General features: G+C 70.1%; 49 protein-coding genes and 1 riboswitch (2 of these 50 only partly in view). Of the genes, 33 read left to right on the top strand and 16 right to left on the bottom strand.

The window, feature by feature from the left end:
* The 5 genes from lanKC to AB0M01_RS20855 all read left to right on the top strand — a co-directional run.
* On the top strand, positions 1-484 hold the end of the coding sequence (gene lanKC / locus AB0M01_RS20875; RefSeq protein ID WP_363671821.1) for a class III lanthionine synthetase LanKC. It extends 2,072 nt beyond the left edge of the window; only the last 484 of its 2,556 coding nucleotides appear in the window; its start codon lies off the left edge, out of view; the stop codon is at positions 482-484.
* A gap of 4 nt (positions 485-488) precedes the next feature.
* Complete coding sequence (locus tag AB0M01_RS20870; protein ID WP_143466108.1) at positions 489-626, top strand: SapB/AmfS family lanthipeptide; 138 nt, start codon at positions 489-491, stop codon at positions 624-626.
* 88 nt (positions 627-714) lie between these two features.
* Positions 715-2,640 carry a prolyl oligopeptidase family serine peptidase gene (locus AB0M01_RS20865; protein WP_363671818.1) on the top strand — a complete coding sequence of 642 codons (1,926 nt, stop codon included), beginning with the start codon at positions 715-717 and terminating at the stop codon, positions 2,638-2,640.
* Entirely contained in the window at positions 2,637-4,286 is a 1,650-nt protein-coding gene (locus AB0M01_RS20860) for an ABC transporter ATP-binding protein (protein ID WP_363671816.1), read from the top strand. Before AB0M01_RS20865 ends, AB0M01_RS20860 begins: the two co-directional genes overlap by 4 nt.
* Positions 4,283-5,962, top strand: a complete 1,680-nt coding sequence (locus AB0M01_RS20855; protein ID WP_363671814.1) for an ABC transporter ATP-binding protein — start codon at positions 4,283-4,285, stop codon at positions 5,960-5,962. Before AB0M01_RS20860 ends, AB0M01_RS20855 begins: the two co-directional genes overlap by 4 nt.
* On the opposite strand, the gene AB0M01_RS20850 is transcribed toward AB0M01_RS20855, so the two are convergent.
* The gene (locus AB0M01_RS20850; protein ID WP_363671812.1) at positions 5,941-6,540 is read right to left on the bottom strand and encodes a response regulator transcription factor; all 600 of its coding nucleotides are present in this window, start codon (positions 6,538-6,540) and stop codon (positions 5,941-5,943) included. The two genes, AB0M01_RS20855 and AB0M01_RS20850, sit on opposite strands and share 22 nt — an antisense overlap.
* A gap of 546 nt (positions 6,541-7,086) precedes the next feature.
* Between AB0M01_RS20850 and AB0M01_RS20845 the strand changes: the two genes are divergently transcribed.
* Entirely contained in the window at positions 7,087-7,725 is a 639-nt protein-coding gene (locus AB0M01_RS20845) for a transglycosylase family protein (RefSeq protein WP_363671810.1), read from the top strand.
* Positions 7,726-7,794: 69 nt separating this feature from the next.
* On the opposite strand, the gene AB0M01_RS20840 is transcribed toward AB0M01_RS20845, so the two are convergent.
* From AB0M01_RS20840 to AB0M01_RS20830, 3 genes are read right to left on the bottom strand one after another with little or no spacing between them, the layout of a single operon-like run.
* Positions 7,795-8,436: a class I SAM-dependent methyltransferase gene (locus tag AB0M01_RS20840; RefSeq protein WP_363671808.1), complete on the bottom strand. Its 642-nt coding sequence runs from the start codon at positions 8,434-8,436 to the stop codon at positions 7,795-7,797.
* 10 nt (positions 8,437-8,446) lie between these two features.
* Positions 8,447-9,088, bottom strand: coding sequence for a Pr6Pr family membrane protein (locus AB0M01_RS20835; RefSeq protein WP_363671806.1), 642 nt, complete (start codon positions 9,086-9,088; stop codon positions 8,447-8,449).
* A gap of 40 nt (positions 9,089-9,128) precedes the next feature.
* Positions 9,129-9,677, bottom strand: a complete 549-nt coding sequence (locus AB0M01_RS20830; RefSeq protein WP_363671804.1) for a 2TM domain-containing protein — start codon at positions 9,675-9,677, stop codon at positions 9,129-9,131.
* A 76-nt stretch (positions 9,678-9,753) separates the two neighbouring features.
* On the opposite strand from AB0M01_RS20830, the gene AB0M01_RS20825 reads away from it, so the two are divergent.
* From AB0M01_RS20825 to AB0M01_RS20815, 3 genes are all read left to right on the top strand, one after another.
* A complete protein-coding gene (locus AB0M01_RS20825) occupies positions 9,754-10,353 on the top strand; it encodes a TetR family transcriptional regulator C-terminal domain-containing protein (protein WP_363671802.1) in 600 nt (199 codons plus the stop codon).
* An 85-nt stretch (positions 10,354-10,438) separates the two neighbouring features.
* Positions 10,439-10,948 (top strand): AAA family ATPase, encoded by a 510-nt coding sequence (locus AB0M01_RS20820; protein WP_363671800.1) that lies wholly within the window; start codon positions 10,439-10,441, stop codon positions 10,946-10,948.
* Positions 10,949-11,007: 59 nt separating this feature from the next.
* Positions 11,008-13,116 carry a molybdopterin-dependent oxidoreductase gene (locus tag AB0M01_RS20815; protein WP_363671798.1) on the top strand — a complete coding sequence of 703 codons (2,109 nt, stop codon included), beginning with the start codon at positions 11,008-11,010 and terminating at the stop codon, positions 13,114-13,116.
* On the opposite strand, the gene AB0M01_RS20810 is transcribed toward AB0M01_RS20815, so the two are convergent.
* Complete coding sequence (locus AB0M01_RS20810) at positions 13,096-14,109, bottom strand: LacI family DNA-binding transcriptional regulator (RefSeq protein ID WP_363671796.1); 1,014 nt, start codon at positions 14,107-14,109, stop codon at positions 13,096-13,098. The genes AB0M01_RS20815 and AB0M01_RS20810 overlap by 21 nt on opposite strands.
* Before the next feature lie 327 nt (positions 14,110-14,436).
* On the opposite strand from AB0M01_RS20810, the gene AB0M01_RS20805 reads away from it, so the two are divergent.
* The 12 genes from AB0M01_RS20805 to AB0M01_RS20750 all read left to right on the top strand — a co-directional run bounded on the left by AB0M01_RS20805 (position 14,437) and on the right by AB0M01_RS20750 (position 29,338).
* Positions 14,437-18,282 carry a tetratricopeptide repeat protein gene (locus AB0M01_RS20805; protein WP_363671794.1) on the top strand — a complete coding sequence of 1,282 codons (3,846 nt, stop codon included), beginning with the start codon at positions 14,437-14,439 and terminating at the stop codon, positions 18,280-18,282.
* A gap of 66 nt (positions 18,283-18,348) precedes the next feature.
* Positions 18,349-18,567 (top strand): hypothetical protein, encoded by a 219-nt coding sequence (locus AB0M01_RS20800; protein ID WP_363671792.1) that lies wholly within the window; start codon positions 18,349-18,351, stop codon positions 18,565-18,567.
* A 346-nt stretch (positions 18,568-18,913) separates the two neighbouring features.
* Positions 18,914-19,660, top strand: a complete 747-nt coding sequence (locus tag AB0M01_RS20795; RefSeq protein ID WP_363671790.1) for a sugar phosphate isomerase/epimerase — start codon at positions 18,914-18,916, stop codon at positions 19,658-19,660.
* On the top strand, positions 19,657-20,754 hold the full coding sequence (locus AB0M01_RS20790; RefSeq protein ID WP_363671788.1) for a Gfo/Idh/MocA family oxidoreductase: 1,098 nt from the start codon (positions 19,657-19,659) through the stop codon (positions 20,752-20,754). Before AB0M01_RS20795 ends, AB0M01_RS20790 begins: the two co-directional genes overlap by 4 nt.
* Positions 20,751-21,356 carry an SGNH/GDSL hydrolase family protein gene (locus tag AB0M01_RS20785; protein ID WP_363671786.1) on the top strand — a complete coding sequence of 202 codons (606 nt, stop codon included), beginning with the start codon at positions 20,751-20,753 and terminating at the stop codon, positions 21,354-21,356. The genes AB0M01_RS20790 and AB0M01_RS20785 overlap by 4 nt, the downstream gene beginning before the upstream one ends.
* Positions 21,357-21,367: 11 nt before the next feature.
* Positions 21,368-23,818: a glycoside hydrolase family 2 protein gene (locus tag AB0M01_RS20780; protein ID WP_363671784.1), complete on the top strand. Its 2,451-nt coding sequence runs from the start codon at positions 21,368-21,370 to the stop codon at positions 23,816-23,818.
* Positions 23,819-23,852: 34 nt separating this feature from the next.
* Positions 23,853-24,719, top strand: coding sequence for a MerR family transcriptional regulator (locus AB0M01_RS20775; RefSeq protein WP_363671782.1), 867 nt, complete (start codon positions 23,853-23,855; stop codon positions 24,717-24,719).
* A gap of 36 nt (positions 24,720-24,755) precedes the next feature.
* Positions 24,756-25,382 (top strand): 3D domain-containing protein, encoded by a 627-nt coding sequence (locus tag AB0M01_RS20770; protein WP_363671780.1) that lies wholly within the window; start codon positions 24,756-24,758, stop codon positions 25,380-25,382.
* Between the two features lie 196 nt (positions 25,383-25,578).
* Positions 25,579-26,247 carry a polysaccharide deacetylase family protein gene (locus tag AB0M01_RS20765; RefSeq protein WP_363671778.1) on the top strand — a complete coding sequence of 223 codons (669 nt, stop codon included), beginning with the start codon at positions 25,579-25,581 and terminating at the stop codon, positions 26,245-26,247.
* A gap of 96 nt (positions 26,248-26,343) precedes the next feature.
* Positions 26,344-27,702 (top strand): APC family permease, encoded by a 1,359-nt coding sequence (locus AB0M01_RS20760; RefSeq protein ID WP_363671776.1) that lies wholly within the window; start codon positions 26,344-26,346, stop codon positions 27,700-27,702.
* Positions 27,699-28,115, top strand: coding sequence for a hypothetical protein (locus AB0M01_RS20755; protein WP_363671774.1), 417 nt, complete (start codon positions 27,699-27,701; stop codon positions 28,113-28,115). Before AB0M01_RS20760 ends, AB0M01_RS20755 begins: the two co-directional genes overlap by 4 nt.
* Positions 28,115-29,338, top strand: a complete 1,224-nt coding sequence (locus AB0M01_RS20750; RefSeq protein ID WP_363671772.1) for a glutathionylspermidine synthase family protein — start codon at positions 28,115-28,117, stop codon at positions 29,336-29,338. The genes AB0M01_RS20755 and AB0M01_RS20750 overlap by 1 nt, the downstream gene beginning before the upstream one ends.
* Here the strand turns inward: AB0M01_RS20750 and AB0M01_RS20745 are convergent, their stop codons facing one another.
* Both AB0M01_RS20745 and AB0M01_RS20740 read right to left on the bottom strand, forming a co-directional pair.
* Positions 29,339-30,799, bottom strand: coding sequence for an NAD-dependent succinate-semialdehyde dehydrogenase (locus tag AB0M01_RS20745; protein ID WP_363672532.1), 1,461 nt, complete (start codon positions 30,797-30,799; stop codon positions 29,339-29,341).
* Positions 30,800-30,833: 34 nt separating this feature from the next.
* Entirely contained in the window at positions 30,834-31,901 is a 1,068-nt protein-coding gene (locus AB0M01_RS20740; protein ID WP_363671770.1) for an MsnO8 family LLM class oxidoreductase, read from the bottom strand.
* Positions 31,902-32,479: 578 nt separating this feature from the next.
* Here AB0M01_RS20740 and AB0M01_RS20735 point away from each other — a divergent pair.
* The 8 genes from AB0M01_RS20735 (at position 32,480) to AB0M01_RS20700 (ending at position 45,571) form a co-directional block, all read left to right on the top strand.
* Positions 32,480-35,152 (top strand): type 2 lanthipeptide synthetase LanM family protein, encoded by a 2,673-nt coding sequence (locus AB0M01_RS20735; RefSeq protein WP_363672530.1) that lies wholly within the window; start codon positions 32,480-32,482, stop codon positions 35,150-35,152.
* A gap of 51 nt (positions 35,153-35,203) precedes the next feature.
* Positions 35,204-35,395 carry a hypothetical protein gene (locus AB0M01_RS20730; protein ID WP_363671768.1) on the top strand — a complete coding sequence of 64 codons (192 nt, stop codon included), beginning with the start codon at positions 35,204-35,206 and terminating at the stop codon, positions 35,393-35,395.
* A 73-nt stretch (positions 35,396-35,468) separates the two neighbouring features.
* Positions 35,469-38,393, top strand: coding sequence for an AAA family ATPase (locus AB0M01_RS20725; protein ID WP_363671766.1), 2,925 nt, complete (start codon positions 35,469-35,471; stop codon positions 38,391-38,393).
* 176 nt (positions 38,394-38,569) lie between these two features.
* Positions 38,570-39,799 carry an ROK family transcriptional regulator gene (locus AB0M01_RS20720; protein ID WP_363671764.1) on the top strand — a complete coding sequence of 410 codons (1,230 nt, stop codon included), beginning with the start codon at positions 38,570-38,572 and terminating at the stop codon, positions 39,797-39,799.
* 19 nt (positions 39,800-39,818) lie between these two features.
* Positions 39,819-40,304 (top strand): TspO/MBR family protein, encoded by a 486-nt coding sequence (locus AB0M01_RS20715; RefSeq protein ID WP_363671762.1) that lies wholly within the window; start codon positions 39,819-39,821, stop codon positions 40,302-40,304.
* Between the two features lie 30 nt (positions 40,305-40,334).
* Entirely contained in the window at positions 40,335-43,670 is a 3,336-nt protein-coding gene (gene lysX, locus AB0M01_RS20710) for a bifunctional lysylphosphatidylglycerol synthetase/lysine--tRNA ligase LysX (protein ID WP_363671760.1), read from the top strand.
* 68 nt (positions 43,671-43,738) lie between these two features.
* Positions 43,739-44,674, top strand: coding sequence for a hypothetical protein (locus AB0M01_RS20705; protein WP_363671758.1), 936 nt, complete (start codon positions 43,739-43,741; stop codon positions 44,672-44,674).
* A 36-nt stretch (positions 44,675-44,710) separates the two neighbouring features.
* Positions 44,711-45,571 carry an alpha/beta fold hydrolase gene (locus AB0M01_RS20700; protein WP_363671756.1) on the top strand — a complete coding sequence of 287 codons (861 nt, stop codon included), beginning with the start codon at positions 44,711-44,713 and terminating at the stop codon, positions 45,569-45,571.
* Here AB0M01_RS20700 and AB0M01_RS20695 read toward each other — a convergent pair.
* The gene (locus AB0M01_RS20695; protein ID WP_363671754.1) at positions 45,534-46,379 is read right to left on the bottom strand and encodes a helix-turn-helix transcriptional regulator; all 846 of its coding nucleotides are present in this window, start codon (positions 46,377-46,379) and stop codon (positions 45,534-45,536) included. The two genes, AB0M01_RS20700 and AB0M01_RS20695, sit on opposite strands and share 38 nt — an antisense overlap.
* Positions 46,380-46,482: 103 nt before the next feature.
* On the opposite strand from AB0M01_RS20695, the gene AB0M01_RS20690 reads away from it, so the two are divergent.
* On the top strand, positions 46,483-47,211 hold the full coding sequence (locus AB0M01_RS20690; RefSeq protein WP_363671752.1) for an SDR family NAD(P)-dependent oxidoreductase: 729 nt from the start codon (positions 46,483-46,485) through the stop codon (positions 47,209-47,211).
* A 55-nt stretch (positions 47,212-47,266) separates the two neighbouring features.
* Here the strand turns inward: AB0M01_RS20690 and AB0M01_RS20685 are convergent, their stop codons facing one another.
* Positions 47,267-47,857: a hypothetical protein gene (locus tag AB0M01_RS20685; RefSeq protein ID WP_363671750.1), complete on the bottom strand. Its 591-nt coding sequence runs from the start codon at positions 47,855-47,857 to the stop codon at positions 47,267-47,269.
* A gap of 97 nt (positions 47,858-47,954) precedes the next feature.
* Between AB0M01_RS20685 and AB0M01_RS20680 the strand changes: the two genes are divergently transcribed.
* Positions 47,955-48,641 (top strand): alpha/beta fold hydrolase, encoded by a 687-nt coding sequence (locus tag AB0M01_RS20680; protein ID WP_363671748.1) that lies wholly within the window; start codon positions 47,955-47,957, stop codon positions 48,639-48,641.
* Here the strand turns inward: AB0M01_RS20680 and AB0M01_RS20675 are convergent.
* The 3 genes from AB0M01_RS20675 to AB0M01_RS20665 all read right to left on the bottom strand — a co-directional run bounded on the left by AB0M01_RS20675 (position 48,603) and on the right by AB0M01_RS20665 (position 52,039).
* Positions 48,603-49,976, bottom strand: coding sequence for an L-serine ammonia-lyase (locus AB0M01_RS20675; RefSeq protein ID WP_363671746.1), 1,374 nt, complete (start codon positions 49,974-49,976; stop codon positions 48,603-48,605). The two genes, AB0M01_RS20680 and AB0M01_RS20675, sit on opposite strands and share 39 nt — an antisense overlap.
* Positions 49,977-50,056: 80 nt before the next feature.
* A riboswitch (glycine riboswitch) is annotated at positions 50,057-50,149 on the bottom strand.
* 71 nt (positions 50,150-50,220) lie between these two features.
* Complete coding sequence (locus AB0M01_RS20670; RefSeq protein WP_363671744.1) at positions 50,221-50,553, bottom strand: DUF3817 domain-containing protein; 333 nt, start codon at positions 50,551-50,553, stop codon at positions 50,221-50,223.
* Positions 50,554-50,566: 13 nt separating this feature from the next.
* Positions 50,567-52,039: an alpha/beta hydrolase gene (locus tag AB0M01_RS20665; protein ID WP_363671742.1), complete on the bottom strand. Its 1,473-nt coding sequence runs from the start codon at positions 52,037-52,039 to the stop codon at positions 50,567-50,569.
* A gap of 101 nt (positions 52,040-52,140) precedes the next feature.
* On the opposite strand from AB0M01_RS20665, the gene AB0M01_RS20660 reads away from it, so the two are divergent.
* Entirely contained in the window at positions 52,141-53,595 is a 1,455-nt protein-coding gene (locus AB0M01_RS20660) for an alpha/beta hydrolase (RefSeq protein ID WP_363671740.1), read from the top strand.
* On the opposite strand, the gene AB0M01_RS20655 is transcribed toward AB0M01_RS20660, so the two are convergent.
* Together AB0M01_RS20655 and AB0M01_RS20650 are read right to left on the bottom strand one after the other, a co-directional pair.
* Entirely contained in the window at positions 53,532-54,167 is a 636-nt protein-coding gene (locus AB0M01_RS20655) for a TetR/AcrR family transcriptional regulator (protein ID WP_363671738.1), read from the bottom strand. The two genes, AB0M01_RS20660 and AB0M01_RS20655, sit on opposite strands and share 64 nt — an antisense overlap.
* 38 nt (positions 54,168-54,205) lie before the next feature.
* Positions 54,206-55,552 (bottom strand): FAD-binding oxidoreductase, encoded by a 1,347-nt coding sequence (locus tag AB0M01_RS20650; RefSeq protein ID WP_363671736.1) that lies wholly within the window; start codon positions 55,550-55,552, stop codon positions 54,206-54,208.
* A 195-nt stretch (positions 55,553-55,747) separates the two neighbouring features.
* Here AB0M01_RS20650 and AB0M01_RS20645 point away from each other — a divergent pair, with 195 nt between their 5' ends.
* The gene (locus tag AB0M01_RS20645; RefSeq protein ID WP_363671734.1) at positions 55,748-57,013 is read left to right on the top strand and encodes a S1 family peptidase; all 1,266 of its coding nucleotides are present in this window, start codon (positions 55,748-55,750) and stop codon (positions 57,011-57,013) included.
* 55 nt (positions 57,014-57,068) lie between these two features.
* Here the strand turns inward: AB0M01_RS20645 and AB0M01_RS20640 are convergent, their stop codons facing one another.
* Positions 57,069-57,275, bottom strand: a complete 207-nt coding sequence (locus AB0M01_RS20640; RefSeq protein ID WP_363671732.1) for a hypothetical protein — start codon at positions 57,273-57,275, stop codon at positions 57,069-57,071.
* Between the two features lie 209 nt (positions 57,276-57,484).
* Positions 57,485-57,671, bottom strand: partial view of an aminopeptidase P family protein gene (locus AB0M01_RS20635; protein WP_363671730.1) — the 3' end only. It continues 1,235 nt past the right edge of the window; 187 of the gene's 1,422 nt are visible here — the last part of the coding sequence; the start codon falls outside the window, past its right edge; the stop codon is at positions 57,485-57,487.

Raw genomic sequence — 57,671 nt, 5'->3', positions numbered from 1 at the left:
CCTGCGTCGCTGCGTCCGTACGCCGGAGGGCATGCTCCAGGTCAACCAGGGCTGGCGCACCCTGCCCTACCTGGAGGAGGGCTCGGCCGGTATCGCGCTGGTCCTCAGCCGCTACCTGCAGCACCGGCCGGACGAGGAGCTCGCTGCCGACCTGGCTGCGCTCCGCCTGGTCACCCGCTGCTCCTACTACGTGCAGCCCGGCCTCCTGATGGGTCGCGCCGGACTGCTGCTCGCTGCCGCTCAGCTGGGCGACAGCACCGACGACCTGGTTCGCGGACTCGGCTGGCACGCGCTGCCGTACGAGGGCGGACTGATCTTCCCCGGCAACCAGCTGCTCCGTCTCTCGACGGACCTGGCCACCGGATCGGCCGGCGTCCTGCTGGCACTGGGAACCGCGCTGCACGAGCGGCCGGTCTCCCTCCCGTTCCTCGGACCTCCCCAGTGGTCCGAGTCCTCATCCCTACTCACACCGAAGGAGGTGTAGACAAATGGCACTTCTCGACCTTCAGGGTCTGGAGACCCCGGGTTACGGTCACGGCGGCCACCACCACGGCGGCTCCACGCTGACCGTGCTGGGCTGCGGTTCCCAGCGTCCGAGCAACCTGAGCCTCGTGCTCTGCCACTGATCGGACCCGAGCTTCTCGAGGTTTCCGAAGGCCCGGGGGCGGGCGGCAACTCCCGCCCCCGGGCCGACCTTCGTTCTGGGAGGTACTGATGGACTACCCGTACGCCGAACGGCTGCCGCTGGTCGAGCAGCTGCACGGGCACTCCGTCGCCGACCCCTACCGCTGGCTCGAGGACCCCTTCAGCCCGCAGACCCGGGAGTGGCAGGCCGCGCAGGACGAGCTCTGGCTCTCGTACGCCGCTTCGCTGCCGACCCGTTTCACCTTCCGCAGCCGCGTGAAAGCCTTGTCCGCGGTCGGTTCCGTCTCCGCGCCGGTCTGGCGCGGCGACCGCTGCTTCCTGCTCCGCCGTGAGCCCGGTCAGGACCACCCGGTCCTCACCGTCGACGGCGTCGAGCTGCTCGACCCCGCGAAACTCGACCCGAGCGGGCTGACCACGCTGGACTCCTGGCAGCCGTCGCCGGACGGGTCGCTGGTCGCGTTCCAGGTCTCGCGCGGCGGCTCCGAGGAGTCCGTGCTGCACGTGCTCGACGTCGCGACCGGCGTACTGGTCGAGGAGCCGATCGACGGCTGCCGGTACTCGCCGATCGCGTGGCTGCCGGACGGGAAGTCCTTCTACTACGTGCGATTCCGGCAGGTCGTCCTGCACGCCGTCGGCGGAGCGGACGAGCCGGTGCTCACCGGCGAGGCGTCGTACGGGCTGGATCTGAGCGCCGACGGCCGCTGGCTGACCATCTCGGCCTCGCGCGGGACGAGCAACGATCTGTGGCTCGCCGACCTGCGCGCCGGCGACGCACCTCAGCCGCTGCAGATCCCCGGGGACGCGATCACGCTGATGTCGGTCGGCCACGACGGCCGCCTGTACGTCGTCACGACCGACGGCGCGCCGACCGGCCGGATCTGCGTCGGCGACCCGGAGAACCCGCTGGTCTGGCACGACTACGTCCCCGCCGACCCCGACGCGCCACTGAGCAGTCTGGCCGTGCTCGACAAGGTCGTCCTGGTCGGCCGTACCCGCGGCACGATCGGCGAGATCGCCATCCACGACCTGGTCACCGGGCGGCACCTCGGCCAGGTCCCGCTGCCGGGCCACGGCTCGATCGGCTCGCTGACCGCCCGTCGCGAAGGCGGTCACGAAGCCTGGTTCTCCTACACCGACAGCGTCACGCCCGCGGCGATCTACGCGTACGACGCCCTGACGGCCGACACGTCGCTGTGGTCGTCCACCACCGCACCCACGGTCGAGGCCACCACAACCGCCGTTCCCTTCCGCTCGGCCGATGGCACCGACCTGGAGATGCTCGTCATCGCCACCCCCGGCGACGGCACTCCGCGGCCGGCGATCCTCTACGGCTACGGCGGTTTCGGCCAGTCGCTCACCCCGACGTACTCCGCCTTCGCCCTCGCCTGGGTGGAGGCGGGAGGCGTCTTCGTCACCGCGACGCTGCGCGGCGGCGGCGAGCGCGGCGCCGACTGGCACCGGGCCGGCATCCTCGACCAGAAGCAGAACGTCATCGACGACTTCCTCGCCGCCGCCGAGCACCTGATCGCCGAAGGCTGGACGACCGCCGCTCAGCTGGGCGCGTGCGGAGAATCCAACGGCGGCCTGCTGGTCGGCGCCGCGATCACCCAGCGCCCGGAGCTCTTCGGCGCCGCCGTCTGCTCGGCGCCGCTGCTCGACATGGTCCGCTACGAACACACCGGCCTCGGCGAACGCTGGGTGCCCGAGTTCGGCTCGGCTTCGGATCCCCAGCAGCTGAAGACCTTGCTGAGCTACTCGCCCTACCACCAGGTCAGCGACCGGCCCTACCCCGCGATCCTGTTCACCACCTTCGCCAACGACACCCGCGTGGATCCCTTGCACGCAAGGAAGATGTGCGCCGCCCTCCAGCACGTCTCCACCCAACCGGTGCTGCTGAGGACCGAGGCCGACGCCGGCCACGCCACCGGCAGCGCGAGCAAGGGCATCGCGCTCGCCGCCGACCTGCTGGCCTTCCTCGATCGGCAGTTGCGGTGAACGTCGGCGACGTCGTCCGGCACAGCGGCAAGTGGCTCCCGGTGATCGCGCTCGCCTCCCTCGGTGGCAGCGGCGTCGCCCTCGCCCTCCCGTCGGTGCTCGGCCGCTCGGTCGACGCGATCGTCGCCGGTCACGGCTACGACCAGTGGCTGGGCGTCGCCGCCGGATTGGTTGCCCTGGGCATCATCTGCTCGCTGGTCGACGTCTTCGCCGGCACCGCCGCGGTCGCCGGTACGACGGCCTGGCTGCGCCACGGCCTGGTCCGCCACGTCGTTCGCGGCGGCCCCGAGGGCACCCGCGGCTTCGAGACCGGCGACCTGGTCAGCCGCGTCTCCGGCAACGCGGTCGACGCCGCCCAGGCAGGCCCCGCGCTGGTCAGCGCGGTCGCCGCGATCCTCCCACCAGCAGGCAGCCTCGTCCTGCTCGCGCTGATCGATCCCTGGCTAGCCGCGGCCTTCTTCGGCGGTGTCCTGCTGGTCATCGGCGTCCTGTTCGTCTTCGCCCGCCGTACGGCGCAGATCAGCCTCGCCTACCAGGAGACCCAGGGCCAGCTCGCGGGCCGCCTCACCGAGGCGCTCACCGGCATCCGCACGATCCTCGCCGCCGGCACCACCGCCCGCGAGGAGCAGCGCGTCCTCACCCTCCTCCCCGAGCTGCACAAGCACGGCCTGCTCACCTGGAAGGTCCTCGCCCGCTCCGGCGCGCAGGCCGCGATCGTCGGCCCGCTGGTGCTGGTCGCCGTACTCGCGGTCGGCGGCCTGCAACTGGTCGCGGGCCGGATCACCGCCGGAGAGCTGTTCGCCGCCGGCCAGTACGCCGTACTCGGCGCCGGTCTCGGCAGCCTGACCGGCGTCATCGGCGAGCTCGCCCGCGCCAAAGCCGGGATCCGCCGCGCGGGCGAGGTCTTCGCGATCGAGTCCGTTCCGCACGGTACCCTCCCGCTGCCGCCCGGGCCGGGCCAACTGCGCTTCGAGTCCGTCACCGTCGTCGCGGGCGACACCACCCTCCTGTACGACGTCAATCTCGAGATCCCCGGCGGCGCGACGGTCGCCGTGGTCGGCCCGAGCGGCGCGGGCAAGTCCGTGCTGGCCGCGATCGCCGCCCGGCTGCGCGACCCGTCGTACGGGCAGGTGCTGCTGGACGGCGTACCGCTGCCGGCCGTGCACCGGCGCTCGCTGCGCAACGCGGTCGGCTGCGCGTTCGAGCGCCCGACGCTGGTCGGGACGACGATCGGCGACGCGATCTCGCCGAACCCACTGAGCACCGTCCGCACCCTCGCGGCCGCGCGTGCGACGCACGCCCACGACTTCGTCAGCCGGCTCCCCCGCGGCTACCGCACTCCGTTGCCCGAGGCCCCTATGTCCGGTGGCGAACGGCAGCGGCTCGGCCTGGCCCGGGCCTGGTCCGCGCACCGGCTGCTGGTCCTGGACGACGCGACGTCGAGCCTCGACACCGCGACCGAGATGCAGATCAGCCGCACGCTCACCGAGGACAAGCACCGCCGCACCCGCCTGATCGTCACCCACCGCCCGGCGACCGCGGCCCGCGCCGACCTGGTCGTCTGGCTCGACCACGGCACTGTCCGCGCCACCGCCCGGCACCGCGACCTGTGGCACCTGGCGGAGTACCGCGAGGTCTTCGGATGAGGCCGCAACTCACGTACGGCCTGCAGGCGCTCAGGAATCGTTCCACCCTGAAGCTCGCCCTGTGGTCGATCCCGGAGATCCTGCCCACCGCGATCTACGGTGTCGCGGTCGCACAAGCCACCGACAGCTTCCTGGCCGGGCACGCCTGGCGGGGCATCGCGTGGCTGGCCGGTCTCGTCCTCACCGCCTGCTTCGGCGCGGCCGGCGCCCACCAGGTCTACGGCCGCCTCGGCGAGCTCGTCGAGCCCCTCCGCGACGACCTCGTCCGCCGCGTCGTCGGCAGCGCGCTGCACACCGGCGACCCCGCCGCAGTCGCGCGCCTGAACCGGCAGGTCGAGATCGTCCGCGACACCTTCGCCGGGCTCGTGCTGGTGATCCGCAGCTTCGCCGTCACGCTCGTCGGCGTCCTGGCCGGGCTGCTCTCGCTCGCGCCCGCGATCGCGGGGTTCGTCGTACCGCCTTTCCTGCTGGGCTTTCTGGCGTCGCTCGCGGTGCTCGGCCTCGCCGCCGACCGCGTGCGCGCCTCGCTGCAAGCGGACGAGGATCTCGCCACCAGCGCCGGGATGACCTTCAGCGGCGTCCGCGACATCACGGCGACCGGCTCGGAGGAGTTCGCCGAGTACCTGACCGGCCGGCCGATCGAGGCTCAGGCCAACGCCGAACGCGCCCTCGCCCGCGTCGCCGCCCTGCGGACGCTCTGCTTCGCCGTCGGCGGCTGGGCGCCGCTGCTGATCCTGCTCGCCGCCGGCCCGTGGCTGGTCGGCCGCGGCGTCTCGACCGGAACGCTGCTCGGCGGCCTCACCTACGTCCTGGTCGGCCTGCAACCCGCGCTGAACACGGTGATGAGCGCGCTCGGCGACAGCGGCCTCCGGTACGTCGTGACGCTCGGCCGCATCCTCGCGGTGCAGTCCACCCCGCCGGCGCCGCGCACCGAAAGCCCGTCGACCTTCGCCGTCCACACCAGCGGACTGACTTTCGCGTACGGCCCCGCCGCCGAACCCGTGATCGAGGACCTGCACCTGACCATCCCCGAAGGCGAGCACCTCGCCGTCGTCGGCCCGAGCGGTATCGGCAAGTCCACGCTCGCCGGTCTGATCTGCGGCATGCTCCAGCCGACCGGCGGTCACGTGCGGCTGGGCGGCGTACCGGCGGAAGCCGTCGCCCCTGACACCCGCGTCCTGATCCCGCAGGAGGCGTACGTCTTCAGCGCCACCGTGATGGAGAACCTCGACTACCTGCTGCCCGACGCGACCCGGTCGGAGGTCCGGCAGGCGATCGACGCCGTCGGCTCGGGCGCGCTCGTCGACCGGATCGGCGGGCTCGACGCCCAGGTCAGGCCGAACGAGTTGTCCGCCGGGGAGCGTCAGCTGATCGCGCTCACCCGCGCGTACCTGTCGCCCGCGCCGCTCGTCGTACTGGACGAGGCGACCTGCTACCTCGACCCCGAGGCCGAGCGCCGGGCCGAGGAGGCGTTCGCGACCCGCGGCGGCACGCTGATCGTGATCGCGCACCGGATCAGCTCGGCGCTGCGGGCCCGGCAGATCCTCGTGATGGACGGCAACCGCGCGACGCTCGGCACGCACAGCAGCCTGCTCAGCACCTCACCGCTCTACCAGGAGCTGCAAGGCCACTGGAACCCGACGGAAGCGGGACTTCAGATCCAGCCCGCGTCCTGAGCCTTCCGGATCGCCTCGATCCGGCTCCGCGCGCCGGTCTTGGCCAGGATCCGGGACAGGTAGTTGCGAACCGTGCCCGCGCTCAGGCTCAGCGTCCGCGCGACCTCCTGCGCGGTCGCGCCCGTCGTCACCTGCCGCAGCACTTCGCACTCGCGGTCGGTGAGCGGGTTGTCGCCGGCCCGCAGCGCGGCAACGGCCAGCCGTACGTCGACCACCGGCAGACCCTTGGCGACGTCACGCACCGCCTCGACCAGCTGGTCGGTGGTCGCGTCGGTCGCCAGCAGCCCGATCCGCGGCGCCTGCTTGACCAGCGCCATGCTGGTCGCGGCGATCGCCTCGTGGTCGACCAGCACCAGCACGCCGCGCCCGGTCAGCTTGCGGCACAGCTCCTCGATCCCGACCTTGCCGGGCAGTTGTGCGTCGAGCACGACCACCTGTGGACGCAGCCGGACCGAGGTCAGGACCTCGTCGGACCGGTCCAGCTCGGCCATCACGTCGAGGTCGGACTCCTTGGACAGCACCGCGGCCAGCGCTCCACGCACCAACGTGCCGCGATGGCCGAGTACGACTCGGATCACCGCATGCCCCCATCAATCGTTTGCCTCAGCTGCGGGCCCTCCCGGCCCGCTCCTGTCCAACGATCGAGACGCGGCGATGTGACGGACAGATTTTCACTTTCACTCCCGGGGCAGCCCCCGGAACACGCTCAGGAAGGGCCCGGAAACCGTTCTGTTGTTGGCCTTTCGCTACCTCAGAGACAGAAAAAATCCGGGGCAGATTCCGATCTGCCCTTGCGGATCGCGGCCCGGTCACGCACGATGGCTCGGTCGCTTCGTTATCTCGACGTGACCATTCGGACGCTGTCCCGTGACCGAACGGGACCGGCCGGGTGTTGTCCCCTGCACCCCCGGAAGGGAGTGGTACCTCACCAGACTGTGGAGCCCGGTACGGCGCCGGCACTGACCGGCCGCCATGGCCCGAGCCTCACGCACAGGTGACGACCACCTTCGTCCCACCGCCGTTCACGCACTTGCGGCCGCGGGACTCTCGGGGAAGTGCGCACGCGGCTGAGCCGGCCGGGCTGGAGTAGTTCACCATGCCCAGCTCATGAGGAGCAGATTCTGATGTCCAAAGCTCGACACGCCCGACCCCGGCGAAGTACCCGCCGGATCGTCCGGACCCTGTCCGTCGCCGGTCTCGGCGCCGGAATCACCGCGGCCGGCGCCGGTGCCGCGTTCGCGGCCGACTACACGGTGAAGCCTGGGGACACCCTCTCCGAGATCGCGCAGGCCAACGGTGCCGACTGGCACCAGCTGGCCCGGCTGAACAATCTCGACAACCCCGACCTGATCCTGATCGGCCAGACGCTCAAGCTCGACGGCGCCCCCAAGGCGACCGTGACCGAGCGCCGCTCGCCCAAGGCCAAGCCGAAGGCCGACCGCTCACCGCGCAAGGCGCAGGAGCGCACCGAGCGCAAGCCGCGCACCACCCGCTCGAAGTCCAGCGGCGGTGCGACGAGCGTGTCGATGAGCGCCGCCTGGCGCAAGGTCGCCCAGTGCGAGTCGGGCGGTAACCCGCGGGCGGTGAACCCGTCGGGCAAGTACCACGGTCTGTTCCAGTTCGACCGGGCCACCTGGCGCAGCGTCGGCGGCTCCGGCGTCGCCTCGCAGGCCTCGGCCGGCGAGCAGCTGATGCGGGCCAAGAAGCTGTACGCCCAGCGCGGCGCCTCGCCGTGGCCGGTCTGCGGCCGCTACCTGCGCTGACCCTGTCGCACCAGAAGCTGGTACGGCGAACGGTGGTGCCGATCGCGGATCGGCACCACCGTTCGTGCGTCAGCGACTCAGTACGAGCATCTCGTCGGCGCCGACCTGGAACTCGTACGGCACCTTCCGGATCTCCGCCCGCACCTCGCCGAGCTCCTCGAGCAGCTCCGGCAGGTACTCGACCGGCTCACCGGCGCCCTGCTTCACCAGCGGGAAGATCCGCACCTCCGACCGGGACACCCGGATCAGCTCCCGCAGCGCGGCCAGGTGCCAGTCGCGGTCGTACTTGTCCGCCCAGGTGAACAGCAGGTGCGAGCTCAGCACCAGCTCGAAGCGCTGGTCCGGGAACGGCAGCTCGGGCAGGCTCCCCGGCACGTAGCAGTCCGGCGCCTCGGAGACGTGGGTGAGGAACCGGTCCGCGGCGTCGATCCGCAGCTCGTCACGGCGCTCGGGCGATCCGTACCAGTGCCAGACGAAGCTCGCCGCGTGGTGGTCCACGATCCCCGACCCGGCCGGCAGGCTGCGCCGTACGGTGTCGACCAGCTCCGCGGCCGGCAGCTCGTACGCCGGGTCGACCGCGACCGCGTCGACGCCCCGGGCGGCGGCCTCGGCGGTGAAGCCGGCCCCTCCCGCGCAGCAGTCGAGCACGGACTCGGGGAGTTCGGTCAGATCGAACATCGCCTCGTACTCGGCGTACGAGCGTGATGTCACCAGCACGGGTCTACCTCTCGACGGCGGTCCTGTTCAGCCGGCGGTCGAGCAGCATCGCGCCGAACGCCAGAGCCAGGAAGAGTAGCGCGACGAGCAGACAGTTCAGCAAGACCTTTCCGTAGCCGAGATCGTCGGCGTCGACGAACGGGTACGGCCAGAAACCGATCGCGGCACCGCGGATCAGCGTGAAGCCCAGCCAGAGCAGCGGGAACACGATCGACCAGCCGACGATCGCGGGGCTGGTCCGGCCACGCGGACCGAACAGCAGCCAGCCGAGCACGCCGAGCAGCGGCGTCGCGGTGTGCAGCAGGAAGTTGGCGACCGCGGCGCCGCCGGTGAAGTCGGCCAGGGCGTTCAGCGCCACCCAGTAGACGATCCCGGTGACGGCGATGCAGAGGACGCCGTTCAGCCGCAGCGTCCGGAACAGGGTCGAGTCGCGGTCGGTGCCGGCGGCGAGCAGCAGCGTCGTACCGCCGAGCAGCAGGTTCGACAAGATCGTGAAGTAGGCGAACACGTTGAAGACCCGGTCCGGGTTGTCCGGGAAGAAGCCGCCGGTCGAGGTCGCCGTGACGACCAGCTGGATGACGATCCCGGCGATCACCGCCGCCGCCGTCACCGCATGAAAGGCCCGCCCCGCACCGGACTTCGTCATGACCGAAATCTACGGCGCGCGGGCGGACCGCTGTGGGATCTCAGGCGTTGATCTTCTGCTGCGGTTCGGTCTCTTCGACGTCGCTGGTGTAGCTGAACGACACGATCGCGTCGATCACCAGCACGATCGTCCAGGACCAGGCCGGGCCGAGCAGCGCGTCGTACCCCTGGCCGGAGAGCAGGCCGAGGCCGATCATCACGCCGCAGCCCACGGCGTACGCGAGCAGGTGGCGGTACCAGCCCTGACGCTCGAAGCGCGCCTTCTCCCGCGTGCCCTTCCGCGGCTTGTACGGCCGCGGCCCGCCGGCCAGCTTGTACGCCGCCCAGCCGTCGGCCCACTTCAGCGTGCGGTGCCCGAAGCCGACGCTGACGCCGATGAAGATCGCGGCCAGCGAGTGCTTGAACGACGGCTCCCCGCCACCGCGGATGTCGATCACGCTGGCCACCAGCATCACGACGTCGACCAGCGGCACCGCGACCAGGAACGCCATCCCCAGCTTCGGCAGCCGCAGCAGGTAGCGGGTGCCGAGCCCGGCGGCGAGCAGCACCCAGAAGCCGATCTCGCACGCGGCGATCACTGCGAGCAGCACGATCTTGCCCTCCTTGTTTTGACACGACTGTGTTTGTACGTGTTTCGACCATAACACAGCTGTGCTAAAAAGGGGTATGCCGAAAATCGTCGACCACGACGCCCGCCGTGAGGAGATCGCCCAGGCGCTGTGGCGCGTGGTCCGCCGCGACGGCGTCCGCGCCGCCTCGGTCCGCACCGTCGCCGCCGAGGCCGGCTGGTCGGCCGGCGCCGTCCGCTACTACTTCCCCGACCAGGACGGCCTGCTCAACTTCGCGATGGACCTGGTCTCCCAGCGCGTGCACGCCCGGGTGTCCGCTCTCGACCCGACCGGTACGCCGACCGAGATCGTGCTGCGCTACCTGGAGGAAGTGATCCCGCTCGACCCCGAACGGCTGGCCGAGTTCGACATCTGGCTGTCGTTCACCGCGCAGGCCCAGGCCGAGAGCGGCGCCGGTGGTCTGCGGCAGCACCTCGGCCCGGTCAACGACGGGCTGCGCAGCCTGTGCCGGCAGCTGCTCGAAGCGCTGGCGCGGGGCGACGCGCTGCGGCCGGGTCTCGACCTCGAGCTCGAGACCGAACGGCTGCACGCGCTGATCGACGGGATCTCTTTGCACGTGACACTTCAGCCCGAGGTGACCACCGCGACGCGCGTCCGCGAAGTACTGGCGGCGCACCTGCGGTCGCTGCATCCGTAAGGGCCGTCTCACCTGCTGGCTGATGCCGGACAACCGATGGTCAGACCCTGACCAAAACCTTGCTCTGCGTGGCACCATCCACGGTATGCAGACCGAGGGGGTGATCGTCGTCAGCGGAATCACGGCGGCGGGGAAGTCGACGGTCTCGCAACTGCTCGCCGAACGGTTCCAGTACGGCGTGCACCTGCGCGGCGAGGTGTTCCGCCGGATGATCGTCAGCGGCCAGGCGCCGGCCGACGCCGAGCACGGCGAGGAAGCGCAGAAACAGCTGAAGCTGCGCTACCGGCTGGCCTGCCAGGCCGCCGACGGGTACGCGCAGGCCGGCTTCACCGTCGTACTGCAGGACGTCGTGGTCGGCGAGTTGCTGCGCGAGTTCCTGGAGAACATCCAGAGCCGGCCGCGCTACCTCGTCGTCCTGACGCCCCGGCCGGACGTGATCTCCGATCGGCTGGGTGGGTTGTCGGTCGACGAGCTCGACTACGAGCTGCACGCGTTCAGCCCGCGGCGCGGGTTGTGGCTGGACAACTCCGACCTCTCGCCGAACGAGACCGTCGACGCGATCCTCGGGCGGCTCGACGAGGCCAAGTTCGACTAGCCGGTCTCGACTGGCCGACGCATCTGGCCCGGGCGGTTACCCGGGCGTAGTTTGGCTGGATGGCAGCCACCGTGCGCAGGACCTCGTGCAACTTGTGTGAAGCCATCTGCGGCGTGCTCGTCACGATCGACGACGGCCGCGTCACCGACATCCGCGGCGACGAGTCCGACCCGCTGTCGCGCGGGCACATCTGCCCGAAGGCTGTCGCGCTGAAGGACCTGCAGGAGGATCCTGATCGGTTGACGACACCGGTACGGCGTACTACTTCCGGGTGGGAGCCGCTTGGGTGGTCGGAGGCTTATGCGCTGGTGGCCGATCGGTTGCTGGCGATCCAGAAGGCTTCTGGCCGCAATGCTGTCGGCGTGTACCTGGGAAACCCGAACGTGCACAGCCTCGGCGCGATGACGCACATGCCGACTGCCCTGCGGCTGCTGCGGACGCGGAACCGTTTCAGCGCGACATCGGTGGATCAGCTGCCGCACATGCTCGCGTCGTACTTGCTGTACGGGCATCAGCTGATGGTGCCGGTCGCGGACATCGACCGGACGTCGTACCTGCTGATGCTCGGGGCGAACCCGCTGGCGTCGAACGGGAGCATGATGACGGCGCCGGGGTTCGGGCGGCGGTTGAAGGAGCTGCGGCGGCGTGGTGGCCGGGTGGTGGTGATCGATCCGCGGCGGACGGAGACGGCGGCGGTCGCGGACGAGCATCATTTCGTCCGGCCGGGGACCGATGCGGCGTTCCTGTTGGCGCTGATCCATCAGGTGATCGCAGATGGTCGCGCGAAGGTTGCGTCCTATGTGGACGGGCTGGAGGCTGTGAAGCTTGCGGTCGCTGAGTGGACGCCGGAGCGGGCAGCTTCTGCTACTGGGATTCCCGCCGACGTGATTCGGCGGATCGCTCACGAGTTCGCTTCGGCTGATCGCGCGGCTTGTTACGGGCGGGTCGGGGTGTCGACGCAGCAGTTCGGCGCGGTCTGCCAGTGGGCCGTACAAGTGCTCAACATCATCACCGGCAACCTCGACCGGCCGGGCGGCACGATGATCCCGCGGCCGGCCGTCGACACCCTGCGCGGGATCGGCCGCGGCCACACCGGCGCCTGGTCGAGCCGGGTCCGCGGGCTGCCGGAGTTCGGCGGCGAGCTGCCGGTGTCGGTGCTGGCCGAGGAGATCCTGACCCCCGGCGACGGGCAGATCCGCGCGCTGCTGACCGTCGCGGGGAACCCGGTGCTGTCGACGCCGAACGGGCGCAAGCTCGACGAGGCGCTGGACGGGCTGGAGTTCATGGTGGCGGTCGATCCGTACATCAACGAGACGACCCGGCACGCGGACGTGATCCTGCCGCCGACACCGCCGCTGGAGCGGGACCACTACGACCTCGCGTTCCACCAGCTCGCCGTACGGAACACTGCGCGGTGGAACTCCGCCGTGCTGCCTCGGGCCGCGACGGCTCGCCATGACTGGGAGATCTTTCGGGACCTCGGGCTGGAGCTGCTCAACCGTCGCCCCTGGTCGCGGCAGAAGCTGCTCGCGTCCGCGCGCCTGCGGCTGTCGCCCGCACGTGTGGTCGACCTCGGACTCCGGATCGGCCCGTACCGGCTGTCGCTCCGCAAACTCCGGCGATCCTCCGGCGGCATCGACCTCGGGCCGCTGCAGCCCGCCCTGCCCGGCGCCCTCCACACTCGCGGCAAGCGGATCGACCTCGCCCAGCCGGCCATCCTCGACGACCTGCCGCGGCTGGCCGACCATTTGGTTGCTCCTAGCAACACCGACGACCTGGTCCTGATCGGCCGCCGCCACCTGCGCAGCAACAACTCCTGGATGCACAACTCCGCCCGCCTGGTGAAGGGCAAGCCGCGCCACCAGCTGCTGATGAACCCGGCCGACCTCGCGCACCGCTCACTCACCGACGGCGATCTGGTCGAGGTCACCTCCGCCGCCGGCTCCGTCGCCGTGGAGGTTGCCGCAAGCAACGACATGATGCCCGGCGTGGTCAGCCTCCCGCACGGCTTCGGCCACGGCCTGCCCGGCGTCCGCCTGACCGTCGCCAGCCAGGTCGCCGGCGCCTCGGTGAACGACCTCACCGACGACGCGGTCACCGACGCCCTGGCCGGTACGGCGACGCTGAACGGCGTACCGGTGAAGGTCTCAGGCGCGCGGCGGGCCTGAGCTGTCGCGGATCACCAGGACAGGCGTGGAGTACAAGTGCGCCTCGGGCGCGGCGCCATCGAGCAACCCGAACAGCCGCGTCGCCACCTCCGCGCCGTACGCGACGATGTTGTGGCTCATCGCGGTCAGCGTCGGATGCGTGATCCGGCACAACGCCGAGTCGTCCCAGGCCACCAGCGTCACATCATCCGGCGACCGCAACCCGAGCCCGTTGACCACCGACAACCCCGCGACGGCCATCAGATCGTTGTCGTAGATGATCGCCGTCGGCGGCTTCTCCGCGGTCATCAACTCCCGCGTAGCCGCGGCGCCTTCCTCACCAGAGAAATCCGTGTGCCGAATCCGCAACTGCACCCCAAGCCGCCGCCCGACCGCCGCGTAGGCCTGATCCCGAATCCACACATGCCCGTGCTCCGGCGGCCCGGCAACCCGAGCGATCACCTTGTGCCCCAGCGACGCGACGTGCTCCACGGCCGCGTTCATCGCCGACCGCCCATCGGTCCACACCGACGTCAGCCCATCAGCGAGCACCGGATCCCCCACGATCACCGCCGGCAGCTCCAGCTTCCGCAACAACGGAATCCGCGGATCATCAACCCGCAGGTCAACAACGATCACCCCGTCGACCCGCCGCTCAGCAGCCCACTTCCGGTAGGTGGCCATCTCCTCAACCAAATCCGGCACCACCTGCAACGCCAGGGCATACGACTTCTCCCCCAGCACCGACTCCACCCCACCCACGAACCCCATGTAAAACGGCTCTTCACTCAACGTCTTCGCAGTCCGAGCCAGCACCAACCCAAACGTCTCACTCCGAGCCGCCGACAGTTGCCGAGCCGCCCGGTTGGGCACCCACTCCAACTCCTCGGCCACCTTCAGCACCCGAGCCCGCGTCGCCTCCGAAACCCCCGGCTGGTTGTTCAACGCGTACGACACCGCACCCTTGGAGACCCCGGCCCGTCGAGCGATCTCCTTGATGGTCACACGGCCCACGACGAGCCTCCTTCGAACGGGCGGTCCGAACCGTGACGGGCGGCTCGGCAGACCCACATTCTGCGCCCACCCCCACTACCTGTCAGCAGGTAACCGCATTCCCTCACCGAGAGCGACGATTTGATCAAACCTAGGCGACTCGATTGGTCGCGAGGAGGACAGGTTCGCGAAGGCGGAACCTGTCAGAGGGTTACGCGCCGTGAGAGACATCGCTAGGGTCACTGGGGGCGGACACCGGGTGGGGGGACGATGGGTAGGGATGCTGAAGCTGCAGAGATCAATGCACTCGTTTGGTCGGGTCGACCGAAAGAAGCCACAGCCGTCGCAATGGACGTGCTCAGTCGAGACCCGGGCAATACCGACATCCTGGCGGCGATGTCGACCGTGCAAAGCGCTCAGGACCGGTTTGTCGCAGCACTCGAATGGGCCGATCGCGCGCTCGCCATCGACGCCGACCACGTCGCTGCCAGGGCTGCTCGAATAAACTCACTGATCTGGTGCGGGCGCTACGAGGAAGCCGAAGACGCGCAGCGGCAGGCGGTGGCCGCACACCCCGCGAACCCAGACATTTTGATTGCTGCAGCACGTCTGGCATCGCACCTCGATCACGACGATGAGGCGATCGAGTGGATCGAACGAGCCTTGACGGTCGACGCTCACCACGTGGAGGCACTCGCAGCGCGTATCAGCTACCTCCACTGGGCGCGCCGGGACGAGGAGGCCGAAGAGGCTGCCCAGACAGCACTGCAGCGCTGTCCGATGGAACCGGTCCTGGCGACCTTGCTCGCCGCTTACTTTGTCCACCGCAAGCACTACGCCGAGGCAGACGAACTGCTCGACGGTCTTCTCCGGCTGGATCCCGGCAATGCGGTAGCACTTAGCTCGCGTCTCGATTCACTGCGACTTGCCGGTCGCCACGGCGATGCCGCCGAAGCCGCGAAGGCTGCCGTCGAACGGCGCCCGGAAAGTGCGCCCCTCTTGATCGCCGCGGCTCGGGTAGCTCTGACCGAGGACCGTTACGACGACAGTCTTGCGCTACTTGAGCAGGCATTGGCCTTGGAACCGGACTCCGCGAAAGCGCTCGACGTTCGGATCAGAGTTCTCCGCGATGCAGGGCGCCCAACCGATGCCGCCGTAGCCGCTGCGGAAGCCGTGAGGCTTCGCCCAGACGCCCCGGACGTCCTGGTGACGGCGGCCTGGGAGGCCATGCACGGAGATCGGAACGACGAATCCATCGCCCTCATCGAGCTGGCTCTCAAACACGACCAGCTACACACACCCGCCCATATGGCCAGAATCAATTTTCTCCGTTGGTACCACCGCGACGCGGAGGCCGATTTGGCGGTTCGGGCGGCCCTCGCCGCGCGCCCCAGACGGAGTTCCGTGCTTGTCGCGGCCGCACGTCAGCACCACTGGATGGACCGACAGGACGAGGCTGTGGCGTGCCTTGATGAGGCCTTGTTGATCAAACCCCACGACAGCGAGCTGTCCACCTTCCGCATCGCATTGCTGCGAGCGGCCGGACGATATCAGCAAGCAGAGGAGGACCTCGATGAACTTCTCCAACGATCCCCGCAAGATCCTGATGTTCTGGTCGCTGCTGCTGCCCTGAACAGCGAGAAGGATCATGACGTCGAAGCTCTGGAGTGGGTCGATCGTGCACTGACCGCAGATCCGCAGCACCTGGAAGCGCTCAGTCAGCGAATCGAGCTGTTGCGATGGGTAGGGCGGTACAGCGAAGCCGATCAAGCGGTCCGGACGCTGATCGATCACAACCCTGACGACCCATATGTCTTCGCGCACGTCAGTGGCTACTACTCGGATCTGCACCGCTTCGCGGAATCCTTAAAGTGGATCGAACGCGCGATATCACTCGCTCCTGAAGACAACGAGATTCGCCGCCAGTATCTCGACCAGCTCCGCCGGGCCCATCAGCACGAGGCGGCAGGTCAGCAAGCGGCCGAACTGCTCACGAGCGATGCAGCCGCGGACCCAGCTGCCCTCGTGTCAGTCGCTTGGTGGGCCAGCGCGCAGGGGCGCTTCGAGGACATGCTTGACCTCACAGCCCGCGCTCTGTCGGCGGCTCCTTCCAATCCTGGGGTCCTGATCGCGCGGATGCGTGCATTACAACTCCTGCGCCGCGATCAGGACGTCGACGAGGCCGCACGAGAGGCCTACCGCTGCCGGCCACGCAATCCGTCGGTTCTGTTGGAGATCGCGGGCGCGCTCAGCCGACGCGACAACGAGGCAGAGGCGGTGCGCTGGGCCGACCGTGCACTTGCTGTTGATCCCCTGAGCGCCGAAGCGTTGAGCGCGCGTATCGACTTCCTCGTCTGGGCGCGGCGTTTCGACGAAGCGAAACAGGCCGTCGAAGAGGCCCTCAAGGTTCGCCCCAGATCGACCGAAGTCATGCTTGCCGCTGCGTGGTTGTCGATCGGCATGGATGACCCCAACGAGGCGCTCGCATGGGTTGACCGATCCCTGAGCATCGATGCGTACGACTCCGAAGCGCTCACCCTTCAAGTCGACTTCCTGCAGAGACTCCGACGATACGACGAAGCCCACCAGAAGGCGGCCCGGGCGGTCGAGCTGCTACCTGACGATCCCGACATGCACCGCTCGCTCGGACTGGTGCTGGATGCCCAGCTCAATTTCGCCGAGGCACTTGATTCGTTCGCGACCGGACAGGCGATCGCCCCATACGACACCGACCTCATTGTGGCGCGATCGGCGACGCTGCGATCAATGCGCAGATACGGCGACGCCGAACGTGAAGTAACAATGTCCCGGAGCCTCCAGCCGTACGACCGCGACCTGCAGACCGAGCTGGGATGGATTCACCATGACCAGCGACGCCTGGCCGAGGCCAAACGATGCTTCGAGATGCTTTACAGCTCCGCTCGGAACAGCACCGAGCGTGGCGACGCGGCGATCGGTCTGGGCTGGACAGCCTTCGCAGGCGGACGCTACCCCCAAGCGGAGGCATTCTTTCGACAGGCGGTCGAGCTAGATCCGTACGACGACGACTATCAGCTCGCCCTGGCATGGGCGCTGACCCGGCAGAATAACCCGAGTCGCTGGGACGAGGCCCGCCGAATCGCCCACGCTGCATCTGTACGGGTGGCCAATCCCCCAGCACACATCTGCCTCGGGGTGCTGGCCTTCCGCACCGGGGAGTTCCCTTCAGCAGAGTTCCATCTGCAGCGGGCCCTGGATCTGGACCAGTACCGCGGGAGCCTGACGGATCTCGGTGCGCTGTACGCACAGATGAGCCGCAGGCGGGATGCCGAGGAGGTCTTGCAGAAGGCCATCAAGCGCGACCGATACGACGCGGCTGCGCATATCGAGTTGGGCGCAGTGCTCCTCGCGGCCGGTGGCGACCGGTTGCCGGAGTCTGAATTGCTGTTTCGGCAGGCGTTGGCGATCGATCCGACGGAGGGGACGGCCGCGGTCGGACTCGCGCAGGTGCTGGAGAGGGTAGGAGACGACACGGAGGCTGAAACCTGCCTGCGGCAATGCCTACAAGCGGGAGACGTGCACCAACGATGGCGGGTCGAGCTGGCGCTGGCTCGGGTGCTGATCGGTCGCGGGGACAAGCAGCAGAATGTCGACATCTTCACGGACGCCTACAAGCACGCCCAACGCGCGATCGACCGGGCGCCGGGAAGCGAAGCGGATCCCCATTATGTGGCGGGCGTTGCCTACCACCGGATGGGATCGTTGGCGGTCAGCGGGTTAGGAAGCCACGATTTCCGGCGTCGCGCGAGTCAACATCTGAAGCAATGTCTTGAGCGGGACTCCGCGCACATCGAGGCACAACGGAGTCTGTTGCTGCTGGAGCGCGAGAAGAAGGCCTCAGGGCCACTGGTGCACGGAGGCTACGCGTTGGCTGTCATGTCGTGTGCGCTGCTCGTGCTGCTCTGGCTCACGTTCTTCTTCTCTTCAAAGATCAGTGGGGTGGTGGTCGGATCGGTGACGCCGGTACTCGTCGGATTGTTCGCTGTCTCGTTGCTGCTGCCGTCGTTGATCAAGTTGAAGATGCCCGGCTTTGAGGCCGATCTACAGGCAGGCACGGGTAGTTTGACGCCTGGTCCGACCGGCGAGATCACCTTCGGGCCGAATAGATTCACGGTCAGCACGGGGCCTGCAGGAAAGCTCGGACGGAGGCAGTAGCCGACGCTGGCAAGCGTCCGATGCCGTGCGATGATCCAGCCTGCTACATAGAGTTACGTTGTGGTTATGGATGTTGAGGAACTGTTCGCTGCCTTTCCGTGGGCTCGCTTCCTGCCTGCGGACGACAGGTCCGAGTTCCTCCGTGAGTTCGTCGACATGACCGGTGCTGGGGAGAACAACATCCCAGCACGCGTGCTGCAGATGATCGTCGAGTGGCGCAGCACCGCACAGGTCCACGCCGACCCCAAACTGCTGGCAGCGTTGCAGGAACCACAGAGGACCTGAGGCGGGGTGCCGGCCTCAGCCCCAGCGGCGGTCCGACTCTCTCCTCTCTTGCCTTGCCCTTCTTTCTCCCTTGATCTTGTCCTTTGTGCTCTGTCTTCTTTCGTGGACTCGCATCTCTTCTCTTGGCTTTCACTGTTCTGTCTTTCTCTAATTCCTTCGTGCCCCGGTCCTCGTACTCGCCCCTCACTCCTGGTAAGCGCTTGCCTCCGTTGACCAGTCAGTGGTTCGACTCTGGTCTTGCCGGGAAGTCTTGGGATAGTCTGCGGGGCGTTACTTAACCGGTTCGGTCAAGGATGTCGTGGGGACTCTGGGCAGCGGAGAAACCATGGCGAACGAGGAGAGAAGCATGGTCGCAGTGGACAACCTGTCCCTTCAGCTCTACACCGTGCGGTACAAGCTGGAGGAGGACTTCGACGCCACCCTGGCTCGGATCGCCGAGATCGGGTACACCAAGGTGGAGCCGTTCGGGCTGGTGAATCTCGCCGCCCAGCTGGCCGACGCGCTGCCCAAGTACGGACTGTCGGCGCCGAGCACGCACGCGGGGCTGCTCCGGGACGACAACGGGCCGATCTTCGAGGCTGCCAAGCAGCTGGGGATCGGGACGGTCATCGACCCGCACACCGACCCGGCGCGCTGGCAGTCGGCGGACGAGATCAAGGTGATCGCCGAAGGGCTGAACGCCGCCGCCAAGGTCGGCGCCGAGCACGGGATCACCGTCGGCTACCACAACCACCACTTCGAGCTGGAGTCGGTGATCGACGGGGTGCACGCCCTGGAGATCCTGGCCGACCACCTGTCCGACGAGGTCATCCTCGAGGTCGACACGTACTGGGCCGCCGTCGGCGGGGCCGACGTACCGGCTCTGCTCGGGCGGCTCGGTGACCGGGTGAAGGCGCTGCACGTCAAGGACGGTGACGGCACCCTGGACAACAAGGCGCAGGTCGCGGTCGGCGACGGCACGATCGCCGTCAACGACATCCTGGCCGCCGCCCCGACCGCGCTGCGCGTGGTCGAGCTGGACGACTTCACCGGCGAGATCTTCGACGCGGTCGAGGGCAGCTTCCGCTACCTCACCGGGCAGGACCAGGCATGACCCAGGTCGGCGTAGGGGTCATCGGCGCCGGAGTCATCTCCGACGCCTACATCAAGAGCATGCAGAGCTTCCCGGACCTGAAGGTCGTCGCGATCGGCGACCTGCGCCCGGAGGCGGCCAAGGCGAAGGCCGAGGAGTACGGCATCGCGGCCCACGGCGGCCCCGAGGCCGTGCTGAACAACGCCGACGTCGAGATCGTCGTCAACCTGACGGTCCCGGTCGCGCACGTCGAGGTCGCGCTGGCCGCGATCGCGGCCGGCAAGCACGTGTGGAGCGAGAAGCCGTTCTCGCTCGACCAGGAGAGCGGCCTGAAGCTGCTCGCCACCGCCAACGACGCCGGGCTGCGGCTCGGCTGCGCGCCGGACACGATCCTCGGCCCGGGCCTGCAGACGTCGCGCCGGATGATCGCCAACGGTGACATCGGTACGCCGCTGACGGCGCTCACCCTGATGCAGTCCCCCGGCCCGGAGTCCTGGCACCCGAACCCGGCGTTCCTGTTCCAGGAAGGCGCCGGTCCGCTCTGGGACATCGGCCCGTACTACCTGACCACGCTGGTGCAGCTGTTCGGCCCGGTCGCCGCGGTCGCGGGTCTGGGCTCGAAGTCGCGCGAGAAGCGCACGATCGGATCGGGCCCGCTGGCCGGGACCGACTTCGACGTGACGGTTCCGACCCACGTCAGCGCGATCGCGCGGTTCGAGTCGGGGCAGTCGTCGCAGAGCATCTTCAGCTTCGACTCGCCGCTGCCGCGGGCCGGGTTCGTCGAGATCACCGGCTCCGAGGCGACCCTCGCCGTCCCGGACCCGAACCGGTTCGACGGCGAGATCAAGATCCGCCGCCGGGGCGGTGACGACTGGGAGACCGTCGCCACCACCGAGGCGACGGCCGAGCGCGGTACCGGCGTACTGGAGATGGCGCGGGCGATCCGGGCCGACCGGCCGCACCGGGCCAGCGGTGCGCTGGCGTTCCACATCGTCGACGTGATGGCCTCGATCACCGAGTCCATCGACACCGGCGCGTTCGTGGACGTGACGAGCACGGTCGAGGTCGCCCCGGTCCTGCCGGACGACTGGGACGTGAACGCGGCCACCCTGTGACGGACCAACTCCTGGACCCCCGGCGGACCATCGTGTTCGCCGGGGACTCCGTCACCGACTGCGGCCGGCGCACCGACCCGGCCGGCCTCGGTGACGGCTACGTGAAGAACCTGTACGACGCCCTGCCGGGCCCGACGATCGTGAACGCCGGCATCAGCGGCCACCGCGCGGCTGACCTGGTCGCCCGCTGGGAGACCGACGTCCTCGCGCACCGGCCCGGCCTGGTCTCGATCCTGATCGGGATCAACGACACCTGGCGGCGCTACGACGAGGACGACCCGACGTCGGCGGAGCAGTTCGAGGCGTCGTACCGCAAGCTGCTCGACCCGCTGGGCGGCGTTCAGCTGGTGCTGGTCGAGCCGTTCCTCGTCCCGGTGGACGACGAGCAGCGCGGCTGGCGCGAGGACCTGGACCCCAAGCTCGAGGTGGTTCGCCGGCTCGCGACCGAGTACGGCGCGCTGCTGGTCCCCGCGGACGTCGAGTTCACCGCCCGGGCGGCCGAGGTCGGCCCGGAGACGCTCGCCGACGACGGCGTGCACCCGACGGCCGCGGGCCACCGCCTGCTGGCCGATCTGTGGCTCAGAGCCCTCAACAATTCGTAGAAAGTACTTCGTTGAACCTCACCTCTGACAATGGCATCAGCTGGACCGTGCGCGCCGTGGCCGGTCAGGTGCCGGACGCGCACCAGGCCCTGCTCACCGCACCGATCGCCGCGACCGTGCCGGGTGAGGTGCACACCGACCTGCTCGCGGCCGGCGTCATCCCGGACCCGTTCGACGGCGCCAACGAAGGCGCGCTGCACTGGATCGGCCGGACCAGCTGGGCCTACCGGACCACGTTCGACTGGGCGCCCGACGGGCACGCGGTCCAGGAGCTGGTGGCCGAGGGCCTGGACACCGCCGCGACCGTCACGCTGAACGGCTCCGAGATCGCGAAGACCTGGAACCAGCACCGCTCGTACCGGTTCGACGTCACCGCACTGCTCGTTGCCGGGAGCAACGAGCTGGTGATCGAGTTCGCCGGCCCGGTGGCCACCGCGAACGAGATCGCCGAGCAGAGCGGGCGCTGGCCGCACACGAACCTGCACCCGTACAACGCGATCCGCAAGATGGCCAGCAACTTCGGCTGGGACTGGGGACCGGACGTCGCGACGGCCGGGATCTGGAAGCCGATCCGGATCGCGTCCTGGACCGGCGTCCGGATCGACTCCGTCCGCCCACTGGCGGGTCTCGACGGGTCTAACGGCACGCTCGACGCGAAGGTCGCGCTCGCCTGGGCCGAGGGATTCAGCGCCGAGGCAACGATTCGCGTCGAGATCGGCACTGTGAGCAACGAGGTGATCGTTGCCGCGGGCACCACCGAAGCATCGATTCAGGCAGCAGTTGCCGACGTCAACAAGTGGTGGCCGCGCGGGCACGGCGAGCAGCCTCTGTACGACGTCGCAGTGTCGTTGAGCGCCGGCGAGCAGACCGACGGCTGGACCGGCCGGGTCGGCTTCCGGACGATCACCATCGACGTCGCCCCCGACGAGCACGGCGGCCCGTTCGTCCTGTCCGTGAACGGCAAACCGGTCTTCGTCCGCGGCGCGAACTGGATCCCCGACGACGCGTTCGTCACCCGGCTCGACCGGTCGACGTACGAGCGCAGCATCACCGACGCCGTCGACGCCGACATGAACCTGCTCCGGGTCTGGGGCGGCGGCATCTACGAGACCGACGACTTCTACGACGTCTGCGACGAGCTCGGTGTGCTGGTCTGGCAGGACTTCCTGTTCGCCTGCGCGGCGTACTCGGAGGACGAGCCGCTGCGCAGCGAGGTCGAGGCGGAGGCCCGCGAGGCCGTCGCGCGACTGAGCAAGCACGCCAGCCTCGCGGTCTGGAACGGCAACAACGAGAACATCTGGGGCTACGTCGAGTGGGGCTGGCGGCAGCCGCTGGCTGGGCGGACCTGGGGCGAGGGCTACTACTTCGACCTGCTCCCGAAGATCGTCGCCGAGCTCGACCCGCGGACGCCGTACTCGCCGGGCAGCCCGTACTCCTACGACCACTTCATCCACCCCAACGACGAGCGCAACGGCACCATGCACGTCTGGGACGTCTGGAACCAGGTCGACTACTCGACGTACCGCAAGTACAAGCCGCGGTTCGTCTCGGAGTTCGGCTTCCAGGGGCCGCCGGCCTGGTCGACGCTGACCTCGGTCGTGCACGACCAGCCGCTGGACCCGTACGGCGAGCAGATGCTCGTGCACCAGAAGGCGTTCGAGGGCAACTTCAAGCTGGAGCGCGGCCTCGGTGAGCACCTGCCGGTGTGGAAGAACATCGATGACTGGCACTGGACGACGCAGCTCAACCAGGCCCGGGCCGTTGCCTACGGCATCGAGCACTGGCGCAGCCTCTTCCCGCTGAACACCGGCACGATCGTGTGGCAGCTGAACGACAACTGGCCGGTGATCTCCTGGGCGGCCGTCGACGGGCACGGGCACCGCAAGCCGCTCTGGTACGCACTCAAGCACGCGTACGCCGACCGGCTGCTCACCGTGCAGCCGCGCGACCACGAGCTGGTGGTTGCCGGGCACAACGACACCGACTCGACCTGGTCGACCTCGATCACGGTCGCCCGGCGCAGCACGACGGCCGGCGGTGCGGTACTCGCGCAGGAGAGGTTCGCGCTCGAGGTCGGAGCCCGCTCGGCGGTGCTGAACACCCTGCCGGAGTCGCTGACGAAGGCCGGCGACCCGACCACGGAGTACCTGGAGGTCCGGGGTGCGGACGGGAGCGCGGCGTACTGGTACTTCGTCGAGGACACCGCGCTGCAGCTGAGCGGCGACGCGTACACGGCGACGGTCAACGCGACCGGCGATGGCTACGACGTCACCGTGACGGCGACCGCACTCGCGAAGGACCTGGCGCTGTTCCCGGACCGCCTCGACGCCGCGGCGAAGGTCGACAGCGGCCTGATCACCCTGTCCGCAGGCGAGTCCCACACCTTCCACGTCACCGGCGCCGCGGCCCCGGCCGAGGTCGGCGTACCGGTGCTGCGCTCGGCGAACGACCTGGTGGCTTGAGTCTCCCCTGGGTGGAGACCGCAGAGTTGAGGGCATGACCTACTCGATCGGCGAACTGTCCCGGCGGACGGGCCTGAGTGTGAAGACCATCCGCTTCTACTCCGATCGAGGGGTCGTGCCCACGACCCGTTCCACGGCGGGCTATCGCCAGTACGACGCGGAGGCGCTGTCGCGGCTGGAGTTGATCCGGGCGCTGCGGGATCTCGGGGTTCCACTGGCGCGGATCGAGCAGTTGCTCGCCGGCGCCGTTGCTCTCGAACAGCTGATCAGGCTGGAGGAGGAAGCGCTGGAGGCCCAGCAGCAGACCCTCCGCCTGCGCCAGGCCGTCCTGCGAGCAGCCCGCCGCCCGTCGCCCGCGGCGAGGGGCGGCGGGGAGGAAAGCGTGGGGGCCGGGCGGCTGGGATCCCTTCAGCAGTTGGGAGCACTGTCATCGGCTGGGCGGGCTGCTGTGGTGGACGACTTTCTGGCGAGCGTCTTCACGGCAGCTGAGCCGGTGCTGGCGGCGGCCCGGCAGTCGATGATGCCGGAGCTGCCGGACGATGCGTCGGTGGAGCAGATCGAGGCCTGGGTCCGGCTGGCCGAGCTGGCGCAGGACGTCAGCTTCCGGGAGCTGATGCGGGAGCTGATCGACGGCTACACGGGCGAGTCGCTTCGGCCGGACGAGGTGGTTCGGGTCTGCCGGGCGGTGCGGCCGGCGATCGGGCTCGATCCGCGCTCGGCGGAGGCGGCGCAGTACGTGGAAGCTGTTGGCGTGGTCGACGTGGATCGGCTGGCGCTGGCGGCCGACGTACGGCGGGAGACGTACTTCGAGCTGCTCGCCGTGGTGAACGGCTGGGCGGCTCCGGACGACACCGCGGCGACGCTGCGGTGGTATCTGGAGGCAGTTACGTCGAGACCTTGACTGAAGGGTGGGGCGGGGCCGCCTGAGCACTACCTCGTGGTTCCGCCCGGCGGGCACGGGAACGGGACGACAGCACCGGCGTACGACGTCAGCAACCGGCTGCCGGCCCCCGGTGGGGTGAGCGGCGGGCTCGGTGCCGACGGGAAGGTGACGTTCACCTTCAGCCGCGTGCCGGGCGCGAAGGCGTACCGCGCGTTCAAGAACGGGCAGGCGTTGCAGTGGATCAGCGACTGGGGGCAGCCGACCCTCACGGTGACCGACGCCAGTCCGTGCACCGGCGCGCACTACCAGCTCTACGCGATGACCGCCGAGGACACCGCGGCTTCGTCGATCGGGCAGATCAGTACGTCGTACCGGCTGAACGCCGCGAACCGGCTCGCGCCGTTCGCGCTGGCGAAGGGGACGACGCTGACGAACTACCGCGTCTCGGCGTACAACGACGTCGCGCAGACCGCGCTCGGCTACAACGCCGGGACCGGGATCTGCGCGGTGGACGCGCGGATCGTGCCGTGGGGGACGCGGTTGTTCGTGCCGGGGTACGGGCACTGCTACGCCGCGGACATCGGGAGCTGGATCAAGGACGACATCGTCGACGTGTGGTTCCCGCCGGGGCCGGCGGCGGACAACTGGGGGATCCAGCAGCTCACGTTGACCGTGGAGTGACGCATACTCGTGTCCTGTGACTGGGGCACGGGGATGGTTGTTGCTGGCGTTGTGCGCGGTGCTGGTCGGGTGTGGAGACACACAGCCGGCAGCAGATCCACCACCGACCCCGCAGGCCACCGCGTCAGCAAAGCTGACGCCGAGGCCCACCCCCACGCCGACCAGCAGGCCCGGTGAGTCGCACGAGCAGAACCTGATGCCGATCGTGCAGCACGGTCCGCGGGACAAACCGCGGATCGCGCTCACGTTCGACGCCGACCTCACCACCGTGATGCAGCGCCGCCTGACCAGCGGCAAGGTGAAGTCCTACTACAACGACGCCCTCTTCCAGCACCTGCGCGAGCTGAAGGTCCCGGCGACGCTCTTCCTCACCGGCCTGTGGATGGAGCAGTACCCCGACCGCACCCGCGAGCTCGCCGCCGACCCGCTGTTCGAGCTCGGCACCCACACCTACGACCACCGCGCCTTCACCAAGCACTGCTACACGCTCGGCACCGTCCCGAAGCCGGCGATGCTCACCGACGTACGCCGGGCCGTCACGATCCTCGACCGGCTCGACCCGCACGCCACGCGCTGGTTCCGCTTCCCCGGCGGCTGCTACGACGGTACGGCGCTGCACGAGCTGGCTCCGGCCGGCGTCACCGCGGTCGGCCTCGACGTCCCGGGCGCGGACGGCTTCGCCAAGTCCCCGAAGCCGATCGTCAAGCAGGTCCTGTCGCACGCGCAGAACGGCTCGATCGTCGTCCTGCACATGCACGGCGGCGACAACGCGCCGTACACCGACGAAGCCATCGTCCCGATCGTCACCGCACTCCGCGCGAAGGGCTTCGAACTCGTCACCGTGACGGAACTGATGGAGCGCTGAGCACGTCAGTACGTGCAGTCAGCTGAGCGCAGACCCGGGTGGGATGGCACTCTGGGGGCTGATCGAGATGGTCCGGCAACCAGAGGGTGGGGCACTGTGACGACGACGGAGTCGCGGTCACGCGGCCGCAACCTGCGTCGTGACGCCCTGGGCGTCGGAGCAGGGACGGCGATCGGCGTCTCGTCCACCGCACCGGCGTACTCACTGGCTGTGTCGGTGGGACTGCTCGCTGCGTACACCGGGGCCGCAGCGCCGCTCGTGCTGGCGCTCAGCGCCGTACCGGTCGTGCTGGTCGCGCTCTGCTTCCGTGAGCTCAACCAGGCCGAGCCGGACTGCGGTACGACGTTCCCGTGGACCGAGAAGGCCTTCGGGCTCGGTGTGGGCCGCATGGTCGGCTGGACCACCGTCATGGCCTGTGTACTGGTGATGAGCAACCTGGCGCAGGTCGCCTCGGTCTACACCTACGCACTGCTCGGTCTGGACAGTGCAGAGGAGTCCCAGCTCGCCCAGGCTGCGCTGGGCACGGTCTTCATCCTGGTGATGGCTCTGCTCGCCTACCGCGGCGTGCGGGTCGCAGCTGGCACTCAGCTGCTGCTCCTGTCGGTTGAACTGATCGCACTGCTCTGGTTCGTCGTCGGAGCGTTCCGCGAGGCCGGCACGCTCAGCATCCCGGCCTTCTCCGACACAGGTCAGGGCGCCTGGGCCGCCGGCGTACTGGTCGCGGTGTTCCTCTACTGGGGCTGGGACTCGTCGTTCAGCGTCAACGAGGAGTCCCGCAACCCCCGCAGCACACCAGCGATCGCAGCGCTCGTGTCCAACGCCATCCTGGTCGTCCTGTACGTCGTGGTCGCCTGGGCCGCCGTCGCGTACGCCGGGACCGAGCAGCTGGCCGACATCGCCGACGACGACTTCTTCGCGGTCCTCGGCCAGGACCTGCTCGGTACGGCGGGCGGCAAGCTGCTGATCGTCGCGGTGCTGGTCTCGGCGCTCGCCTCCACCCAGACCACGATCCTGCCGACCGCCCGGACGATGCTGTCGATGGCCCGCCGCGACGCGTTCCCCGGCCGGTTCGCCCGGATCTCCAAGCGGTACCACACGCCGAGCGTCTCGACCTGGGTGTTCGCGGCGGCCAGCGTGCTGATCTACGTGACCCTGGTGCTCACCTCGGACGCCGTACTGGCCGACTCCGTCGCGGCGGTGTCCATCCTGGTTTCGCTGTACTACCTGGCGACGGCCGTCGCCGTACCGGTGTACTTCAACGGCCAGATCCGCGGCCGCGTCGTGCAGCGGGTCGTCGTACCGGCGCTGGCGACGGTGTCGTTCGTGGCCGTGCTGGTGCTGGCGGTGGCCGATGTGGGTACCGGGCCGCTGGTTGTGGTGGGTGTGACGATGGTGGTGGGTGCCGCGGTGATGTTCTCGATGAAACCGCCGGCCGAGGGGGAGGGACGACGATGAGCGACCGCCGGATGCGCAGTGTCGGGATCACGCTCGGCCTGACCGCGCTGGTCGCGGCCTCGCTGACCGGCTGCTCCAGCGACGACGACCAGCCGGAGTACGCCGCGATCTGCGTCGACCCGCAGACCGAGCAGCGCACCGACGACAGCAACTGCAAGGACGAGCGCGAGTACCACGGCTCCGGCGCGGGCTTCTTCTGGTTCTACATGGCCACCCGCGGCGGCGGGCTGGTGCCGCCGATCGGCGGCCGCTACAACGCCGGCCAGGGGACGTACACGATCCCGCGGACCAGCCAGACCGGCTCCGGCAGCCCGACCATCAAGCGCGGCGGGCTGGACACCAAGGGCGGCGACATCGGGACGATCTCGCGCGGCGGGTTCGGCAAATCGGGCAAGGGGAGCTCTGGCGGCTGATGTGGCGGCACTCGATCAAGCCCCGCAAGGACTGGCGCGACACCGTCGTCGAGCAGGGGCTGGTCTTCCCGATGACCGACATGCCCGACGGCTCCGAGCGCCCGTACTGGAACGAGAGCGCCTGGTACGAGGTGACCATGGACGAGGTGCTGCACCTCGAGGAGGTCACCGAGGAGCTGTACGGGATGTGCAAGCACGCCGCGGCGGTGATGGCCGCCGGCGACCGGTTCAGCGACGCGCAGCTCGGGCTGCAGCCCGGCACGCTGCCGCTGGTCCAGGAGTCGCTGAAGCGTGACGACCTGTCCGTGTACGCGCGCTTCGACCTGGTCTGGAACGGCGTCGAGCCGAAGATGCTGGAGATCAACGGCGACACCCCGACCGGCCTGCTGGAGTCGGCGGTGATCCAGTGGAACTGGCTGGAGGACGTGTTCCCCGACGCCGACCAGTGGAACTCGGTGCACGACCGGCTGGTGAAGTGGTGGAGCGACCAGCGGGCGGCCGGGCGGTTCCCCGGCAACGAGGCGCACTTCTTCAACTCCGGCGCCGAGACCAGCGGCGAGGAGGCGATGACCGTCGCCTACCTGCGCGACACCGCGGCGATGGCCGGGCTGGCGACGTACGGGCACGAGATCGAGGACCTCGGCTGGGAGTCGAACCAGCGCGCGTTCGTCGACTGGGGCGGGCGGAGGATCCGGACCGCGTTCAAGCTGTACCCGTGGGAGGACATGCTCGACGACGAGTTCGGGCGGTACCTGCTGGCCGGGACCGAGCGCGAGCCGGTGCAGTGGATCGAGCCGATCTGGAAGACGATGCTGTCCACCAAGGCGATCCTGCCGGTGCTCTGGGAGCTGTACCCCGACCACCCGAACCTGCTCCCGGCGTACTTCGACGACCCCGGCGACCTGCTCGAGTGGGTCGCCAAACCGCTGCACGGGCGGGAGGGCAGCAACATCCGGATCCACACCATCGGCGGCGACGACCACGTGCACGACGGGCCGTACGACACCGAGACGATGGTGTACCAGGAGTGGAGCCCGCTGCCGTCGTACGAGGGGAACCGGGCGGTGATCGGCAGCTGGATCGTCGACGGCGCCGCGGCCGGGATGATGGTCCGCGAGTCCGACGGGCCGATCACCGACTACTACGCCCGGTTCGTCCCGCACGCGATCGGTACGTCGCCGCGGCCGGATCAGGAGACGATCCAGCAGTGGCTGACGGAGTGATCACCCCAGGTTGACCGCGACGTACTTGACCTCCAGGTACTCGTCGATGCCGACGCTGCCGCCCTCGCGGCCGAGGCCGGACTGCTTGACGCCGCCGAAGGGCGCGGCCGGGTTGGAGACGATGCCCTGGTTGAGGCCGATCATGCCGGTCTCGAGCTTCTCGGAGACCCGGAGCGCGCGGCCGAGGTCGCTGGTGAACAGGTACGAGACCAGGCCGAACTCGGTGTCGTTGGCCATCGCGACCGCCTCGTCCTCGGTCTCGAACGCGGTCAGCGGCGCGACCGGGCCGAAGATCTCCTCCTTCTGCAGGCGCGCCGACTTCGGTACGTCGGTGAGCACGGTCGGCGGGTAGAAGTATCCCTTGCCCTCGGCAACTTCTGCGCCGGTCAGGACGCGGGCGCCCTGCTCGACGGCGTCGTCGACCAGCTCCTTGACCTTGGCGCGCTGCTTGGCGTCGATCAGCGGGCCGACGTCGACACCGTCCTCGGTGCCGCGGCCGACCTTGAGCTTCGCCATCCGTTCCGTGAGCTTGGTTGCGAACGCTTCGAGCACCGGCTCCTGCACATAGATGCGGTTGGCCGCCGTACAGGCCTCGCCGCCGTTGCGCATCTTGGCCAGCATCGCGCCCTCGACGGCCTTGTCCAGATCGGCGTCGGCGAAGACCAGGAACGGTGCGTTGCCGCCGAGCTCCATGCTGGTCCTGAGGACCTGCTCCGACGCTTGCTCCAGCAGCTTCTGCCCGACCGGCGTCGAGCCGGTGAACGACAGCTTCCGGGCCCGCGGGTCGCGGATCAGCGGCTCCATCACGCCGCCGGAGTCGCTGGTGGTGATCACGTTGAGGACGCCCGCGGGGAGCCCGGCCTCGGTCATCAGCTCGGCCAGCTTCAGCATCGACAGCGGCGTCTGCGCGGCGGGCTTGATCACCATCGTGCAGCCGGCCGCGACCGCCGGGCCGATCTTGCGGGCGCCCATCGCGGCCGGGAAGTTCCACGGCGTGATCAGCAGGCACGGCCCGACCGGCTGCCGCATCACCAGGAACCGGCCCTGCCCGTTCGGGGCGACCTGGTAGCCGCCGTCGATCCGGACCGCCTCCTCGGCGAACCAGCGGAAGAACTCGGCGGCGTACGCGATCTCGCCCTTGGACTCGGCGACCGGCTTGCCCATCTCGAGCGTCATCAGCAGCGCGAGCTCGTCGGCGCGCTCGGTCATCAGCTCGTACGTTCTTCTGAGGATCTCGCCGCGCTCGCGCGGAGCGGTCGCGGCCCAGTCGGCCTGGGCGGCGACGGCCGCGTCGAGCGCTTTCAGGCCGTCGGCCGGGGAGGCGTCGGCGACCTGGACGAGCGTCGTACCGGTGGAGGGGTCCTCGACGGCGAGCGTTTTGCCGCCCTCGGCTGCTCGCCACTTGCCGCCGACGTACAGGTCGGTCGGACATGCTTGGACGACATCCTGCTCGCGCGACATGGTCTGCCTTTCCATAGGTGGGGCAGTACCCACTTTAGGCAGTTGCTACGAAGTGCGGGGCAGAGCGGGGAACGGTCCGGATGGCCCGGGTCAGGGCCGCCGCGACCGTACGGAGGATCGAGGAGCGCACCAGGCCGTCGTACGCGAGGGGGGCGAGCATGATCTCGGCCGCACCGGTCCCGGCGGCCAGCTTGGCCAGTCCGGCCGCGACCGTCGAGCGGGAGCCGACGATGTGACCGGGGTCGTCCAGGAGCCGTTCGGCCCGGCCCCTCTCCCGTCCGGTGATCGGGGGCTCCAGCAGCTCGAGCAGCTCGGCCGGAGTGGCCCGCGGCGAGGCAGCGGCCAGCCGGTGCTTCACCCGGACGTACTCGGCCAGCCTGTTCAGCGCCTCCTCGTCGGTGTCGGCAGCAACGACTCCTACCGACACCCCCAGGTAGGGCTTGCCAGTGGGACCGGTCGGCTCGAACGTGTCCCGGTACGCCGCCGCGGCCGCGACGGTCGTCTCCGACGCGGTCAGGAAGATCGGCAGCCCTCGTACCGCGGCCAGCTGCGCCGTGGCCGGCCGGTTCGCCAGCACGAACACCGGTGGCGGCAGCCCGGCCAGCGTGAGGCGGACGTCCCCCACCGGGGTCCGTCCGGGCAGACCGTCACGCAGGAACCGGCACAGCTCGTCCAGGCGCTGCGGGAACGTCTCCCGCGCGTCACCGGACCAGCCGAGCGCAGCCGCGGTACAAGGAGCCGACACGCTGCCTTCGCTGACCCCGAGGTCGATCCGGCTCGGGTACGCCGCGGCCAGCGCAGCGAACTGCTCGGCGATCAGCAGCGGCCTGTGGTTGCCCAGCAGCACTCCCCCGGAGCCCAGCCGGATCCGGTCCGTCCGAGCAGCCAGTACGGCGGCGAGCACCGCCGGCGCCGCACTACCCACCCCACGCACCCCGTGGTGCTCAGCGACCCAGAAGCGCCGGTAGCCGAGATCGTCGGCGGTCTGTGCGACCTCCACGGTCTCCCGCACCGCGGCGGCGGCGGACTGCCCAGCCGGCTGCGGCACGACGTCGAGCACCGAGTGGGCTGAGACCGGGAGACCGGGAGCTGGGCTGTACACCCGTCCACCGTGCCAGCCGGACGCCGTACCCACATGGGGGATTCGCCCCCATGTTCCTCGCCCGCGACCCCGGCCAAAGATGGGGGCCCACGGCACTTGTCCGTCCCCTGACCGCTCAGGCATCGTTCTCGGCGTTCCAGCAGATCGACACCGGGAGGCCCGCCACGACCACACCGAGCAGCGGGGGCCGCTGACGGCCGCCCGCCACCCATGAATTCCTGAACCGGAAAGCCTTCCACCAGAGGCCCACCGGTACAGGCGCTGCTGCCGCGGGGCGGTCGTCCCCCAGTCACCGTCCCGCGGACAGCTGCAAAACAAGCGTTTGCGGGACACGTAGGCCGAAGCGAACGCTTGCGGAAATATGGGGGACGCATACCCATGTCTTCCCGCCTGCCTGCTGCCACGCTGTCGGCGTGCTCGACTCAGCGGCGGCGACGAACCGGCCCACAGCCTGGTGGTCGGAAGGTCTCGGTACCCACGAGACCTGTTCGCGGACGCCGGCCTGGGCGGAGTTCATCGAGCGCAGCACGTCGGTGGAAACCTCGCCCGTCTCAGCACACGGAGACTGGCAGCAGACCATGATCCGCTGCCTCGACCCACTGATCACAGCGGCCCGAGCCGACCTGCAAGCCGCTGGTCACACCGGCCCGGTCGCCGAACAGTTCCTCGGACGGCTGGGACTTCGGCTGCTCAAACTGGCGGCCCGCACCTTGGTCCTGGAACTGAACCGCGCGCGGGAGCGCGGCGACCTGACCGGCGCGACCCCCGCAGAGCGATTTCTGGACTTCACCCACCGGCTCGTAGGAGGGAGCGAGCTGGCGGAGTTCCTGGCCGCGTACCCAGTACTGGCCCGCGTTCTGGGCGAGGCGTGCCGACAATCCGTCGAGGGCCACCTCGAGCTTCTGGCTCGCCTCGCCGAGGACCGCAGTCTGCTGGTCACAGAGCTCTTCGGTGGCGTGGACCCCGGACCGCTGACAGGTGTCGAACCCGGCGGCGACCTCCACCACGGTGGCCGGTGCACCACCACGCTCACCTTCGCCGACAACCGGCGGGTCGTCTACAAGCCGCGTTCCCTCGAACTGCACGGGCACTTCAACGACCTCGTGAGGTGGCTCAACGACCGGACCGGCCTCGCGATCCGAGTGGTTCGGCTCGTCTCGCGTGACGGGTATGGCTGGGCCGAGCACATCGACTACCACCCCTGTACCGACCTCGCCGGGGTGAGCCGGTTCTACCGGCGGCAAGGCGCTCTGCTGGCGCTGCTGTACGTGCTCGACGGAACCGACATGCACTACGAGAACCTGATCGCGGCCGGAGACCAGCCGGTCCTCGTTGACGTCGAAACGCTGTTCCATCCGAACACGGCGGTGCAGACATCCATCGGTATCGACCCGGCGCACGCGGCACTGCGCGATTCCGTCTACCGAACGGCCTTGCTGCCCCTCCTGCTCGCCGGTGAGCACGGCATCGTGGACCTGTCCGGGCTGGGCGGCGACGCGGACAACCTCGCACCCCACAGCGTCGTCGACTGGGCCGACGCGGGGCTGGACACAATGCGACTCATCCGCCGGGTCGCGCGAACTCGCGGCGGCCGGAACCGTCCCTACATCGACGGTGCGGCAGCCGAACCTCGCGACCACGAGGTCGGCATCGCGACCGGGTTCCGGCTGGCCTACGGCACCATCGCCCGGGACCGGGACGATCTGCTCGCCCCCGACGGTCCGATCCAGCGCTGCGCGGAGGACGAGGTTCGGTACGTCGCCAGGCCGACCCGCGTCTACACCGGTCTGCTGGACGAGGCGACTCACCCCAAGGCTCTCCGGACCGCGGACAGCCGCGAAGCCTGGCTCGAACTGCTCTGGGAGACCGACAGCACGACGCAGCGCCTGGTTCCCTACGAGCTGGCCGACCTTCGCGCCGGCGACGTGCCGCTGTTCCTCACTCGGCCGGGCAGCACCGACGTCTGGTCCGCCGGCGGAACAAGGATCCCCAGCCTGTTCTCCGAAAGTGGACTGGACCGGGTGCGGGCCAAGATCACTGCGCTCAATGAGGTCGACCAACACCGGCAGCTGTGGATCATCTCCGCCTCGCTGGCGACCCGTCCGGGGCCGGTGGTGCACGTGGCCCGGCAATCGCGTCCTGGTCTCGGCACCACAGAGGCGGATCCGGAACAGCTGCTCGCCTCGGCGACCGACATCGCGGACGAGATCGTCGCTCAAGCTGTCGGAAACGCCGACGGCCAGGTGAACTGGCTCGGCCTCGAACTGCTTGACGACCACCACTGGGCGGTGCTCCCGATGGGCGCGGGCCTCACCAGCGGCTACCTGGGCACCGCCGTGTTCCTCGCGCAGGTCGGTCGACTGACCGGCGCTTCCAAGTACGGCGAACTGGCGTGGGACGCGATCCAGCCACTCCCAGGTCTGCTGGAGTCGCTCCGTGACGACCCGGCCGCCGTCCAGGCGATCGGCGTCGGCATGCATGGGCTCGGCGGCATCGGCTACGGCCTGCACCGGCTGGCCCACCTGCTCGACGACTCGGCACCAGATGCCTGGCTGGCCGACGTACTGGAACTCTGCGATGGAGTCGACCCTGACGCTGCATTCCCCAGTTTCGTCGACGGAGCTGCCGGCGGACTCGCCGCGATGCAAGCGCTTGAAGGCTGTCCGGGCGCTGCGGCACTCGCGGCGGAGTACGCCGATCACCTCGCGACCGTGGTCGAGGCCGCCTCGAACGAGGAAGCACCAGCCGACCAACTCGGATTCTCCCGTGGATACCTGGGGATCGCCTGGGCTCTGAGCCGTTACCGATCTGCCGATCCGCGGCATCGCGCGGCAGCTCTCGCCGCCGCTGAGCTCGGCGGCGACACCAGCACGGCCGGCTGGTGTTCCGGCCGGGCCGGCACAATTCTCGCGCGCTGGTCGGCCGGTCTTCCGGTCGACGTCGACAACTACCTCGAAACGCACCGGAACCGTCCACTGCTGGACGACCTCAGCTTGTGCCACGGCGAGCTCGGTGCCGTCGAGCCGCTGTTGTGGCTACTCCCGCAGTACCCGGCCGCGGAGGCGGCCCGGCGGCGCCGGGCAGGGATGGTGCTCACAGCTCTGGCCCACCACGGCCCGCGCTGTGGCACCCCGGGATCGGTTCCGTCGTCCGGGCTGCTCAGTGGGCTGTCCGGAATCGGATACGGCCTGTTGCGGCTGGGTTTTCACCGCCAGGTTCCTTCGTTCCTCTTCCCACACCCGATTGTCTGACGGCGTCCACCCTTTCGCCGATCAGCCGAACCATCCCGATAGGAGAGCACCATGACCGCCCATGACGACCACGAACACCGCCCGGAAACCGACGAAGCCGACCCGATCGGCGCACCGCTGCCGCCGGCCCGCAGCCGGGTCGGCTCCCGCGCCATGGCGCTGATCGGCCTGGTCGGAATGGGGGCGATCGGGCTCGCCGCGGCGACCGATGTGTGCAGTACCTGGCCGACCCTGGAGCAGTGACGACGGGGCGGGCCGGCAACGAACCTGCCGATTCTCCTGCGGCCTGGCCCGTCCGTCGTTAAAGTTGGCAAGCATGCAGACCCGCGCGTCAAATCTGGTCGGCAGGGACGGGGAGATCGACCATCTCCACCACCTGCTGACCGCGACGCGTGAGGGCCACGGCGGGACGTCTTTCCTCGTCGGTGAACCCGGCATCGGAAAGAGCCGCCTGTCCGCGGTTGCCACCACGATCGCACTCGACACCGGCATGCTCACCTTGCGTGGCCGTGTCGGTGCGCTCGGTACTCTAGTCCCTTTCCGGCCCTTCACGGAAGCGTTCCTGTCACTGATTCGCAGGGGCGAGATGCCACCGCCGGAGGGTCTCGGTGCTTACCGGCAGGTGCTCGGCAGGGTGATCCCCGACTGGAGTGACACAGCGGCACCGCAAGCCACTGGGTCTCCGGTCATCCTCGGAGAGGCGGTGCTTCGCCTGCTCGAACTCGTCGGCCGCGAGAACGGGTGCCTTCTGGTCCTGGAGGACCTGCACAGCGCCGACCCGGAAACCCTGGCCGTCCTGGAGTACCTGGTCGACAGCGTGGGTGACAGCCCGGTGGCGCTGGTCGCGACGTTGCGCTCGGAGGAGTGCGCGGCGCGCGAGCTCGCCCAGATCGCCGCCCAGCGGGGAACGGCCGACCTCGTCGAACTCCATCCTCTCGACCGCGACCAGGTCGGGCAGTTGATCGGCGACTGCCTGGAGGCCGCGCCGAGCGATGTGCCGGACGTACTGGTCGACCGCTTGTGGCAGGACAGCGCCGGCGTTCCCCTCGTCGTCGAAGAACTTCTCCAGGAAGCGACGCGTTCAGGCCAGCTGGTCTCAGCGCCGAACGGCAGCATCGAGGTGGTGGAGGGGCTTCGGACCGCCGTACCGGGATCCATCGTGCGCAGCGTCACCAGCAGGATCGAGAAGCTCGGCCCAGAGTCTCGCGATCTCCTCGTCCTGGCAGCGGTGATCGGCCACCGGTTCCCGTTGAGTGTGGTCCGGCGAGCAACGGACACCGACGAACGGTTGCTGCTGGCCACCTTGCGGGCCGGGCTGGCGGCCCAGCTGGTCGGCCCCGACGAACCGGTCCCGGACTGGTACGCGTTCCGGCACCCGCTGACCGCGGAGGCGCTGCTCGCCGGAATCACACCGACCGAGCGTGGCCTCCTGGCTCGTCGCTGCGCGGACGCGATCGAGGAACTGCACCCCGGCCTGCCCGGCGAGTGGTGCACGATGGTCGCCGAACTGGCCGAGACCGGTGGAGATCTGCTCCGGGCCGGGCGACTGTTCGCTTCGGCCGGGCAGCGATCCTTCGACACCGGGTCGATGGAGTCGGCCGTCAAACTGCTGGAGCGGGCGACGACATTGCTCGAGTCCGACCCGGACACCGGACACCGGGCCGACATTCTCGGTTCGTTGCTGATCGCCCTGAGCGAGACCGGACAGTTCGAGAACAGTGCGGCCCACGCAGCGACGATCGAACAGATGGCCTACCGCAATCTGGACAGTCGCAAGGTGGCGTCGCTGTACGTGCAACTGGCCAACTTCGAGCACATGGCCGGCCGTTGGGCAGCCGCTCTGACCCACGTCGCCACAGCCAGGTCATTGCTGGGCAGTGACGCGGGCGATGCCGACTTCGCCCCGGTCGACGCGATCGCCGCCCACCTCGAACTGGCGCGGACGAGCCCTGGCCGGATCAAGTCCGCGACGGCGTTGGCCTCGCGAGCCGCGGAGGCCGCCGAACGGGCCGACCTTCCGGCTGTCGCCTGCGACGCGCTGCAACTCCTGGGCATCCTCTCCCGGGAGAAGGACCTGGATCAGTCGATCGAGTACTTCCACCGGGCCCGACAGGTCGCCGAGCTCAACAACCTGACGTTCCAGCGGGTCTGCTCGCACATCTTCCAGGCGGGCTCGATCCTGCTCGCGACCGGAAGCCTGGTCGAGCTCGAGCGCGCCCGCCAGCAGGCGATGGGGATCGGTGCCATCTCGCTGGCCTACGAGGTGGACGGCACCATCGCGCAGGCTCTCGTGATGCGCTCGGAGCACGAGCGAGCCGGCCGGTTGATCGACGAGTGCCTGGATTTCACCCGGCGGGTCCGGATCGGGCGGTCGGCGACCTACTTCCTGGCCACGAAGGCGATGCTCGAGGCTCACCAGGGTCACCGGGCTGCGATGGAGGCGGCGCTCACGGAAGCTTCGTCGTGGGGCGGCGAGCGGGCGTCGTACGAGCTGCCGTACTCCTACGGGCTGGCGCGCACGTTCTGCGCGCTGCTGGAGGAGAACCGAGAGCTGGCCGAGTCAGAGATGGCGCAGGCCCTCGCGTACGACGCGCAGAACCCGACGACCTTCCACACCTCCGGCAAGAACGGCCTCGGACTGCTGCTCGGCGTACTGTCTGGCCGGAACGGCTGGGAACACCTGAAGGTCGTGAATGCGACCTCCGCCAGCCGGATGCGGTGGAACAAGCAGTTCGTTCACCTCTCGCACGCGATCCTGCTCGGCCGGTCCGGTCAGGGCGACGAGGCCGCGGAGCAGATTGCCGAGGCACTGACGACCTCGGAGATCTACCCGATGGCTCGACACCTCGGGTTGCGGCTGGTCGCCGAGGCCGCCTGGACGGATGGCTGGGGTACGCCGGTCGACTGGTTGCGGCAGGCCGAGAACTGGTTCCACCAGGCTGAGATCTCGCCCGTTGCCAGTGCCTGTCGCAGTCAGTTGCGGCAGTGGGGCGAGACGGTTCCGCAGCGGCGCAGCGGATCCGAGCAAGTTCCGGCCGACCTCCGCAAACTCGGCATCACCACCCGCGAGTACGAGGTCTGCCTCCTCCTCGTCGATCGCATCGGGAACAAGTCCATCGCGTCGCGTCTGCACATCTCGCCCCGTACCGTGGAGAAGCACGTGGCGAGTTTGATGACGAAGACCCGGCAGCCGGATCGGGAGGCGCTGAGTAGTTTTGCGCGGACGGTGTTGCAGGACTGATCCCGGGTGGCGCGCGTGTGCTCGGGCGTGTTGGCGCCGGACAGTGATAGTTGTCGAGGCACGGACCCGGGTGAACCGCCCACGCCGGGGACGAGCGGCGCGCGGCATTCCGCTGGATAATTTATGAACGCTCGCTTTCTATATAGGATGGGCGAGTGGCAGGCAAGGGGTCGGACATGAGCAAGGGAACGGTCGGCGGCGGCGGTACGACGATGCTGCGGCGGATCAACGTCGCTGCGGTGCTGGACGCTGTCCGGCGCTCGGCGCCCGCGCCGCTGCGGGTGGCAGAGCTGGTCGAGCGGACCGGGCTGGCCAGGCCCACGGTCGCGCAGGCCGTGGACGAACTGCTCGACGCGGGCTGGCTGCAGCAGCACGGGCCGGACTCGGCGGACCGGTCGCTGGGGCGGCCGGCGATCCGGGTGTCGTTGCGTGGGCGGGCGGCGCCGGTGCTCGGGCTCGACGTCGGGCCGCACCGGGTCACCGTGGGCGTCTCCGACCTGGCCGGCCGCAAGCTCTCCCTCGTACGCCGGTCCGGCCCGGGCTGGACGGCCCAGGAGCTGCTCGGGGTCATCAGTGAGGTGATCACCGAGGCGCTGGCCGAGGCGGAGGTGCCGGCCGAGGACGTCGCGGCGGCGGTCGCGGCGAGCCCGGGCATCGTGGACGAGCACACCGGGCGGGTCCAGCTGGTCCCGTCGGTGCCGGGCTGGTCCTCGATCGACCTGGTCAAGCACGTGCGCTCCCTGCTCGACTGCCCGGTCATGCTCGACAACGACGCGAACCTGGCGGCTCTGGCGATCGCCGCGGCCCGGGGTGGTACCGGCACGCTGCTGGCCGTGCAGTGGGGTGAGCGGCTCGGTGCCGGCATCGTGATCGACGGGCGGCTGCACCGGGGTACGGGTGCGGCCGGTGAGATCGGGTTCATCGCCACCGCTCCCGACGACGTGATCAACCCCGAGGACAGCCGCGGGCCGCTGGAGCGGGCTGTGGGCTCCGAGGCGATCGCCGCGCTCGGGCGGCAGGCCGTGCTCGACAACCCGGAGTCCCGGCTCGCGGAGCTCGGTCGCGACCAGCTCGACACGGCTGACGTGTTCGCCGCGGCTGCTGAGCGCGACCCGGTGGCGCAGGCCGTGGTGCAGCAGGTCGCCCGCGACTTCGCTCGCGCGCTGGCGCCCGCCGTACTGGTGCTGGACCCGACGGCCGTCGTCATCGGTGGTGGTGTCGCCCGGGCCGGTGCGGTCCTGCTGGACGCGATCTCCGACCAGCTGCGGCTGCTGACGCTCAACCACCCGAAGCTGGAGCTGTCCGCGCTGGCTGAGGACGCGGTGGTCACTGGTGCCATGCGGATGGCGCTGGACGAGGTGTGGCAGCGCAAGCTCCCGACACCGGCGCTGACCACCACTGCATAGCCCCGGGCACTGGTCCGGTATGAGCACCTGGACCGAGCACCGCCCAGTCCGCAGCGCGGCCGTACTAGCCATCAACCTGGCAGCCGTAGCCGCCGCCGCGCTGATCGGTGCCCTGGGCGTCCAGGGCACCACTGAGCAGTACGCCGAGCTGCAGCAACCCGACTGGGCCCCACCGAGCTGGCTGTTCGGCCCGGTCTGGACCGTGCTCTACGTGATGATCGCCGTCAGCGGCTGGCTCGTGTGGCGCAAGACCGGCTGGTCGGAGCAGCTCGTTCCGTACGCCGTACAGCTGGTCCTCAACGCGATCTGGACCCCGCTGTTCTTCGGCGCGAACGCCACCGGCCTCGCGCTCGTGGAGATCGTCCTGCTGTGGGCGGCGATCGCCTGGACGGTCATCACCTTCCGAAGGGTCAGCCGGCCGGCCACCTGGCTGCTGGCGCCGTACTGGGCCTGGGTGACGTTCGCCGCCGCGCTCAACGGCTCCATCTGGTGGCTGAACCGCTGAGTACGGAGCTCGCAGTGGGATGATCACTGCGTGTCAGGGCAGCAGGCCGTACCGAAGTGGCAGCAACGGGCGGCGGTATGGGTCGGCCGGGTCGTCGTCACGGCGGCCGTCTGGTCGTTCGTCGCGGTGCCGCTGCACCTGATCGCCCCCGAGGTGGTCAGGCACGTCGAGGGCGTCATCGACTTCGCCGGGATCCCGGCCGGGCACACGTTCCTGTCCGCGGTCTACCTGGCCGTCGTCGGCAGCGCGCTGCTGCGCGGCAAGCGGGCCGCGCTGCTCTGGGTGCTGTGGGTCTTCGAGGGCCTGACGCTGCTCACCTCGATCGCCGCGCTCGGCTTCATCAGCGTGCAGATCGCGAACCCCAACGACCCGGACCTGATCGCCGAGTTCGGGCGGGCGTCGTACGAGGACCTGGAGCTCGGGATCGCCCGGGTGGTGGTCCCGATCCTCATGATCGTGCTGCTGTGGAAGATCCGGGACAGCTTCCCGGCCCGGCTCGCGCCCGGTAGCCGGCGGCTGGCGATCGGCGTGATGGTGTCCGGGCTGCTGATCTCGATCGCGGTCAGCGTCACGCTCACCCAGGTCTTCCCGCGCACCCTGCAGGGACAGCGGGAGAAGATCGGCTGGGCGGTGTTCTCCGCGTTCGGCCAGAGCCGCGCGCGGATGGGCTCCGGGCACGAAGGGCACGCCTGGGTCGCGCTGACCGTCGGCTTCCTGTCCGCCGCGACCTTGGTGATCGCGTTCTGGATCTTCCTCCGCTCGGTCCGCCGGGTCCGCTACCTGAGCCAGCCCGAGGAGCTCGAGGTCCGCCGCCTCCTGCTCCAGTACGGCGAACGCGACAGCCTCGGCTACTTCGCGACCCGGCGCGACAAGGCCGTCGTCTTCTCCCCCGACCGCGACGCCGCGATCGCGTACCGGGTGGTGAACGGCGTCAGCCTGGCCAGCGGCGACCCGCTCGGCGACCCGGCGGCCTGGCCGGGCGCGATCCGGACCTGGCTGACCGAGACCCGCACGTACGGCTGGTCCCCCGCGGTCCTGTCGGCGAGCGAGGAGGCGGCGCACGCGTACGTCGACGCGGGTCTGCGCGCGCTGGCGATGGGCGACGAGGCGATCATCGACGTCGCCGACTTCACCCTCGAGGGCCGCACGATGCGGCCGGTCCGGCAGGCCGTCACCCGCGCGCAGCGCGCCGGGTACCACGCGCAGGTCGTGCGGCACGGCGACCTGCCGGACGCCGACCTCGCCCAGTACGTCGAACTGGCGGAGAAGTGGCGCGGGGCCAGGACCGAGCGCGGCTTCTCGATGGCGCTCGGCCGGCTCGGCGACACCGCCGACGCGCGCTGCGTGATGGTGGTCGCGCGGGACGCCGAGGGCGTCGTACGGGGGTTGCTGTCGTTCGCGCCGTGGGGTGTGCGCGGGGTGTCGCTCGACCTGATGCGGCGTGATCCGGAGTCGGTCAACGGGCTGATGGAGTTCATGGTCGCCTCGCTGGTCGACGCCTGCGGCGACCTCGGCGTACACCGGATCTCGCTGAACTTCGCGATGTTCCGGGAGATCTTCAGCGACGCCGAGCGGGTCGGCGCGGGCCCGGTGCTGCGGCTGACCAACGCGCTGCTGACCGCGGCGTCGCGCTTCTGGCAGCTGGAGAGTCTCTACCAGTCCAACGAGAAGTACCTGCCGCGCTGGTCGCCGCGGCTGATCTGCTACTCGCGCGGCGCCTCGCTCGCCTCGGTCCTGCTCGCGGCCGGGACCGCCGAGGGCTTCCTGCCGGCGCCGCGGCCGTGGACCCGGGTCGACGCCAGCACCAGCACGGACCGGCACGCGATCGCGGTCGGTGACAGCGGCGAGTTCGCCAACACCGTCAGGGATCTGGAGAACGAACTGCTCCGGCCCGCGCTGCCGGACCGCAAGCTCACCGAGCAGGAGCGCGTACGCCGGACCAAGCTCGCCGAGATGGTTGCTGCAGGCATCGACCCGTACCCGGTCACGGTCCCCCGCACCGAGACCCTGGAACGCATCCGCGCGCTGCACCAGAACCTCCCACCCGACCACCGCACCGGCCACCAGGTTTCGGTCACCGGCCGCGTCGTCCGGCTGCGCAACCACGGCGGGCTGGCGTTCGCCGAGCTACAGGACGGGCTGACCCAGCTGCAGGTGATGCTCACCGGCAGCCCGAAGAACTGGAACCGCTGGGTCGACATCGGCGACCACGTCAGCGTCACCGGCGAGGTCGTGACGAGCCGCCGCGGCGAGCTGTCGGTGGCGGCGACCGAGTGGACGATGGCGGCCAAGTGCCTGCACCCGTTGCCGGACAAGCGCAAGGGGTTCACCGATCCGGAGGCGCGGGTCCGGCAGCGGCACCTCGACCTGGTGATGAACCCGGAGTCGCTGCGGATGCTGCAGTACCGGAGTACCGCCGTACGGGCGTTGCGGCAGGGGTTCGAGGCGCGCGGCTTCACCGAGGTCGAGACGCCGATGCTGCAGGCGGTGCACGGCGGCGCGAACGCGCGGCCGTTCGTCACCCACATCAACGCCTACGACACCGAGCTGTTCCTGCGGATCGCGCCCGAGCTGTTCCTGAAGCGGCTCGGCGTCGGCGGCCTGGGCAAGATCTTCGAGCTGAACCGCAACTTCCGCAACGAGGGCGCGGACGCGACGCACAACCCGGAGTTCACCTCGGTCGAGGCCTACCAGCCGTACGCCGACTACCACGTGATGCGCGAGCTGACCCGCGAACTGCTGCTGGAGGCGGCGACCGCGGTGTTCGGCAAACCGGTCGTGCAGCGCGACGGTGAGGAGCTCGACATCTCGGGCGACTGGCCGGTCGTCACCGTGCACGACGCGGTCAGCCGGGCGACGGGCGTCGAGCTCGACTCCTCGACACCGGTCACGCACCTGCGCGCGGTCTGCGCGAAGCACGGCGTCAAGGCGGGCTTCGAGCTGTCGGCCGGCGAGCTGGTCCTGGAGCTGTACGACGAGCTGGTCGAGCCGCGCACGATGCTGCCGACCTTCTACACCGACTTCCCCCTCGAGACCTCGCCGCTGACCCGCGTGCACCGCACCGACCCGCGGCTGGCCGAGCGCTGGGACCTGGTCGCGTTCGGCGCCGAGATCGGTACGGCGTACTCGGAGCTGGTGGACCCGGTCGAGCAGCGCCGCCGGCTGACCGAGCAGTCGCTGAAGGCCGCCGCGGGCGACCCCGAGGCGATGTCGCTCGACGAGGACTTCCTGGCCGCGCTGGAGTACGCGCTGCCGCCGACCGGCGGGCTCGGGCTGGGTGTCGACCGGATCGTGATGATGCTGACCGGGCAGAACATCCGGGCCACCCTCGCCTTCCCGTTCGTGCGCCCCGCGCCGCGGAGCTGATGCACGAGGACCCGTGCGGCCCCTACGCTTGAGTCTCGAGGGGTTCTAGGGGCCTGGGGGCGGGACGAATGAACAAGCTGGTCTCTGTGGTGCTCGGGGTGGCACTGATCGGTACGGCGGCAGCCTGCGGTGACACCGCGGCGCCCGACGCCGAGACGTCGCCGGTGGCGACGAGCAGTACGACGACGACGGCTGCGCCTGCTCCGCCGCCGAAACCGGCCGGGCCGCTGACGGGCGCGCAGTACCAGGCCCAGCTCACCAAGCTCGACCAGCAGCTCGCCACCGACGTCCGCGGGCTGACCGGCGCGAAGAGCGCGGACAATCTCGCCGACGCGATGGACACGCTGGCCGAGTCGCTGAACTCGACCGCCGCCGAGCTGGCGCTGCTGAAGGTCCAGCCGAACATCGCCGCCGCGCACCGGACCCTGCAGACCCGGCTCCGCGCCGCCGCGGCGTCGCTGACCGGGCCGCAGTCCGACAACGTCGACACGAACGCCAAGTGCGGCGGCGTCGTCTACACCTCGCAAACCGTGCAGCGGAAGCTGACCGCCGACCTGACCGGCGCGATCGCGCCGCTCGGCCGGTTCGGGCTGAAGTTCGGCACCACACTGCCCGACGTCGGCCCGGCACCGACCGGTCAGCGCCCGTCGAACGGCGACGTCCTGGTCCGCTCCGGCGCCCGCGGCTCCGGCCGCCTCCAGGTCACCAACGGCACCGCCGAGGACGTCGCAGTCTCGATCGTCACCGACGGCAAACCACCGACCGCACCGCACCTGATGGTCTACGTCCAGGCCCGCAAGACCGCCACCATCAACCGGATCGGCGGCAAGTACCACGTCTACTTCAAGAGCGGCACCGACTGGAACCCACAGCGCCGCCAGTTCAGCGCCGGCTGCACGTTCTCCAAGTTCGACGACGGCTTCGGCCGCAACGAGGGCTGGAAGATCGACCTCCAGCCCACCGCCCTCGGCAACGCCTCGACCAGCGACGTGGACGCGTTCTGACGAGGTACGTGACATCGGTCGTGTCACGATGGAGGTATGAGCGCAACGGCGAGCCTCACCGTGGGTGGGGTCGAGGGGGTGCAGGTCGCGTACGAGCGGCAGGGGGTGGGGCCGCCGCTTCTGCTGCTGCACGGGATCGGGCATCATCGGCAGGCCTGGGCGCCGGTGGTGGAGCGGTTGGCGGGGAAGCGGGACGTGGTGGCGATCGACTTTCCGGGGTTCGGGGAGTCGCCTGATGTGCCGGCGGCGCTGCCGGACGAGTTGGACACGTTCGCTGCGGTGCTGGACGCGTTCTGCCGGGAGCTGGGGATCGAGCGGCCGCACGTCGCGGGGAACTCGATGGGTGGGATGGTCGCGCTGCGGCTCGGTCAGCTCGGGCTGGCGCGGTCGGTGACGGCGCTGTCGCCCGCGGGGTTCTGGACGCCGCGGCAGCGCACCTGGGCGCTCAACGTGCTGACCGGCATGCGCCGGGTCACCCAGCGCACCCCCGAGCCGACCCTCCGCCGGATGGCCCGTACGCCGGCCGGCCGCCGCGTGATGACCGGGATGATCTACCACCACCCCGCGCAACGCACCCCCGAGGCCGTGTACGCCGAGAGCCTGTCGCTCCGCGACGGCCCGGCGTTCGACCGCGTCGCCGCCTACGCGCGCCGCGGCACGGTGTTCGAGGGCGACGTCCCCGGCGTACCGGTCACGATCGCCTGGGGGACCCACGACCGGATCCTCCCGCGCAGCCAGGCGCTCCGCGCCCACCACCAGATCCCGCAGGCCCGCATCGTCTCGCTGGCCGGCTGCGGTCACATCCCGATGAACGACGCCCCGGGCCTGGTCGCCCACATCCTGCTGCAGGGCAGCTCAGCTAGAGCGACTGCAGCCCCAGGACCGACAGGAGCCTGAGCTTCTCGGCCGCCTCGGAGTTCGGCGGAGCCGTGTAGACGACGATCCGCAGGTCGCTGCCGGGCACGGTGAGGACGTCGCAGTCGAGCAGGATCGGGCCGAGCTCGGGGTGCTCGACCGTCTTGTGGTCGGTGCCGTGGAAACCGATCTGGTGGTCGTCCCACGCGGTCGCGAACTCGGCGCTGAGCGCGCGCAGGTCGGCCACCATCGCGTGCAGCTCGGCGTCCTTCGGGTAGCGGGTGACGGCGGCCCGCAGGTCGGTGACCAGCGCGATCGTGAACCGCTCGGCCTGCTCGGGGGTCTGCCGGACCCGCCCGTACCCCGACGGAAGTTCCTGCTCGCCGGCGAAGCGCCGCCAGATCAGGTTGCGCTGCCGGCCGCGCAGCGCGGACGGGTCGCCGAGCATCGCGGCCCACAGCGAGTTCCAGCTGATCATCGTCCACGACGCGTCGGACACGCTCAGCGGCGCGCCCTCGAGCTGGTCGACCAGCCGCTGCACACCGGGCGGGATGTACGCCGAGATCCGCCCGGGCGCGGGCGGCGCCTGACCGGCCAGGACGAAGAGGTGGTCGCGCTCGGCGTCCCCCAGCCGCAGCGCGCGGGCCAGCGCGGTCAGGACCTGCGGCGACGGCGCCGACGACCGGCCCTGCTCCAGCCGTACGACGTAGTCGACCGACAGCCCGGCGAGCATCGCGAGCTCCTCGCGCCGCAGCCCGGGCGCCCGCCGTACGCCGTTCGCGGGCAGGCCGGCCTCGGCCGGGCTGACCCGGTCGCGCCAGGCGTGCAGGGTCTTGCCGAACTCGGACACCGGTCCAGTATCGCGCCGCGGCCGGAGTACAGCCTGGTACTGCCGTTCCCCAGGCTGTCGCGGGTACTGCCTGTCCGGCGCGGTCCCGGCCAGAGTCGGAGCCATGACCATCACACTGATCACCGGGGCGAACAAGAGCCTCGGCTTCCAGGCCGCCCGCGAACTCGTTGCCCTCGGCCACCTCGTGTACGTCGGGGCACGCGATCCTGAGAAGGGGCGCCGGGCTGCTGAGGAGCTGGGCGCGCGGACCGTCCGGCTCGACGTGACCGACCCGGCGTCGATCCGCTCCGCGGCCGGGCAGATCAAGGCCGACGAGGGACGGCTCGACGTCCTGGTGAACAACGCGGGCATCCCCGGGCACCTGAACAGCGCCGGGATCCCGGGGCATCCGTCGACCGCCCGGGAGGTGACGGCGGAGACGCTGCGGACGGTCTTCGAGACGAACGTGTTCGGGGCCGCGCAGGTGCTGCACGAGTTCCTGCCGCTGCTCGGCACGAGCGAGAACCCGGTGGTGGTGAACGTGAGCAGCGGGCTAGGGTCGATCGCCGGAGTCCCGTTCGAGGGCGAGTCACCGGTCGAGTCGTGGATCCCGGCGCCGGGCTACGCCGCGTCCAAGGCGGCGCTGAACATGCTGACCGCGCAGTTCGCCTACCTGCTGCCGGAGCTGCGGATCAACACCGTCGACCCCGGCTACACCGCGACCGACTTCAACGGGCACCGCGGGACGCAGACCGTCGAGGAGGGCGCGGCGATCATCGTGCGGGCGGCGACGGTCGGGAAGGACGGGCCGACCGGTAAGTACCTGAGCGCGCAGGGCCCGGTCGCCTGGTAGCCGAGCGCCGGTCTGGGGGCGCCGGTCTGGGGGGCGGCGAGCGGCGAGCGGCGAGCTACGGGACCAGTTCGTCGAGCCAGCCGAACAGCCGGTCGGCGAGGGTCGGGTCCTGTTCGGGGTCTCCGTCCGGCGGGTTGGACGGCGTCTCGGTCGGCGTCGGGGTCGGTGACGGCGTGGCCGACGGCGTCCCGGGCGTCGGCCGGCTCGTCGGGGTCGGTACGACCGGCGGGCGCGCGGTGATCGTCGGCAGCGGCCGCCGGTTCGGGTCCTCGGCGGGGACCGTGGTCGGCGCGCCCGGGGTCGGGCGGCCCGCGTGGGCGCCGCTCGGGTCCTCGCGCTGGACGTCGCCGCGGCCGACGCCCCACGGCTCGGTGGAGGGCGCGAGCGTCGGCGTGACGACCGGGCCGCGCGGATCGCCGTCGACGTACGGGTAGCGCTGGTCGGCCGGGTTCACGACCGGGAGGCCGGCGACCGGGTTGGCCGCGTCGGGGTCCCCGCCACCGGGCAGCGGTAGCAGGCCGGCGACGGCCAGGGCGGCGTACAGGCCGATGGGCAGGGCGATGCAGGCGGCGGTACGGCGGACCCTCTTGCTCCTCAGCGGGGTCCGGCGCGGTGCTGCCTGTTCTTCCTCGGAGAACAGACTCACAGTTCCGGCACAGTAGCGGGTGTTCACACGTTTCAAACAGGTCTTGGAACGATCTTCACTCTTTTTGTCACCTGCCCGGCGGGGAAGACTGCCCGGCATGACAATCCTGCTGCTGCACGGCCTCGGCGCGACCCGCCGGGTCTGGGACGGCTGGCCGACCACCTCCGCCCACGCCCCCGACCTCCCCGGCCACGGCTCCGCCGGTCCGCTCGACAGCTACAGCTTCGAGTCGATCACCGCCGCCGTCGCCCAGAACCTGCCCGACCTGACCACCGTGATCGGCCACTCGCTGGGCGGGGTGATCGCCCTCGAGCTGGCCAGCGGCCGGTACGGCGTCCGCGTGGACCGCGTGATCGCCCTCGGCGTCAAGGTCACCTGGTCGGACGAGGACCTGGCCCGGACCGCGGCGCTGGCTGCCAAGCCGGTCACCTGGTTCGACACCCGCGACGCCGCCGCCGAGCGCTACCTGAAGATCTCCGGCCTGCAGGGCCTGGTCGACCTGGCGAGCGACGCCGTCGACCACGGGCTGCGCGAGGAGGACGGCCGCTGGCGGCTCGCCCTCGATCCCCGCGCGTTCGGCGTCGGCGCCCCGAACATGGCCCGCCTGCTCCGCGACGCGCAGGCGGACGTCGTACTGGCTCGGGGTGAGCTGGACCCGATGAACACCGACGCCGAGCTGTCAGCGCTGCACGACCAGGTCGTCACGCTGCCCGGTGCCGGCCACAACGCCCATGTGGGAAACCCGTCAGCACTCGATCACGTTGACGGCCAGGCCGCCTCGTGACGTCTCCTTGTACTTGATCTTCATGTCGGCGCCGGTCTCGCGCATCGTCTTGATCACCTTGTCCAGCGTGACCACGTGCACCCCGTCCCCGTGCATCGCCATCCGGGCCGCGTTGATCGCCTTCACCGAGGCCATCGCGTTCCGCTCGATGCACGGGATCTGGACCAGCCCGCCGACCGGGTCGCAGGTCAGGCCGAGGTTGTGCTCCATCGCGATCTCGGCGGCGTTCTCGACCTGCTCGGGGGTGCCGCCGAGCACCTCGCACAACCCGGCGGCGGCCATCGAGCAGGCCGACCCGACCTCGCCCTGGCAGCCGACCTCGGCGCCGGAGATGGACGCGTTCTCCTTGTAGAGCACGCCGATCGCACCGGCCGCGAGCAGGAACCGGACCGCGCCGTCGTCGGACGCGCCGGGCACGAACCGCCGGTAGTAGTGCAGGACGGCGGGAATGATGCCCGCGGCACCGTTCGTCGGTGCGGTGACGATCCGGCCGCCGGAGGCGTTCTGCTCGTTCACCGCGAGCGCGAACAGGTTCACCCAGTCCATCACCTTGAGCGGGTCGACCGACCACTTGTCGCTGCTCAGCTTCTGGTGCAGCGCGTGCGCGCGGCGCGGGACCTTGAGGCCGCCGGGCAGCACGCCCTCGGTCTCGCAGCCCTCGTCGACGCAGTCCTGCATCACCTGCCAGATGTGCAGCAGCCCGGCCCGGATCTCCGGCTCGGTCCGCCAGGCCAGCTCGTTGTGCAGCATCACCTCGCTGATCGCGAGCCCGGACTCGCGGCACCGGTCGAGCAGCTCGGCGCCGGTCAGGAACGGATACTTCAGCGGCGTCCGGTCCGGCACGATCCGGTCACCGGCCGCCGCGTCCTCGTCGACGACGAAGCCGCCGCCGACCGAGTAGTACGTGCGTTCCCGCAGTACGGCGCCGTCGGCGGCGCGCGCGACGAAGGTCATCCCGTTCGGGTGGTACGGCAGCGCCTTGCGGCGGTGCATCACCAGCTGGGTGTTCTCGTCGAAGGCGATCTCCTGCCGGCCGGCCAGCCGGAGCCGCCCGGCCGCGCGGATCGCCGCCACCCGGTCCTCGACCGAACCGGTGTCGACGGTCTCGGGGTCTTCGCCCTCGAGACCGAGCAGGACCGCCTTGTTGCTGCCGTGCCCGTGCCCGGTCGCGCCGAGCGAGCCGAACAACTGCGACTCGACCGCCGTCGTCCGGTCGAGCAGCCCGTCGGCCTCCAGGCCGAGGGCGAAGGTGCGGGCGGCGCGCATCGGTCCCACGGTGTGGGAGCTCGACGGGCCGATCCCGATACTGAACAGGTCGAAAACGCTGATCGCCATCTTTGGAGGTTCCTTCCGGTCGTCGTTGACCGATCGGTGTGCCTCCCCGCTCTGTCAGACGTGCTGTCTTCCAGAGGTGCCTCGCCCGTGCGGTGAGGGTGCCTGAGAGATTCTTGGGGAGAGTTGCTCCTACGGCGCCCAGGTCGGGCCTGGGTCTCTCCCGCACGGGTTCATACGGCGGGTGCTGCTGACGATCGCGACGGTACGGCGGCCCGGCCGCACTCGTCAATCCGGCCGTGCGGTCTCAGCGCAGCCGGCCGGTCCGGGCCGCCCACAGCTCGAAGAACCAGGTGAACAGCGGGGGAACGCTTGCCGCCAGCGCCAGCAGCGTGGTCGGCCAGCTCCAGCCCAGCGGCTTGCGGACGACCGCCACGGTCAGCACGTAGGCGACGAAGATCCCGCCGTGGATCGGCCCGAAGACCTGGACGCCGATCTCGTTGTCGGACAGCACGTACTTGAACAGCATCCCGATCAGCAGCCCGGTCCACGACACCGCCTCGGCGATCGCCACCACCCGGAACCAGGTCGCATGCTTGGAACCAGCCGGCGCGTCCACGGCTGCAACAGTCTCGGTCATCAGAGCAGTGACCCTAACAAGCGGCTCCAACCAGCGGCTTCTCCGTCAACAGGTAGTCCGCGACCCGGTCGTCGACGCACGCGTTCAGCCCGCCGTACGCACCGTGGCCCTGGCCTCTCCAGGTCAGCAGTACGCCGGAGTCGAGGCCGGCCGCGAGCTCCCGCGCCCACGTGTACCGGCCCAGCGGGTCGCCGGTGTTGCCGATCACCAGGACCGGCGCGGCCCCGCGGCCCACGATCGGGCGCTCGCGGCCGGCGCCCGGGTGCGGCCAGCCGGCGCAGGTCAGCATCAACAGCCCGCTGATCGGCCCGAACCGCGGCGAGACGCGAGCGAACTCCGGCATCGCCGCGCGCACGCTCTCGACGGTGATCCGGTCGGGGTAGTCGAGGCAGTTGACCGCGGAGTTCAGCAGCCCGAAGTTCGAGTGCGAGCCGTCCGGGCGCCGGCCGGTGAAGACGTCGCCGAAGGCCTGCAAGGCGTCCGGCCGACCGGCGTACGCCGACGCGAGCGCGCGGGTCAGTGTGTCCCACAACGGCGGGTCGGAGAAGCCGATGGTCAGCGCGCCGACCGCCCCACCGCGAGTCAGTGGCGTACCGCGCCCGGTCGGCAGCGGTCGCCGGTCGAGGCGGGCCAGGAACGCGTCCAGCTTCATGAGGGCGTCGCCGTAGCTCGCGCCGAGGGCGCACGGCTTGCTGCCCAGGCACCGCGTGACGAGCTGCCGGAAACCGAGCTCGCTGCCGGCCGCCTGGTCGAGCAGCGTCTGCCGGTAGGTCCGCGTCGGCGACCCCGGCGCGTCGAGCACGACCCGGCCGACCCGGTCGGGAAAGAGTTCCGCGTACGCCGCCCCGAGCTGGCCGCCGTACGAGACGCCGAGGTAGTGCAGCTTGTCGTCGCCGACCGCCTGGCGGACCAGGTCGAGATCGCGCGCGGAGTCGAACAGCCCGAGGTGTGGGAGCAGCTCGGACTTCGCGCAGGCGGTCGCGAAGGCCTCGGCCGCGACGCCGAGTGCCGCCCACTGCGCGTCGGTGGTCGGCATCGCGGTCGCCGAGTTGTCGCCTGAGTCCGGTCCGCAGCTCAACGGTGTCGAGGAGTCCGCGCCGCGCGGGTCCCAGCTGACCAGGTCGTAGCGCCCGAGCAGCGCCTGGTACCGCGCGACCATTCCGCTGACCAGATCGAGACCGGACGCACCCGGGCCGCCGGGGTTGTAGACGAGCGAGCCGATCCGGCGGTCCGGGTCGGCCGAGCGGATCCGGGTGACGGCCAGCTCGATCGTGCGGCCGGACGGGTCGGCGTGGTCGAGCGGCGCCTCGACGGTCGTGCACTCGCGCTCGCGGACCGCCTTGGCCCGGGCGGCGTCGAGGTCCTCCAGCACCGCCGCCGGGATCGGGACACCACACGGTTTCCAGTCGGGACCCGCTTCCGGGACCGCGGCACATCCGGCGAGCAGCAGTACGAGGACGACCATCAGCTTCACGATCAGCTTCATGTTCCTCAATTTAACACGACCGTACTAGAAACGTTCGCGGGTTTCCTCCGGGTCCGCACCGGATGCCGGTCAGGGTCCGCGCGGCCAAGGATCGAGGCGTGATGAGACCAACTGCTTGGTGTGCCGCCCTGACCGTCGCCCTGGCGACGCTGACCGTCCCTGCCACCGCCGCGCCGTCCGTCGACTGGTCGGCCTGTGAGCCCGAGCCGGGTGACACACCCGAGGAGATCGCACTGCTGCCGGGCTCCGAGTGCGCGACGGTGACCGTCCCGATCGACTGGAAACATCCAGCTGCAGGCACCTTCGAGCTGGCGATCGCCCGGCGGAAGGCCCAGCAGCAGCGGGTCGGCGTACTGGTGTTCGGGCCGGGTGGACCGGGTGACTCCGGTGTCGACCGGATCCGGACCGGGATGAGCCGGTTCAGTCAGCAGGTCGAGGACCGGTTCGACGTGGTGAGCTTCGATCCGCGCGGTGTCGCCCGGAGCAATGCCGTGAGGTGCTCGGCCGCGCTGGTCGCCCGCCAGCCGTCACCGATCCTGAAGAGCCAGCGCGACTTCGACGACACCATCGCCCACAACCGCGAGCTCGCAGCAGACTGCCGGAAGAACACCGGCCCGGTTTACGACCATCTCGACATGCTGCAGACCGTCCGCGACGTCGACGCGATCCGGGCCGCGCTGGGCGAGTCCCGGATCTCCTTCCACGGCAGCTCGTACGGGACGCTGCTCGGCCAGCAGTACGCCGAGCGCTACCCGCAGCGGGTCCGCGCGGTCGTGCTGGAGAGCGTGTTCGACCACGGGCCCGCCACGACCGGCGAGTTCCTCGACGAGCAGGCGTGGGCCGGGCAGGACTCCTTCGACGAGTTCGTGAAGTGGTGTACGACGGCGACGACCTGCGCCCTGCACGGCCAGGACGTGCACGCGCTCTGGGACCGGCTGATCGCCAGAGCCGATCGCGGCGACCTGCCGGACCCGCAGCGACCGGCGTACCCGATCAGCCCGTTTCAGCTGAGCTTCGTGACGTTCCGGACGTTCTACGGCCCTGACTGGACCAGGCTGGCTGACCTGCTCGCCAAGCTGGACCAGAGCCCACCGCCGACCGCCGTACCGCCAGTGCCGAGCGGGCTGACCAGCTACCCGCTGGCGCCGTTCTGCCGCGACTTCAGCCTGCCGGTCCGCGACTACCGCGAGTACGCCGGCCACCTGCGTCGGCTGGCGCGCGACAACCAGGACCTGTCCTACCCGGCGCAGCTGATGGCCGTGACGACCTGCGTCGGCCTGCCCAAGGCGCCGAACCCGCAGCGCGAGCCGTCGGCGTACCGGCTGCGGACACCGGCGTTGCTGGTCAACGGGCTGCACGACCCGGCGACCGGCTACAACTGGGCGCGGAGCGTGGCCCGTCAGTTCGGGCGGGACGGCGTACTGCTGACCTACCGCGGCTGGGGGCACGGCAGCTACACCACCAGCCCCTGCGTCGAGCAGGCGGTCGACCGCTACCTGGTGACGCTGGCCTTGCCGGCGCGCGGCTCCGCGTGTCCGAGCATCCCGCCGAGCTGACCGAGCAGCACCTCCCGGAACGTGGCCGGGTCCGGCGCCGGCTGGCGCAGGGCCCGGCTGACGATCGCACCGGCCAGCGCGGTCAGCAGGAAGTCGGTCACGTCGGCCGGGCGGTAGGTGTCGCTGAACGAGCCCTCGACGACGCCCTCCGTGACCGCCGCCAGGAACGGCGCCCGGTAGCGGGCCAGCACGTCGTGGCTGTGCGCACGCAGCTCGTCGTCACGCATCGCCGCCCGCCAGAACTCGACCAGCAGCTGCTGCGTACTGGTCGGGTTCTCCAGGCTGCGGTCCGTCATCGCGACCAACCGCCGCCACGGGTCAGGTTCGGCGGCGGCGACCGCTGCGAGCGCCTCGACCTCCCGGTCGGTGGCCAGGCCGAGCGCCTCGACGACCATGTCCTCGCGGGAGCCGAAGTAGTTCTGCAGCGTGCTGATCGCGACCCCGCTGACCGCGGACACGTCGGCGAACCGCGTGCCTTCGTACCCACGGTCGGCGAGCACGGTCGCGACCGCCTCCAGGACGGCCGTCCGTTTCGCACCACCTGCTCGACGTCTGCGCTGCGGCTCTGGCATGGCGACACCTTATGACCAGGCCGCCGCCGGCCCCGCCGCTAGCCGAGGGGCGGGATGTTGTGGTTGAAGCGGAACACGTTGGCCGGGTCGTACTTGGTCTTGACCTCCTGCAGCCGCTGGTACGTCGCTTCGTCGTACGCCGTGCGCACGGCGTCCACCGACGCGTCGGCCGGGGCCAGGTACCCCGGGTGCCGCCGGCCGGTCGCCAGCCGGTCGATCAGCTCGCGCCCGGCGTCGCGCTGCGCCTCGACCTGGTCGGGCGCGACCGCGGTCAGCGCGAAGACCGCGAACCCGATGTCCCGGCGGACCGCGTTCGGCACCCGCGGCGCCCGGCCGAGCGCACCGCCGAGGTGGCTCAGGTTGACCATCGTGATCGCGGTCTCGGCGTCCGGCCCGACGACGTCGAGGACCGCGTCGACGGTGTCCGCACCCAGCTCGTCCAGGACCGCGAAGTGCTCGACCGCGGCGCCCGGTTCGGTCGGGTCGTTGGTGATCCCGGCGATCTCGGCGGCGGGCATCGGCGCGACGGTGTCCATCAGCACCGGCGCCGCGGCGCGCAGCGGGGCGACCAGGGCGGCGCCGTCGTCCGCCGTACCGACGTACGCGAGCCGGACCGAGACGGTGAGCTTGCCGCGCATCACCTCGGGGACGAACGGCAGGTCCGGGGCGCGCAGCAGCAGCACCGACGAGGTGACCTCGTCCGGCGCGGTCGCGGTGAACCGCCGGTACGCCGTCAGCACGTCGCGCGCGTCGGCCCCGGCGTACAGGAGGGCGCCGGCGTACAGGTCGGTGACCGGGAACAGGTCGAACTCGATCGCGGTGACGACGCCGAAGTTGCCCTTGCCGCCGCACAGCGCGAAGAACAGGTCCGGCTCGCTGGTCGCGTCGACCGTGCGCAGCTCGGCGTCGGCGGTGACCAGCTCGATCCGCCGGACGTGGTCGGCGGCGTACCCGAACTTGCGGGCCATCGCGATACTCACACCGCCGCCGAGCGTGTAGCCGACGACGCCGACGGTCGGCGACGAGCCGGCCAGCGGCGCAAGGCCGGCCTCGGCGGCCTCCTCGACGACCTGCCCCCAGCGCACACCGGCCTCGGCGCGGGCGGTCCGGCGCTCGGCGTCGATGGTCAGACCGGTCATCCGGCGGGTGGTGATCGCGACCGCGTCGGCCGGGGTGGACACCGACGGGCCGTGGCCGGTGTTGAGGACGGCGACCGGCCGGCGCACGTCGTGGGAGTGCCGGATCGCGGCCTGGACGTCGGCGGCGCTGGTCGCGCCGACGACGACCTGCGGCTGGTGCCCGACGGACAGGTTGAAGAACGAGAGCTCGTCGGCGTACCCGGCGTCACCGGGGACCAGGACCGGGCCCGCAACAGAAGTCAGCATGTAAATACGGTATCGCCGTACCGGATACCAGCGGGTACCCCTGACGAGTTGTCGCCAGCGAGAAGGGTGGGCGCCCACCGGTGCGGGCTTTCCCTTGCTGACGCTGGGTGCCCTTGTGGTCATCATCCGTAGCCACCACGATTCCCTCACCGTGGCCCTGTGAGGCAAGGCCACCCAGAGGAACCGGATGTGACTATGTCCTTTGTTTCCCCGCCCCGCCCCGAACGACGCCGTCCCCGGCACTTCCGCAAGACCGTCACCGGCGCCGCTCTGACGCTCGGACTCGGCGCCGCCGCCCTGGCGCCGATCCAGTCCGCGAGCAGCGCTCCGCTCCCCGAGGCCGTCGACGGCGTGTACACCGTCCTCGGCCAGAGCTGGGGGGTCTCGGCGACCGAGGCCAAGTCCCGGCTCGACGCCGAGCACGCCAAGACCGCGGCCCTGGAGACCGTGCAGGCCCAGCTGGCCAAGGCGTCCAAGAGCGCCGGCGCCGGCCTGGACGGCGCGTTCTTCGACTCGGCCCGCCGGCTGGTCGTGAACGTGCACACCACCCAGGCGGCCGAGACCGCCCGCGCCAACGGTCTGTCCCCGCGGACCGTTGCCCGTGGCGAGAAGGCCCTGACCGCCCTGCAGACCAAGGCCCAGGCGATCATCGACCGGTCCGGCTCGACGCAGGTGCAGCAGGTCGGCACCGACCTGCCGAGCGACCAGCTGCGGATCATCCTGCAGCCCGGTGAGCAGTCGGCCAAGACTGTTGCCCTGGTCAAGCAGTTGAAGGCGCTCCCCGGTGTTGCCGTGAGCACCAACACGACCACGCTGTCGATGACCGCGGACGTGATCGGCGGCCAGATCATGGACCTGGTCCCGGGCACCAACTGCTCGCTCGGGTTCTCCGGCACCCGCAACGGCAGCGACAACGTGATGCTCAGCGCCGGCCACTGCGTCGAGGGCAACCCGATGGTGCAGAACCGGTCCGGCGTCCGGCTCGGGGTCGGCGTCGCCAGCCGCTTCCGGACCGGCTCGCCGAGTGTCGACATGGGTCTGATGGACATCGACAGCAACAACGTCGGCCGCGGTTACATCGACAACCGCAACGGCCAGACCACCCGGGTCACCGGCTCGTCGAAGGCCCCGGTCGGCTCGACGATCTGCAAGGCCGGCAACACCACCGGCTGGACCTGCGGCACGATCCAGCAGTACAACCTGACCGTCAACTACGGCGGCGCGGGCGGCAGCGTCACCCGCACCAGCGGTCTGGCCCGGTCGACGGTCTGCACCGAGGGCGGCGACTCCGGCGGTGCGTACATCTCCGGCACCGTCGCGCAGGGGATGACGTCGGGCGGCCCGTCCGACGGTCACGACTGCGGCTTCAACCAGGGCGGCAACGCCACCGGCTCGTACTCGTTCTACCAGCCGGTCGTGGACGCCGCGAACTACTACGGGGTCACGCTGACCCGCGGCTGATCCTCCGGACAGGCCGAAGCCCCCACCCTCATCAGGTGGGGGCTTCGGTCCGTTCTCAGTCCAGCACCCGCAGCAGGTGATCCCCCCGGAACACCCGGCCGGACAAGGCCTGCAGCTGCTCGCAGGCCGTCTCCAGCGCCTGCGCCTGACTCGCGCACCCGTCGACGTACCAGAACGGGTCGTCGGGCTGCGGGTCCTCCGCGTCGTCGATGTCGGCGTACCAGTGCCGGTCGCCCGCACACCCGCAGTGCACAACGCGCACCCGTAGATTCATCGTCGTACCCCCCGTGCCTCACTACCCCTGGGTCCCCCCCGGGTCCCAAGTTCGGGGCCGTCCGGCCGGTGCGTGGCCGCGGCCCCCCACCACCACGCACCGAGCCGAAAGCGACCCTCCCCCGCTGACTACATCGGAGCCGACCGGCCCCGTGTTACTACCGGTGACCAGATTTTTTTAAGTGATTGATTCACGACTCACTGTCGCTGCGCCTTGACCCACTGCTCGAGCCCGTCAGCGGTGATCGGGAGCGGTTCGGTGAGGATCTCGAGGCGGTCGGAGTGGACCACGACGTTGTCCTCGATCCGGATGCCGATGCCGCGCAGCTCCGGCGGGACGGTCTCGTCGTGCGGGTGGAAGTACAGGCCGGGCTCGACGGCCAGC

The sequence above is a fragment of the Kribbella sp. NPDC051770 genome, assembly GCF_040681455.1.
Taxonomy (GTDB): domain Bacteria; phylum Actinomycetota; class Actinomycetes; order Propionibacteriales; family Kribbellaceae; genus Kribbella.
This window is presented reverse-complemented; position numbering and strand designations above follow the sequence as displayed.

Coding starts and splice junctions, on each gene's coding strand:
- AB0M01_RS20870 (WP_143466108.1), top strand. CDS start 489: ATGGCACTTCTCGACCTTCAGGGTCTGGAGACCCCGGGTTACGGTCAC.
- AB0M01_RS20865 (WP_363671818.1), top strand. CDS start 715: ATGGACTACCCGTACGCCGAACGGCTGCCGCTGGTCGAGCAGCTGCAC.
- AB0M01_RS20855 (WP_363671814.1), top strand. CDS start 4,283: ATGAGGCCGCAACTCACGTACGGCCTGCAGGCGCTCAGGAATCGTTCC.
- AB0M01_RS20845 (WP_363671810.1), top strand. CDS start 7,087: ATGTCCAAAGCTCGACACGCCCGACCCCGGCGAAGTACCCGCCGGATC.
- AB0M01_RS20835 (WP_363671806.1), bottom strand. CDS start 9,088: ATGACGAAGTCCGGTGCGGGGCGGGCCTTTCATGCGGTGACGGCGGCG.
- AB0M01_RS20825 (WP_363671802.1), top strand. CDS start 9,754: ATGCCGAAAATCGTCGACCACGACGCCCGCCGTGAGGAGATCGCCCAG.
- AB0M01_RS20820 (WP_363671800.1), top strand. CDS start 10,439: ATGCAGACCGAGGGGGTGATCGTCGTCAGCGGAATCACGGCGGCGGGG.
- AB0M01_RS20815 (WP_363671798.1), top strand. CDS start 11,008: ATGGCAGCCACCGTGCGCAGGACCTCGTGCAACTTGTGTGAAGCCATC.
- AB0M01_RS20805 (WP_363671794.1), top strand. CDS start 14,437: ATGGACGTGCTCAGTCGAGACCCGGGCAATACCGACATCCTGGCGGCG.
- AB0M01_RS20800 (WP_363671792.1), top strand. CDS start 18,349: ATGGATGTTGAGGAACTGTTCGCTGCCTTTCCGTGGGCTCGCTTCCTG.
- AB0M01_RS20795 (WP_363671790.1), top strand. CDS start 18,914: ATGGTCGCAGTGGACAACCTGTCCCTTCAGCTCTACACCGTGCGGTAC.
- AB0M01_RS20790 (WP_363671788.1), top strand. CDS start 19,657: ATGACCCAGGTCGGCGTAGGGGTCATCGGCGCCGGAGTCATCTCCGAC.
- AB0M01_RS20775 (WP_363671782.1), top strand. CDS start 23,853: ATGACCTACTCGATCGGCGAACTGTCCCGGCGGACGGGCCTGAGTGTG.
- AB0M01_RS20765 (WP_363671778.1), top strand. CDS start 25,579: ATGCCGATCGTGCAGCACGGTCCGCGGGACAAACCGCGGATCGCGCTC.
- AB0M01_RS20755 (WP_363671774.1), top strand. CDS start 27,699: ATGAGCGACCGCCGGATGCGCAGTGTCGGGATCACGCTCGGCCTGACC.
- AB0M01_RS20750 (WP_363671772.1), top strand. CDS start 28,115: ATGTGGCGGCACTCGATCAAGCCCCGCAAGGACTGGCGCGACACCGTC.
- AB0M01_RS20745 (WP_363672532.1), bottom strand. CDS start 30,799: ATGTCGCGCGAGCAGGATGTCGTCCAAGCATGTCCGACCGACCTGTAC.
- AB0M01_RS20735 (WP_363672530.1), top strand. CDS start 32,480: ATGATCCGCTGCCTCGACCCACTGATCACAGCGGCCCGAGCCGACCTG.
- AB0M01_RS20730 (WP_363671768.1), top strand. CDS start 35,204: ATGACCGCCCATGACGACCACGAACACCGCCCGGAAACCGACGAAGCC.
- AB0M01_RS20725 (WP_363671766.1), top strand. CDS start 35,469: ATGCAGACCCGCGCGTCAAATCTGGTCGGCAGGGACGGGGAGATCGAC.
- AB0M01_RS20720 (WP_363671764.1), top strand. CDS start 38,570: ATGAGCAAGGGAACGGTCGGCGGCGGCGGTACGACGATGCTGCGGCGG.
- AB0M01_RS20715 (WP_363671762.1), top strand. CDS start 39,819: ATGAGCACCTGGACCGAGCACCGCCCAGTCCGCAGCGCGGCCGTACTA.
- AB0M01_RS20705 (WP_363671758.1), top strand. CDS start 43,739: ATGAACAAGCTGGTCTCTGTGGTGCTCGGGGTGGCACTGATCGGTACG.
- AB0M01_RS20700 (WP_363671756.1), top strand. CDS start 44,711: ATGAGCGCAACGGCGAGCCTCACCGTGGGTGGGGTCGAGGGGGTGCAG.
- AB0M01_RS20690 (WP_363671752.1), top strand. CDS start 46,483: ATGACCATCACACTGATCACCGGGGCGAACAAGAGCCTCGGCTTCCAG.
- AB0M01_RS20680 (WP_363671748.1), top strand. CDS start 47,955: ATGACAATCCTGCTGCTGCACGGCCTCGGCGCGACCCGCCGGGTCTGG.
- AB0M01_RS20675 (WP_363671746.1), bottom strand. CDS start 49,976: ATGGCGATCAGCGTTTTCGACCTGTTCAGTATCGGGATCGGCCCGTCG.
- AB0M01_RS20670 (WP_363671744.1), bottom strand. CDS start 50,553: ATGACCGAGACTGTTGCAGCCGTGGACGCGCCGGCTGGTTCCAAGCAT.
- AB0M01_RS20665 (WP_363671742.1), bottom strand. CDS start 52,039: ATGAAGCTGATCGTGAAGCTGATGGTCGTCCTCGTACTGCTGCTCGCC.
- AB0M01_RS20660 (WP_363671740.1), top strand. CDS start 52,141: ATGAGACCAACTGCTTGGTGTGCCGCCCTGACCGTCGCCCTGGCGACG.
- AB0M01_RS20655 (WP_363671738.1), bottom strand. CDS start 54,167: ATGCCAGAGCCGCAGCGCAGACGTCGAGCAGGTGGTGCGAAACGGACG.
- AB0M01_RS20650 (WP_363671736.1), bottom strand. CDS start 55,552: ATGCTGACTTCTGTTGCGGGCCCGGTCCTGGTCCCCGGTGACGCCGGG.
- AB0M01_RS20645 (WP_363671734.1), top strand. CDS start 55,748: ATGTCCTTTGTTTCCCCGCCCCGCCCCGAACGACGCCGTCCCCGGCAC.